We start from the raw sequence: 43,523 nt of genomic DNA, 5'->3' as shown, positions 1-43,523 counted from the left end.
TGGCGATCAAGGACGACATGGTCCGCCGGAACCCGCAGATGGAGCGCGCCAACGTCCTCTTCTTCTCGTTCGAGCCGAACACCCTCTGACCACCCACCCCGCGGGGGTCCGGCCCGGGAGCCGACAACGGGCCGGACCCCCACCCCCTCGACCGGAGGTCCTGATGCACACCGGCAGCCCCGACGAGCTCCACCGCAGGGAACAGCGTGCCCAGCAGATCGCCGCCCAGATCGCCGACCTCCTCAACCAGCTCGACCAGACCGGCCCGGTCACCGCGCACGCCGGCCGCATCACCGGACTGGCCGTCACCATCCGCCGCACCCCCACCGGCTGGACCGCCGACACCGACAGGAGCTGAACCCCATGGCCATCCCGACCCTGACCGAGTACCGGGCCGCCCACGGCGACCCCGCGCGCTGGTCCGCCGACGAGATCGACGAGTACCTCGACGACTGCCTCGCCGCCCTCCCCGCCCCCGCGCCCTTCCCGACCCCCACCACGACCGTCGCGGCCACGGTCCTCCCGGCCGCCGCCTGACCCTCACCGTCGCCCTCTCCCTGCCCCGGAAGGACACCGATCACCGTGACCACGACCCCGGCCGGCGCCACGCCGCCCCAGAACCCCGCCCCGGGGAACCGGCAGCCCAACGCCGGGGCCACCCCCCACACCGACACCCTCACCCGCACCCAGAAGACCCTCATCGGCGTCGTCGCCTTCGCGGTCCTCGTCATCGCGACGCTCGGCTTCATCGGCTCCTACGCCGCCGTCACCCAGCTCGCCAAGGCCAAGGGCTTCGGCAGCTTCTCCCACGCGTTCCCGATCGCCGTCGACGCCGGCATCATCGCCTTCCTCGCCCTGGACCTCCTCCTCACCTGGCGCCGCATCCCCTACCCCGTCCTGCGGCACACCGCCTGGGGCCTGACCGCCGCCACGATCGCGTTCAACGCCGCCGCCGCGTGGCCCGATCCGCTCGGCGTCGGGATGCACTCCGTCATCCCCGTCCTGTTCGTCATCGCCGTCGAGGCCGCCCGTCACGCGGTGGGGCGGATCGCCGACATCACCGCCGACAAGCACATCGAGTCCCCGCCGATGTCCCGCTGGCTCCTCAACCCGTACGGCACGTTCGTCATCTGGCGCCGGATGCGGATGTGGAACATCCGCTCCTACGAGACGGTCATCGACCTCGAGCGCGAGGTCCGGATCTACCGCGCGCAGCTCCGCAAGGAGCACGGCCGCCGCTGGCGGCGTAAGGCGTCCGCCGAGCAGCTCCTCGTCCTCGACCTCGCCGGCGACGGCATGAGCGTCGAGGCCGCGATCGACCTCCCGTACCAGGAGGCGAAGCGGCGGGCCGAAGCCGAAGCGAAGCGAACCGCCGAGGAGACGGCGAAGTCCGAAGCCGAAGCCGAAGCGAAGCACCAGGGCGAACTCCGGAAGGCTGAAGTCGAAGCGAAGCGCCGGACCGAAAAGGCCGAAGCCGAAGCGGCCGAAGCCGAAGCGAAGGCCCGAAGTGAAGCGGCAGCCGAAGCAGCGCGGATCGAAGTCGAAGCGAAGCGGATCGCCGAAGCCGAAGCGGCCCGGCTCCTCGTAGCCGAAACCGAAGCGAAGCTCGCCGCCATCGCCCGCGAGCAGCAGCAGGCCGAAGCCGAAGCCGAACTGAAGCGACTTCAGCAGGCCACCGACCGCCGCCGGGCCGAAGCCGAAACGCGCAGGCTGCAAGCCGAGGAGCAGGCCGAAGCCGCCCAGCGGGCCCGGGAGGAAGCCGCCCAGCGCACCGCCCAGCGGATCGCGGCCGAAGCCGGAACCCGAAGTGGCCCCACTTCAGGTTCGGGTTCCACTTCGGGCCCCGGACCCGAAACCGCTTCGGACTCCACTTCAGGTTCGACTTCGGCTCCCCGCGCGATCGGCGGCCAGCGGTCGAAGCGCCAGGCCGAAGTCGAAGCGGTCCTCGCCCGCCTCGTCGAAGCCGGAGACCCGAAGTGCGTGTCCCTCGAGGACGTGATGCGGGACTTCGACCTGAAGCAGACCACCGCCTACGACCGCCTCTCCACCGCCCAGAACCTCTACGCCAAGTCCCAGACCCGAAGCGCCTGAGCCCGAAGGAACCCGAAATGCCGAGCACCAACACCCAGCCGCGGACGCCCCCCTCGTCCGCGGCGACCGCCCGCGCCCTCCCCGACACCCAGCACCTCGTCGAGGAAGCCCTCAGGAGTCTCCGCCCCGGCCAGCCCGGTGCCGCGCCCCCACCCCCCGACCTGCCGACGTGGAGCCAGCGGATCGTGCCCCGCACCGCCCAGAACCTCCTGGCCGGCTGGGGCATGTGGCACGCGCCCGCCCCGCAGCCCCCGTCGGTGCACCTCCTGCACACCCTCGGAGTTCTCGAGCGGTACGGCTGGTGCAAGTCCACCGGCACCGACCGCGCAGGCCGAATGTGCATCGGCGGCGCGCAGCTGCTGCTGCAGGACACCGGCCACGTCACCCCCGCCGCCCGCGCCCGAGCCGTCGAGCACATGCACACCGTGCTCGCCCACGCCGGGGTCCACCTGCAGTTCTTCGTCTGGAACGACCTCCCCGGACGGACGTTTCCCCACGTCAGAGCCCTCCTCGCCCGTACCGCCGACCACGCCCGACAGATCGGAGAGTGACCCCCGTGAACACCCCGCCCAACGACGAGTTCGACCGGATCATCCAGACGAGCGGCTTCGGCCAGGCGCCCGCCGCCGCCCACCACAACGGCTACGACACGAACCCCTACGGCGCCCCGCAGCACGGCCCGAAGACGGGCCTGACCGTGCGCGGGAAGGCCGCCCTCGGTATCGGCGCCGCCGTGCTCGCCGGCGGCAGCCTCATCGCCTACCAGTCCTACGAGGCGCAGGCCGCCAAGGACGCCACCATCGCCAAGGAGTTGGACCTGAAAGCGCAGGCCCTACGCCTGGAGGAAATGAAGGAAACGAACCGGGCGAACGAGGCCGGAAAGGCCACGCAGAAAGCCGAGGAAAAGGCCCGGCAGACGTCCGTCAATTCCTGCATCGACGACAACAAGAACCTGATCGGGAAGGGCTACGGACCCCCGACCTACCGTCAGGTCATCGACGACTGCCAGGCCCAGTACGGCGCCGCGAACACCACAGGCGTGAACCTGCAGACCGCCGGCTCCTCCACCCTCGCCACCAGCCCCCAGACGAGCGGAGACGGCACCATCAGCGGCACCCCGCTCCTCGCCATCGGCAGCCTCGCCGCGCTCGCCCTGTGGGGCGCGAGGAAGGCCACCAAGCCCCACCCGGCCTGACTTACTCCCACCCTCTTCCTCCCGACCCGATCCCTCCTCCTCCCGCCCCGGAGAGCCCCTCAACAGCCGAAACGAGGACTCTCCGGGCCGGTGAGAGGAAGGAAGTAAGGAGATCCACGATGGCGGCCGACACCGCGCCCGCAGCGGTCCCCGACCCCAACGACCGGCCCCACCAGGACGGCCAGCCCGGCCTGTGGGCTTCCATGCTCGCCCCGGTCGAACCCGCCCGCCCGGCCCCGGCCACCTTCAACCTCGACCCCGCCGCCGGCACTCCGGGCACGCAGCAGGGCGTGGCCGGCGTGTCCTCCGCCTCGTTCCACGGCGACGACAACACCCCGGAGAATGCGCCGAATTCGACCTCGAATTCCCGCAGGCAGGAAAGCGTTATGCGGGCGTGGCTTCTTGCCGGCGCGGAGCGGTGGAGGAAAGGCGCGGGAGCCGGTGTAAAGCGTCTCGAGGTCGAAAAGGCCCGGGCCGCGGCGCAGCAGGTGAGGGAGACCCGCACGGTGACCGTGAACCGAACGGTACCCGGCCCGAACACGGCGGGAAGCGGTGGCGGAGGCGGCGGGAACCGTCCGGCGAAGACGCCGAAGACCCCCGCGCCTGCGCCCAGGACGGGGCCGAGGAACACGTCCAACGGCGGGGGAGGAGCGTCCCGTACGCCCGCCCCGGCACCCGCTCCCGCTCCGCGCTCTTCCCGTGCCGAGCGGACCCCGAGGACGCCCGCAGCGCCGACGCCCGCCACGACGAACAGCACTCGGCGCGAGCCGGGCCCCAGGCCGCACAACACCCGTACTCCTGGGCAGGACGGCGGCAGCCGGACCCCTGGCAACCGGACCCCTGCCCCCAGCGGCGCCAGCGGTGCGGGCGGGACCACACCCCGCACCCCCGGGCCCGCACCCGTACGGAACTCTGCGGGACGCGGCACCAGCGACCCACGAGCGCGGAAGAACACCCCCGACACCTCCACCGCCGAACGTCGGGCCACTCCCGAGCGCAGGACCACGCCCGAGACCGACCGGGACCCCAACCAGCGCGCGACCAGCACCAGCAGCCGCAGGACGAACCGCCCCGACGCCGACGGGCAGGAGCGCCGCCCCACCAGCCCGGCGCAGACGAACCCCGGCACCCCCAACACCACGCGGCCCTCCCGGAACGACCGGACGGACCGTTCGCAGCCCCGCACCACCGAGACGACGCGGCCGCTCGGAACCCGCGGCTCGCGCGAGACCGGATACCGCGACGGCGCCCGCGCCGCCCGGGCCGCCGCCCACGTCCAGGCCTACGCCGACGGCGTGAAGGACGGCTGGGCCGACGTCCAGGACACCGCCCGCCAGGAGAAGACGGCGCTCGACACCGCGCACGCCGCCCGCAAGCAGCAGCGAGACAAGGACACCCCCGTGCCGCCCACCCAGACCATCCCGCCCAAGCCGACCCGCCCGCCGGCCACCCCGATCCCCGTCACGGGCGTGGACGCCGCGAGCGTGCACCTCGGCGACGGCGCCAACCGGACCGCCCTCGCGCGCGGCGAGGTCCGCACCCTGAAGAAGTTCCAGCGCCGCCTCGAGGCCAAGACGGAGACGATGCAGCAGGTCGCCGAGCGCAGCCGCGGCCTCGAGACGCACGCCACCCAGCAGGCCGAAGCCATCACCCGGCTCCTGGAGGCCGCGAAGGGCGTCAAGGGCGGCGAGGACCTCCTGGCCACCCTGGCCCGGCTCCAGGACGCCGCCAACGCCCAGGCCGGGCTGGCCGGCGACGTCAGCAAGCGGGCCGTCCGCGGCGCCGACGCCTGCAGCGCCGTCCACGCCAACGCGCAGACCCGCTACGGCGGGATCTACCAGGCCGTCGTCGACTCGCCCCTGACCAAGCCCGCCGAGGGCGACTTCTACAAGGAGGGCTGACCGCCATGCCTGAACTGACTTACCGACAGCTGTGCGCGGCGGTCGCCGAGCTGGAGACGAACGTGCTCCGCAACGCCGAGTCGATCCGCGCGAACGCCGCCTGGATCGACGAGGAGGCCCAGGACACGGCACGCGTCGCCGACATGATCGCCACGATGAACGTCGACCCGTACACGGTCGGCGAGACCCACGCCCTCGCGCGCATCATGCGCGGCGTCTCCGAGGCGGCCCTCGCCTACGCCTCGGCCGGTGACACCACCGCGAAGGCCGCGGCCGCCGTCGCATCCCAGGCCCGCGCCAGCCACGACGGAATCCAGGAGCAGTACTCCCGCTCCAACGTCGCCGGCATCCACGACGTCGACCGCGCCTGGTTCGAGCAGGAGTAGCCCAGCCCGGCGCCGCCCGGCCGGCAACCCGGGCGGCGCCAGCGCCCCCCCGTACGACACCCCGCCTCCAAGGAGCCCTCATGTCCACCAACCCCACGATCACCACCGCGTCCACCACCGAACGGAACATCGGCATCATCACCGCGGCCGCCCCCATCGCCGCCGGAGCTCTCTCCCCGCTCCTCGACGGCAGCGCCGCCTTCCTCGCCACCCTCGCCTACGGCGGCACCGCCGGCTTCCTCGCCGCCAACTACATGAACCGGCTCCCCCCAGGCCTCGCCCACTACCTGCCCGTCGCCGACATCGTCCGCGCCCACCGCGCCCCCCTGTTCGCCTCCACCCTCACCACCGGCATGGCGCTCGGCCTGGGCACCCTCGGCGGCCTCGAAGGCACCGACGCCCTCATGGCCGGCATCACCACCCTCCCCTCCATCCCCGGCATCGTCTCCCTCGGCTGGTGGACAGCCGTCGTCCTCACCGGCGTCAAGCTCCGCAACGTCCTCCGCCGCCCCCGCACCACCACCCACCCGCCCCACCCGGCCGCCGCAGACACGCCCGCCATGCCGCACGTCCCCCTCAGCGACGCCCAGCTCATCGCCCACGCCTGGTACCTGCACGTCTCCAACCCCCAGACCGGCGTCAACCGCGGCCAGGAACTCACCCTGACCACCCACACCCCGGACCGGTGGACCGGCACCATCACCGCCCCCACCGGCAGCGCCGTCACCGTCAGGAAGGACACGATCTCCAGCCTCTACAAGGTCGACGCCGCCTGGATCGACCTCACCCCCGGCGCCCACGCCGGGCAGCTCCACCTCACCGTCAACCGCACCCCGCCGCCCGCCCTCGACGAGAGCACCCTGGCCGGCGCCTGGGGCAAGTACGTCGCCCGCAAGGGCGGCCTGATGGCCGGGACGTACCTGGCCGACGTCCAGGACGACCCCAACACCGGCGGCCAGGTCGCCGTCGTCGTCGCCGACGACACCCTCGACAAGCTCGACCACCCCGACCGCGCCTCCCTCGCCGGCGCCCTCCGCACCACCCCGCTGCTCATCTCCTACGAGCCGCGCCTCAACCCCCGCGAAGCCGTCGTACGGAAGATGGACCACAACCCCCTCGAGGAAGGCACCATCTTCCCCGGCACCCACGTCCTGAAGGCGAACGCCAACGGCTACGTCCAGATCGGGCGCGGCATCTCCGGGTTCCCTGCCCGCCTGCAGCTCCACGACCCGGCGCTCGGCGCCCAGCACGTTCTCGTTGCCGGCGTCACCGGATCCGGCAAGGGCGGCACCCTTCAGCTCATCGCGCTCGCCCACCACGTCAACGGCTCCGCCATCATCAACGCCGACCCGAAGGGCTCCTCGAACCCCGCGATCGAGAAGATGGCCGCCTACTCCGGACTCGGCCCCGACGGCGCGATCGGCGCGCTCCGCGTCTGGTACCACGGCCTGCAGCACCGCATCGCCGAGTCCGCAGCCCTTGGGCAGAAGAACTTCCAGCCCAGCCCCGAACGCCCCTGGGTGCCGCTCATCCTCGACGAGGCCAGCAAGCTCCTCGGCGAGAAGGCCGAGCACAAGAAGGAAGCCGTCTTCATCATCAACGCCGGCGCGACCCTCGGCCGCTCCCTCGGCATGCCCGTCATCCTCGCCAACCAGTTGATGCAGTTGGCCCAGTTCGGCGGCGACGCCTCCATCCGCGACAACATCTTCTACGGCGGCTCTCTCGTCCTTCTGCGCTCCGACTCCCAGCAGAAGCAGCTCATCGACCTGCCCGACAATTTCGCCGGCTGCAACCCCGCCGACATCCCCCCGGCCTGGACCGAGGACCGCGCGCTCGTCTTCGACGCCGACCTGCCCGAGAACGACCCGGTGCGGACGTTCGGCCTCGGCTTCGCCGCCAGCCCCGGCGCGCACCCGGAGATGATGCGGAACTGGCTCCTCGAGGACGCCAGCGCCTACATCGACACCACCCAGATCGCCCACCCCGCCGACTGGCCGTTCTGGGACCAGCGCGACGAGCTCGCCCGGTACTCCGTCCTGCCCGAGGACATGGAGGACGACGGCGAAGGTGGCGCCGGGCCCATCTTCGACATGGGCACGGTCTCCGCGCCGCCGAAGAAGCCCCGGACAGCCGAGGACAAGATCCTGCAGTTCCTCGAGGAGTACACCGACCCGATCGCCGAGGACATCAACTACGCCCACAAGGATCAGATCGCGGACATCACCGGGCTCGAGTCGTCCACCCTCGACAACGCGCTCTCCCGCCTGACCAAGGCCAAGAAGATCCACCGGCAGGCCGAGAACGGCAAGGAAGTCCGCGGCTGGTACGGCCTCGGCCCCACCCCCGAACCCACGACCGACGACCAGCCCGAGTAGGAACCCGACCCCGCGATGCCCCGCCCCGCGCTCCCGGAGCCGGACCCCGACACCCTCGTGGCCCGGCTCCCCGACGGGACACTCGTCCTCGTCGCCCGGCTCGACCCCGACCGCACCGCCGACACCAGCCCGCTCCGCCGCGCCCTCCAGCAGATCCGGCAGCAAACGCCGGGCAGGGACTGAAGCGACCCAAGTCCGGAAGGCGAGCAACGGGGATAGCGGCTCAGACAAGCCGCATTTGATCCGTCAGCATGAATCTTGTACGGCCCGTCCGGGAGCCCTGGTGTCCCCGCGCCCCTCCCGGACGAGGCTGTGCCACACTCGCCACCCCCGGCCCTGCCAGCCCCCCCGCGCGGCAGGGCCGGTGTCGTACCGTCAGACCCCCGCGTGCTCGCGGAACCAGGCCACCATCTGCTGCAGCGGCTGGTTCACCGCGAGGCTGTTGCCCTTCGCCCCCAGGTTGTCCCGCCCGTAGTGGTCGGCCCGCTCCTCTGCCAGGTTCACCAGCCGGATCGGCTCCACGTACGCGTTCCGGTCCTTCGCGATCATCGCCAACTTCAGGTCAGCCGCGGCCGCGAGCTTGTTCGTCATCAGGTCCTGGCACTCCGGCGCCGTCACACACCCGGGCGCGGTCGCCGCCTCGTACGCGGCCAACGCCTCCGACACACCGGGCCCTGAAGGCGACGCGGACACCGCCGGCGTACCGCTGGCCTTCCCCTCATCGCTGCCGCCGCCACACCCGGACACCAGCACCAGCGCGGCCACACACGCCGCGACGGCCCCCACCCTCCGCACATGTCTCATATCGCGCAGGATGCCACCCACCCCCAGCCGGGGGAACGAAACCACCGACATCGGGGATCATCGGCCACAAGGCGCGGGGCCTGACCAGCAGCGGGAGCCCCACCGCCATGCCCCACTCCAAGGCCGAACAAGCCGAGATCGCCGAGCGTCGCGCCCAGCTCATCCGTCTGCGCCGTAAGGGTGTTCCCTTCGACGACGACCGGATCCTCGACCTCGGCTACTCCTCGGCCGGCCACGCCACCAAGGACCTCATCCGCGCGCTCGCCCAACGCCGCGACGACCAGGCCGCCGAGGCCTCCATCTACCGGCAGCAGGAGAACGAACGACTCGACGCCCTCCTCGAAGCCGCATGGCCCCACGCCACCAAGACGCGGCCCGTCTACAAGGACGGCGAGTACGTCGGCGACGAGCTCGACATGCGCGCCGTCGACACCGTCCTGCGCCTCATGGACCGCCGCGCGAAGCTGAACGGCCTCGACATGCCCGTGAAGGCCGAGCTGTCCGGCCCTGGCGGGGGAGCCGTCCGCCTCGAGCACGTGAAGCTCGCCGAACTGAACCAGCTCATCCAGCGGGCCGGCGAACCCGACGACCAGGGCGACGACGAAGACGACGACCTCCGGTACGAGGACGAAGACGAGGACGAGGGTGACGACGGCGACTCGGCCTGACCTCGACCCCGACGTCGTCTCCGAATCCGAGGAGACGCTCCGGCTGATCGCCGCCTACCGCAAGCTGCGCCGGGCCGAGCGGCGCCGCGTCGCCCGCCGCGCCAGCCCCGAACTGCGCTCCGCCCTCGCCGAGGTCGAGTACGCGATCGCCCTGGAGCGCTCCCCGGGGTCGATGGCCGTCACCCTCACCGACGGCATGGAGATGCAGGCCCCCCACCTCGCCCTGATCGACCAGCTGTTCCAGCGCATGGCGCGCGGCGAGTCGATCAAGGCACTCATCACCATGCCCCCGCGACACGGTAAGTCCCAGCGTGCCGCGCGGTGGGCGCCGCTGTGGTACCTGGCACGGCACCCCGACCACCGCGTCATGATCGCCTCCTACGGCGCCGACCTCGCCGAAGAGCACTCCCGCTGGATCCGCGACGCCATCAAGACCTACGGCCCTCGCATCGGCCTCGCCCTCCACGCCGGCTCACAGGCCGCCGCCCGGTTCGACCTTGCCGACCCCGCGACCGGCGACCGGCTCCGCGGTGGCCTCGTCGCCGCCGGTGTCGGAGGAGGCCTCACCGGCAAGGGCGCCCACCTCGCCATCGTCGACGACCCCATCAAGGACGCCGCCGACGCCGAATCCCCCACCCTCCGCCGCCGCCTCTGGTCCTGGTGGACCGCAGTCATCAACACCCGCCTCGAACCGACCGGCTCCATCCTGGTAATCCAGACCCGCTGGCACGAGCAGGACCTCGCCGGACGCCTCCTCGAAGGCCAGGACGCAGACGACTGGATCCGCCTCGACCTCCCCGCGATCTGCGACTCCGAAGACGACCCCCTCGGCCGGCCGATCGGCGCCGCACTGTGGCCCAAGCGGTTCAACCGCCGCACCCTCGCCAAGTTCCGCAAGGCCGTCGGCGAACGCGTCTGGTGGTCCCTCTACCAGCAGAAACCGCGCCCTCTGGAGGGCGGCGTCTGGAAGTGGCCCTGGATCACCGACAACCGCATCACCCCCGTCGCCTTCCGCGGCGTCGACCTCTCCCGCATCGTCGTCGCCGTCGACCACGCCGGCGGCGCTGACGACGTCAACGACGAGACCGGCCTCATCGCCGCCGGGCGCACCACCGACGGCCACCTCTACGTCGTCGCCGACCGCTCCGACCGCATGGGCGCCGACACCTGGGGCCACGAAGCCTGCCGCCTCGCCCTGGACGTCGAAGCCGACGCGATCATCGTCGAGGACAACTTCGGCGGCGACATGGCCAAGCAGATCGTCACCCAGGCCTGGAAGGAACTCGCCGAGCAGGGTGAGACGAAGGGCCGCCTCATGCCCGCGATCATCGAAGTCCACGCCAAGCAGGGCAAGCGCCTGCGCGCCGAGCCGATCGCCCAGCTGTACGCCCAGGGCCTCGTCCACCACGTTGGCGAGCACCCCCGCTTCGAGGGCCAGCTCGTCACCTGGATCCCCGGCATGGACTCGCCCGACCGGATGGACGCCGGAGTCCACGCCCTCACCGAGCTCGCCGACCCCGCTGCGGCGCCCACCACGAGCGGCTCGTACGGCGACAACCGACTGGCAGGGCGGAGGTAACCGGAAATTCCGGGCCCAGTCACGAATGGTGATCATGTTAGATCGCTGTCCAGCCGCGTGTGGGAAGCATGAAAGCTCCGTACGAACAGCCGCCGACGGTAGGCGAGTTCGTGGCGACGCCAGGAAGGGGCCTGTATGGCGATCTGAGGCCCGATCGGGTCTGTGAAGGTGATCCGATGGCCCTTCGGACAGCTTTTTAAAATTCCGGTGATACATTGAAGTTGCGCACGAAGCCTGCGTACTTAGTTCGTAGGGCGCACGGAAAACCGGAAAGTGGAAAACAAGAAGCCGCCCCCCTGGGTGGGAGACGGCCTCTTGCGGAAGGGCCGGACTGGGCCTCCCCGCTACCTCATCGCTGTGACGGCCAAGTCAAAAAGCGCGATGACGAAGCACCAGAAGCCCCAGTCCGGCTCGTCGTTCCCCATCAGTACCTCCTGTTTCCGTTGTCCGGTGGGTGCACCGGAGGCGGATGTACCCCCTCCAGCGCGCGCGGCCCGGAGGGTTTCACCAGGAGATCGGGCGGTGAACGTCCGAATGGAAGTCTACGGCCTGCCGAGTACCAACTTCGGCCCCCACGGAATTCTCCTTTGGGACCAACAGGCATATTCGGTACGGAATATCAGGGCTGAGTGTTCCCTCGAACGGGTGATCCTTTCCGCTCGTCTCCGCGACCGCGCGGCCGCCCCAACACCCGAAGCACGGGGGAGCACCTACCCGACCGGCCTCTACCCTGATCACATGGCGCGGGGCCTGTCAGCGGAGGCGTACCCGTGAGCCTGTTCAGCGGCGTCAAGGACGTCATCATCGACGCGTGGGGCTGGCTGAACTACAAGCCCGTCTTCAGCGACAACCTCGGCATGCCGAACCGCCGCGCGTTCCCTGAGGCCCACGCCTCCTGGGTGCCAGCCGCCGACGAGCGCCGCCTGGCCGCGTACAAGCTCCTCGCCGCATACGACAACAACCAGGTCGCCGAACTCACCCAGGTCCGAGACGGCGACGCCGCCAAGGAGCGCCGCGAGTTCGGCGACCCGTCCATGTTCGTCGAGGCGATCGTCGCCCACGTCATGGGCCGCGAGCAGCACATCGTCGTCCCCGGCGCAGACGCCGACCCGGAAGCCGACGAGGAGACCGCCGCGACCGTAGCGGCCGCCGAGCGCGTGCAGAGCCTGCTGCGGGACTGGGCCGAGAACGAGCTGCTCACGATGCGGGTCCTGCAGACCGAGCGGAAGGCCGTCAGCCTCGGCGACGGCGTCTACCTCCTCTTCTGGGACCCCGACAAGCAGCGCGTCCGCGTCCGTACGTACGACCCCGGCTTCTACTTCCCCGTCCTCCCCGAAGACGGCGACGGCTCCGAGTACCCCGACCGCGTCCACCTCGCCTGGGAACTCCCCGAGGACAAGAAGCGCGGCCTGCCCGCCCGCCTGCGCCGCATCACCTACGAGTTGGACTGGATCCGCCCTGCCACCGGATCGGGCGTCGACCGCACCGGCCGGCCCGTCCGCGCCACGCTCATGACCACGCCCACCGACGACACCCCGCCCGCGCCGCTCCTCGGCCTCGGCGACCAGGCCGACGACACCGGCGCGATCTCCCGCCTGTACCCGTGGAACGACACCCCGTCGTACCGCACCTGCTACCTCACCGACGCCACCTGGGAACTGGGCGACCTCAAGGGCAACGTCGACGTCGACGACCTCCCCCTGGACAAGGCGCAGTTCTCCACCAACCCGGCCGGCGAAGTCCTCGACCACCTCGACCTGCTCATCGACTTCGTGCCGCTCATCCACATCCCCAACACCGTCCCCCCGGCCGAAGAGCACTGGGGGCAGTCGTCCCTCGCCAAGGTCATGCAGGTCTTCGACGAAATCTCCGGCACCGACACCGACTCGGCGAAGGCGTCGGCCACCACCGGCTCCCCGATCATCTCCGTCTCCGGGCGCCCCACCAGCGGCCGCCAGAGCCAGCTGTCCGTCGCCCCCGGCCTTGTCCTCGAACTCGGCGAGAACGGCCGCATGGACGCCCTCGACACCTCCACGCAGCTCGGCGAGCTCCGCAACCACGCCCACGACCTCGCCGACCGCGCGGCGAACATCGCCCGCCTCCCCGCGGTCGCACTCGGCACGACCGACCCCTCCAAGGTGCCTTCCGGGTACGCCCTGGAGCTGTCCCTCGGCCCGCTCGACTCGCTCGTCATGGGCATGCGCCTGGCCCGAGCCCACAAGTACGCGCTGCTGCTCAAGTTCGCCCAGCGCCTCCACATCGTCGGCCAGCACCCCGACTGGGCCGGCGTACGTCCGCTCCCCGCGGCCTTCTCCTTCGGCGCCTACACCCCGACCGACAAGGCCGCCGTCCTCGAGCAGGTCACCACCGCGTACGAGGCTGGCGTCATCTCGCTCGAGACCGCGGTCCGCACCCTGAACGAGTCCGGATGGGCCATCGGCGACGTCGAGCAGGAGATCACCCAGATCCAGGCCCGCCAGTTCGAGCAGGCCCGATTCCTCGCCGACGCCACCGGATCCACCAAGGCCGTAGGCGACTACCTCGGCCTCGACATCGAACCCGACCCGGCCCCTCCTGCCCTCCAGCTCCCGCCCGCCAACCAGGACGACAAGGCGCTCGAGGACCCCGCGCGGGGGAGCGGGGGGAACGAATGACGAATCCTGTGGTGTCCTTGGATCAAGGCGCGGGGCCTGAACTGTCCTTGGGAGGACTGGCACTCATGCGTCGCCCCGCGCAGCCCCGCACCGCCCCCGCCGCACCGGCCTGGGCCCACCCGTACGCGGGTGTCGCCGCCCTCGCCGTCTTCTACAACGACGGCGGCAACCCCGACCCGAACGCCCAGCCGCCCGCCGCTCCTCCCGCGCCGAAGCCGGGCCCGCCGGTTCCGCCGACCGTCACCATGAGCCAGGACGACCTGAACGCCCTGACGACCAAGGAGAAGGACCAGGGACGGCGTGCCGGTGCCCGCCAGGCCCTGGAGGACTTCGCCACCGAGCACGGCTTCGGCTCCGTCGACGACGCCAAGACCTTCATCACCGCCGCCCGCCAGGCGCAGCAGGACGCCCTGTCCGAGCAGGAACGCGCCCAGCAGCAGCTCGCCGCCGACCGCGCCCAGGTCGACCAGGCCCAGGCCGCGCTCGCCGTCGAGCGGCGGAACCTGGTCCGCGAGCAGACCCTGATCCGGCTCGGCGCCCTCGACGTCGCCGACGACCAGGGCCAGGTCACCTCCCCGAACCTGCAGGACGCCCTCGCCCTGCTGGAGCGCGAACTCCGCGACACCCCGGACGCCGAAGCCGCCGACGTCGCCGCGGCCGCCGCCCGCGTGAAGACCCGCCACCCCGCCCTGTTCGGCGCCCCGCAGGCCCCCGCCCCGCAGGCCCTGCCGCCCGCGCCCGGAGGCGGGCCCGCCGGAGGCCCGCCCGGACGCACCCCGGCCGGCACCAAGGACGCCGTGAAGACCGCCGCGCGCAAGCGCGCCGAGGAGATGGGGCTCCGCCGCCCGGACGCCGCCTGATCCCGTCAGACCAGCACCACCCGAGGGACCACGCCCTGACCCCCGTGGACGGCACCACACCCGGTGCCCGCACCTATCCCGCGCTCACGCGAAAGGGGTCACGGCGTGGACATCCAGCCGTACACCACCAACGAGACGCTGTCCGTCGGCCGCCCGTGGCTGATGAGCATGCTCGGCATCGAGGCCAACGAGACCATCACCCTCGACCTCACCAAGTTCTCCGAGTCCCTCCACTGGACCCCGGCCTCGGCATACCAGCCCGAGCGGAAGCTGAAGTCCGGCATCCCCCTCGGCAAGATCACCGCCTCCGGGCTGTACGCCCCGTACGCGGCCGTCACCAACGAGGTCCAGACCCTCACCGTGACCGGCGCCCCGACCGGCGGCACCTTCACCATCACCTGGAACGGGCAGACCACCGCCGCCCTCGCCTACAACGCGACCGCCGCGCAGGTCCAAGCCGCGCTCGAGGCCCTGTCCAACATCGCGCCCGGCGACGTCGTCGTCACCGGCGCCGCAGGCGGACCCTGGACGCTCACCTGGGGCGGCGCCCAGCTCGGCGAGAACGTCGCCGCGCCGACGACCACCGAGTCGTTCACCGGCGGCACCAGCCCGGACATCACCATCGCCACCACGACCGGAGGCGACACCGCCACCGCCTCCGACGGCTCGCAGATCTTCGCCGGGTTCCTCTTCACGGAGGTGTCGTTCTACCCCGGTTCCACGAAGGCCGGCGCGCCGCTGATGGTCCACGGCCAGATCGACCCGTCCAAGCTGCCGGTCGCCTTCGACCCGACCGACATGCCGGCCGGCTCCAACACCCAGTTCGTCTACAAGGTCTGAGAGGGGACCCCCCATGGCTAACGACATGCTTGAGGTCCTCCTGCGGGACATCAACCCGACCGAGATCAACGCGTTCGTACGCGAGATCCAGACCCCGGCCGACTACCTCCTCACCCAGTCCGTCATCCCCGAGCGGACCGTGCAATCGGTGAAGTGGCAGACCCGCGGCTCCCGCCGCCGGGTCGCGGCCGCGACGTACCGCGCGTGGGACGCCCAGACCCGCGTCGCCACCCGGAAGATCGAGCGCTGGGCGACCGAGGGCAAGCTCCTCCCGCTCGGCCAGAAGTACATCATCGGCGAGCTCGAGACCATCCTGGAGAACGTCCAGCGCGGCATGGACTCCCAGGACCTGGTCGACTCCATCTACCAGGACGCCGCCGCGCACGTGGAGTCCATCAAGCACCGCATGGAGCTCGCGGCCGGCGACCTCCTCATCGACGGCAAGTTCACCCTCACCGGCGAGAACGGCCTGACCCTGGAGGCCGACCACAAGGTCCCGGCGGCGAACATGCCGACCGCGCCGACCGCGTGGACGGACCCGACCGCCGACATGCTCGGCGACGAGATGCGCTGGATCGAGGTCCTGCGCAAGTCCGGCGCCCCGATGCCCACCCGCGCGCTCACCTCGTACAAGACGATGGCGCTGCTCATGGGCAACGACTCCTACCGCGCCGCCTACTACGGCTCGGTGAACAGCGCCAACACCATCCCCACGGCCGTCCTCGCCCCGAACGAGGTCAACGTCGTCCGCGGCCGGTACAACCTGCCGCCGATCGTGGACTACGACGTCACCATCCCGCTGGAGAGCGGCTCCGACGTCCGCGTGCTGCCGGAGAACATGTTCTTCCTCCTGCCGCCGGACGCCCGGCAGATGGGCGAGACGCAGTACGGCCTCACCGCCGAGGGCATGGTCCTCTCCTCGGGCGGCAACCCGTCCATCGACCGCGAGGAGGCGCCCGGCATCATCGTCACCTCCGGCTACCAGGACGACCCGGTCCAGGTGTGGACGAAGGGCGCCGCGGCCGCGATGCCGGTCATGTACACCCCGGACATCCACATCGCTGCGACGGTGTGGTGACCATGGGCGCGCAGTTGAAGACGACCGTCTTCGTCGCGGACCCGGACACTCACCAGACCGTCGAACTCGACCCGGGCGCGCTGCCGGAGCCGAGGCTTGCCGCGCTGGTGACGAACCCGGCCGCCTGGGTCGACGGCAAGCTCCCGCGCCTGCGCGCGGCCAGCAAGTCCGAGACGGGCAAGGACCCGGAGGGCGACGGTCTGGTCCCTTCAGGCGACTCCTCTGGCGACGGATCGGACACCGGATCCGGCGACGGTGACACCGACCCGGACGAGCCCCCCGGCGACGCGCACTCCGAAGAGGGAGCGGCCGCCGCCGAGGAGCCCAAGCCGGCCGCCCGGGCGGCCAAGAAGACGGCCGCGCGCAAGCCGGCCGCGACCGCCGCCGAGGGCACCGGCGGTCAGTAAGCGACGTACGGGCCTGGACCCCGGTGGGGGCGCCGGACCGGGCCCGTACCTCGCCCACCCCTTCCCACCCCGCTCAACCCCCTGGAGGAGCCGATGACCGAGGCCATCCGCGCCTGGCTGCTCGCCCAGCTCGGCGCCACCACCGACCTCATCGACCTCGAGCAGCGCTACACCCGCCTCGGCACAGCCCGCGCCGTCGCCATCGAGATCGTCAGCGAGCGCCTCGCCGCCCTGCGGACCAGCCCGGCGTCCGTGAACGTCTCCTCCGTCGTCGCCGTGTCCTACGCGGAGAACATCAAGGCCTACGAGCGTCAGCTCGCCGCCCTCCACGACGGCCTGCCGCTGGCGCCCGACGAGGAAGACCCCGACGGCGACGGCGCCGCCGGCTCCAGCGCCATCGGCATCATCCGCCTCGTCGAGCGACCGCGTCGATGACCACCCCCACCCAGCAGGCGGCCGCCCAGGAGCGCGACGCTGCTGTTGCCCCCGCAGCGCTCGCCCTCGCAGCCGCGTGGAGCGAACTCCACCGCGCGCAACTGGCCACCATCCGAGCCCTCGAGGAGCAACGCGCCGACCGGGTACGCGGCGCCACCGAACGCCTCCGCCGCACCCTGCAGACCTTTCTCACCGCCGTCGCCGCCTTCGACCGCGCCGCCCGCGCCGTCGCCGAGAAGTGGGCCGCACAGGACCTCCCGCTCCTCTACCGGGACGGCGCGCTCGCCGCGATCGAGCGGACCTTCCACCGCACCCAGCGCACCCGCCGCCCCTTCGCCTGGACCGACCCCCACCAGGCCGCCGTCACCGCGCTGTCCGCGCAGTTCTACGCCGACCTCATCGCCCGCATCCAGGAAGCCGTCCGGCGTGCGCAGGCCTTCGTGCGGGCCGCGCAGGACCAGGCCCGCACCCTGCCCGGTATCCAGCGGCAGCAGCTCCTCGACGACCACGGCCTCGAGACCGTCGTCTACCGCAACCAGGCCAAGCACCCCGTCACGGCCTGGGCCACCGCAGCCCTCGGAGCCCAGGCCACCACGGTCACCAACACCGCCGCCCTCACCTACGGACGCGTCGACCTCGAGGCCTTGTGGTTCGAGTGCACTGATGGCCGCGAGTGCGGATTTACAGGGCATGACGACCTGGACAGGGCCACCGCGACGATCCGGTCTGCCGAGGACGCGGAGATGTGGCCCGTGGCCCACTTCGGCTGCATCCGCACCTGGACGCCCCGGCCTGACCTGAACAACGCCCCCGACCTGGAATCAGGAGCCGACCTCTGATGCGGATCTACATGACCGACGGCACCCGCACCGTGCAGATGTCCACCCGCCGCGGCGAGAACACCGGCCTGAAGGCCGCGGAGAAGACGGTGCGCCGCCTGTTCCACTCGATGCCCGGGCCGCAGGACGACAAGCCGAAGCCTCCGATCGGCTTCGCCGGCCCGCTGGACGCAGCCACCGAACGCGCCCCCGAGGCCGACAACCAGATCGACGAGGAGGGCGCGGAGTGAACGAGCAGACCTTCGCCGACGCGATGCGCCAGATCCGCATCACCACCGACGGCGTGCGCGCTGCTGTCTCCCTCGACGGCTCCGACATGTCCGAGACCCTCGCGGGCTACACCGTCGAGCACCGAGCAGGCCTGCCCCCGCAGGTCATCCTCTTCCCTCGCCCCGACCACCAGGTTGCCTTCGAGGGCATGGCGCGCGTGGTTGTGGCAGAAGCAGCAGATCCCGGTCCGACGATCGTCGACTTCCTGCGCAGCATCAACCCGGCCGCGCTCGACGAGGCCGCGCTGAACCGCGACGACCTCGACGGCTCCTCGAACGAGCTGACCAAGGCCATGCTGGCGCAGCTCATCGACTGGGCGGAGGGCCGCACATGACCCTGCCGCTGCCCGGCCTCGACACGGCGCTCGCCGGCGTCGTCCGCTGGATCGACACGAACCTCCTCGTCGACACCGTCCGCGTCACCCTGCCCGCGACCGGCGAGCCCGTCTTCAACCCGGACACCGGCGAGCTCGAGTACCCCAGCGGCACCGTGCTCTACGACGGCCCGGGCGCCGTGCTCTCCGCCTCCACGCAGGGCGACCTGGTCGCCATCACCGACGCCAACCTGCCCTGGACACCGGAGACGAAGTCCCGCTACCGCCTCTTCACCCCCCTCGCGGCCCCGGACTTCCCCAAGGACGCCCAGGTGACCGTCACCGCCGTCCACAACCCGGCGCAGGACGGGCTGCTCGGCCGGTCGTGGATGTGCACCGACGTCACCGTCGCGGGCACCGTCCAGGCCGTGAAGGTCACCCCGCTCGACCAGAACCGGGGGACAGCGTCGTGACCCCCGACGAGCTGGCCGCGCGCCTCGACCGCGCCGCCGACCTCATGCCGAACGCGATCTACAAGGGCATGGCCCACACCGGCATGCTCGGCCGGGCCCGGATCAGCGGCAACGCCTCCGGCCGGCCCGGGCCGAACGTCATCACCGGCGACTACCGAAACTCCTGGCAGGCCGTCACCACCCGCATCCCGTACGGAGCGTTCTGCACCATCGGCACGAACCGCCCGCAGGGCCGCCGCCTGGAGTTCGGCTTCACCGGCACGGACAGCCTGGGCCGCTCCTACAACCAGCCGCCGTTCCCGCACGTTGGGCCCGCCATCGACTTCATCGCCCTCACCCTGCATGCCCAGATGAGGCTCGCGGTCGCGGAGGCCCTCACATGATCGAGCGCCGGGAAGTCACCAACGCCGTCCTCGCCATGCTCACCGCCGCCACCGGCATGCCGGTCGGGCGCGGCCGGCTGCCGCAGAACCCCGGCACCCGGTACTACGTCGTTCACGCCCTGGACGCGACCCTGTCCGGTCCGCCGCTGGCCGACCTGAACGAGGACCTCACCGTCATCTTCCAGGTCGACTCGGTCTCCGCGCCGGACCCGACCAAGCCCGGCAGCAGCGGCAGCGCCGAGCAGGCCGAGTGGCTCGCGGACAGGGCCCGGGCCGCGTTCCTCGGCCGCAGCCGGCTCTCCGGCCAGTGGACGCACCCGATCAGCGTGTCGGGTGCGGTCGTCATGGCCCGCAGCCTCGACTCCGAACCGGGGGGAACGAATGATCCCGCCGATGCCATCATGAATTTCGTGCAGAGATTCAGGCTCGACCTGACTCCCGCCTGACCCCCTTACGGCAGGCATGACCGCACCGCGGCGGACCCCTACGCGGACGCGCCACCCCGTGGCCGAGACGAGACAGCCACCACGCGTTCAAGGGGTTCACACCATGCCCAGGTTCAACCGGCGCGGAAAGACGAAGATCCTCTTCGCTTCCACCGTCGCCTCCACCGCCTACATCGCCACCCGATCCGAGCTGTCCGGGGCCACCAAGCTGACGAAGGCCATCGCCGCCGTCGACGGCTTCACCCTCGAGAACCAGCCGATCGACACCCCCGACCTCGAGTCCACCTTCACCTCGAAGATCGAGGGCGAGGACCAGGCCGCCGACTCCACCCTCACGTTCTACGAGGACCTCACCGACGAGGACCTGGAGACGGCGCTCGCCAAGGGCACCACCGGCTACATCATCATCCTCCGCAAGGGCGACATCCCCGGCTCCCAGAGCATGGACGTCTACCCGGTGACCGTCGCCTCCAAGTCCTCCGCGATCAGCGTCGACAACGAAGCCGCGAAGTGGATGGCCAAGTTCGTCATCACCGACACCCCCGCGCTCGACGTCGCCGTCCCGGCCGCCGGCGCGGACGAGGTCCAGACCGTCACCATCACCGGCACCCCGACCGGCGGCACCTACACCCTCACCTTCGACGGCCAGACGACCGCGGGCATCGCCTACAACGCCGCGGCCTCCGCCGTTCAGTCGGCGCTCGAGGCTCTGTCGAACATCGTCCCGGGCGACGTCGTCTGTGCGGGCGGACCGCACCCCGGTACTGCGGTCACGGTCACGTTCGGCGGCCAGTACGACGGCACGGACGTCCCGCAGATGACCGCCTCCGCCGCGAGCCTCACCGGCGGCACGTCCCCGGCGGTCACGGTCACCACGACCACCCCCGGCGGCTGACACCCGCTGTCCACCCCCCCCCACAGTCCCCGGCCGGGCCCGACGCGTTCGGGAAGGGGCGCGAAGGCGCCCGGCCGGGTCCCCTTCCCCTGACGGAGGACCACCCCCATGCCCAGCACCCCGAAGACCGCACCCGCCCCGCCGTCCGCGCGCGAGCGTCTCCTCGCCCGGCAGAGGCCCACGCTGAAGATGACGATCTGCGACGACCTGCAGCTGAAGGCCGACCTGGAGGCAGCCCGTTACGCCCTGCGTCGCATCAAGGGCGAGGCCGCCGACGACCCGGACAACGCCAACTTGAAGGTTGCGGTCGCCGTGGCCGAGCAGGACGTCGCCGAGGCGCAGGCCGCGTTCGACGCTGCGGCGATCGTGCTGCGGTTCGAGGCTCTGCCGCGCCCGGCGTTCGAGGCTCTGAAGAAGGCGCACCGGCCGACCGAGGCGCAGTCCGAGGACGGCTTCGAGGTCAACATCGACACCCTCGCGCCGGAGCTGGTCGCCGCCGCCTCGCTCGACGGCCTGACCGTCGACGACGCCCGGACCTTCCTCGACACCTGGGCCGAGGGCGAGGCCGCGCTGCTGTTCAACACCGCGTGGGGCGTGCAGAACGAGACCCGCGCGGACGTGGGAAAAGGCTGATCACCGATGACCGGTTCCGCGCCGAACTCGAGCTGTGCGACCGCTGGGGCATCCCCCACTCCCTCTTCCGAGGAGCCGGCAGCGGGGTGTGGACGGCGCGGGACCGGGAGAAGGCCCTCGCCTTCCGCGACTACCAGCGCAGCGTCTGCCCGCAGTGCGGCACTCGCTACGACGACTGGGACCACGGCGGTGAAGGCGGCGAGGACGCCTACGCCGTCACCGTGCAGCGCTGCACCGGCTGCCAGGTCATCGGTGAGAAGCAGGACGAACTCCAGCAGGACGGGGGCGACCTGCACGGCAAGAAGATCGCGCTGATCCCGGCCTCCGTCCACGCGGCGATGGAAGCCCAGCGCGAGATCGAGCAGCAGAAGTGGGCCGCCCGCCGGGCCGCCCGCGACACCGAATAGAACGAAGGAGGGGCGGGCCGGTGGCGAACTGGAACCTGTCGGTCGACCTGCGCGCCACGGGCACAAGCCTCGCCCGCGAGCTGCGCGACGCCGCCACCCACGCCCGCAACCTCGGCTCCGACGCCCGCGGCGCCCGCACCCACGTCGCCGGCCTCGGCCGCGACGCCGCCGCCTCCGCCCGGCAGCTCGGCACGTTCGCCCGCGCCGCGCGCGACGCCGCCCGGGACGCCGACCGCCTCGGCGACGCCTCGTCCCGCGCCGGGCTGCGCCTGTCCCGCTACGGCGACGCCGCCCGCAACACCAACCGGCACCTGAACGAGATCGGCTCCAACTCCCGCCGAGCAGGCCGCGACCTGGCCGGGATGTCCGGCCAGATCGACAGCGCCGTACGAGACCTGCAGCGCCTGGCATCGGCCGCGCAGCGCGCCGCCACCCACACCAGCCGTGTCGGCGACCGCGGCGTGATCGCGATGCGCCGGTACGCCGACGAGACCGGCCGCCTCCAGAAGCACCTGACGAGCACCGCGGCCCTGCTGTCCGGCGGTGCGCTCGTCATGGGCGGCGCCGAGCTGATCAAGCAGGGCAACGAGTACCAGCAGTCGATGAACACCTTCGGCGCCGTCACCACCGCGACCGCCGTGCAGATGCAGCGCGCCGCGGCGACCGCCGCCCAGCTCGGCAACGACCTGAGCCTCCCGGCCGCGACCGCCACCGAGGCAGCCGAGTCCATGGTCGAACTCGCCAAGGCGGGATTTCGCACCGACCAGGCCATCTCCTCCACCCGCGCGTCCCTGCAACTCGCCGCCGCCGCGCAGGTCAACGCCGCCGACTCCGCCCGGTACCTCGGCGACATGATGGACCAGTTCGGCATGGGCGCCGACCAGGCATCCGTCGCCGCCGACACCCTCGCCGCGACCGCGAACGCCGCCTCCGGCGACATCATCGACATCTACTACTCGATGAAGTACGCCGGCCCGGTGGCCCACGGCCTCGGCGTCTCCATGCAGGAAGCCGCCACTGGCGTCGGCATGCTCGGCAAGGCCGGCATCCTCGGCCAGACCGCCGGTACGACCCTGCGCGGCATTTTCACCAACCTGGCCAAGCCGACCAAGCTCATGAAGCAGGGCCTCGCCGACCTCGGCATCGAGGCCTGGACGGCGGAGGGTCGCTTCAAGGGCCTGCGGTATGTGGTTGAGCGGCTGTCCGAGGCCGAGCACACCCTCACGCAGAAGGACTTCACCGCAGCCGTCGCCAAGGCCTTCGGGAAGCCCGCCATGTCCGGCGCCATCGCGCTCGCGCACCAGGGCGTCGACTCCTACGACGCGCTCATCCAGGCCGTGTCCCGCACAGGTGCCGCCTCCGACATCGCCGCCGCCAAGGGCAAGGGCCTCGCGGGCGCCATGCTCCAGCTCAAGACCCAGGCCCGCCAGACCGGCCTGACCATCTACAACGGCGCGGCGCCCGGCATCGAGTACCTGACTCGCGCGATCACCGCCGGGCTCTCCGACGCCACCCCGAAGATCGAGAAGTTCTTCAAGTACGCCAACGACTTCGCGACCCTCTTCGGCCCCGGCATCTCCGCAGACCTGCGCCAGCAGTTCGGCGGCATCGGAGACGCCATCGAGGCGATGCTCGACCCGTTCAAGGACGGCGCCACCGACGTTGTCGCGGCCGCGCTGCACGTCCTGATGACCGCCGGCCGGATGGCCCTCACCGTCCTGGAGAACCTCGCCGACGGCGCCACCCCGGTCCTGGCCGCGCTCGGCGGCATCACCGACGAGTCCTCCGGCGCCGCGACCGCCCTCGACACTGTCGTCTTCGTCCTCGACCTCGCCGCGAGCGCCGTCGAATCCCTCTCCGGCGTCCTCGGCCCCATCGGCCACCTGGTTGGCGGCCTCGTCTCCGCCTTCGGGGCGCTCCCCGGGCCGGTGCAGTCCGCCGTGTTCGCGATGCTCCTGATGGGCCGAGTCGGCCCGATGGCCACCAGCCTCGCCGGGACGGTCGGGGGACGCCTCACCGGCGCCTACCGCGGCCTGAACGAGCAGATGCGCGTCCAGCAGGCTCTTGCCGCCACGTCCGGCGCCGCGATCGGCCGGTACGGGGCCGCGTTCGCCGTCCTGCAGACCCGGGTCCCCGTCATCGGGCAGATGGCCTCCAGCTTCCGCACCGCTTCCACGCAGGCCACCGGGTTCGCCGGGTCTCTCCGCGGCGTCGCGGCCGCCGCCGGGACCGGTATGCGCTCCGCGATGGGCGGCCTGATGGGTGCTCTCGGCGGCCCGTGGGGGCTGGCCATCACCGGCGCCGTCGTCGGCCTCGGCCTGCTCGCCGCCCGGCAGCAGAAGGCCGCGGCCGCCGCCCGCGAGCACGAGGCGCAGATCGCGAGCCTGTCCGCCGCGCTGCGCGAGTCCAACGGGCTGGTCGACGAGAACGTCCGCCAGATCGCCATGCAGACCCTGATGGACACGAAGATCAAGACGACGCTCGACGGGCAGCGCCGCCTCGTCGACGTCGCCCGGGACGCGAAGATCCCGATGAACGAACTCGTCGACGCCTACACCAACCAGGGCACGAGCCTCGACGAGCTCCAGCGCAAGCTGAACGCCGCCGCCCAGGCCCAGAAGACGTGGGTCATCGACCCCGAGACCGGTGCGGGCGCCGAGGCGTTCACCGTCGCCGGCCGGGCCGCCGACGACCTGCGGACCGGCATCGGGGGCCTGGCCGGCGACTTCAAGAAGGCCCAGACCGACGCCGAGGCCTTCGCCCAGGGCGTTGCGAAAGCCGGGAAGAACACCACCGCCTACGACCTCCTGAAGCGGTCCGTGTCCGCGCTCGCCGACAAGACCGCCGACGCCGACTCCCGCACCCGCGCCCTGCGCGAGGCGCTCGACCTGCTGTCCGGCGGGTCGGTGTCCCTGCAGGCCGCCCAGGCCCGCGTGAACGAGGCCGTAACCCGCGCGAACGACGCCATGGCCGCCGGGATCAACAAGGCCGACGGCTACGGCGAGCAGCTCATCGGTATGAACGGCACCATCTCCACGGTCACCAAGAACGGCCAGGCGCTGTTCGACACGTTCAACACGATCGCCGATTCCAGCGCCTCCGCTGCGGTCGCCGCGTACGACTTCGCCATCTCCCAAGGGCAGGGCGTCCCGGAGGCGATCCAGGCCGCGCAGCGGGAGATGAACAAGGGCCGCGAGGCCGCGCTGAAGGTCGCCGACGCCTACAACGTCGGTGACGAGGCCGCGGCGAAGATGGCCGACTCCATGGGCCTGATCCCCGGCCAGGTGTCCATCCTGCTGCAGACCAAGGGCGTCGACACCGCGCTCGCCGAGCTCCTCGCCGTCCAGGCCGAGTTCGCGGCGATGCCGAAGGAGAAGACCATCAAGGTCGACGCCCTCGGCGAGGAGGCGAAGCGGGAGCTGGAGCAGATCGGCTACCAGATCGAGCTGATCCCCGGCACCCGCGAATACAAGATCACCGCTCCGACGTCCGGCGCCCGCCGGGAACTCGACCTCCTCATCGGCAAGCTCGCCGCCACCAACGGCAAGCAGCTGAACATCACCGCCCCCTCGCAGGCCGCGATCACCGAGCTGCAGGCCATCCAGACAAAGGTCGCCGCGACCAAGGGCAAGACGATCACCATGGCCGCCCCGACCGGCGAGGCACGCCGCCAGCTCGAGGCGCTCGGCTTCTCCATCCGGGACAACGCCAAGGACAAGACGGTCACCATCTCGGTCCCCACCAGCGGCCCGATCACCGCCGCGCAGCGGATCCAGAACGCGATCGACAACATCCACGGCAAGCAGGTCGGCATCGGCGTCTACCTGTCGCCCACCGGCAGCGACCGCGACGCCAACGGCGTCCCCGACATGATCCAGGCCCGCGCGACCGGCGCCGTCGTCGACTACTACGCCAACGGCGGCATGCGGGAGAACCACATCGCGCAGATCGCCCCCGCCGGCTCCTGGCGGGTATGGGCGGAGGACGAGACCGGGGGAGAGGCCTACGTACCCCTCCACCCCTCCAAGCGGCCCCGCTCCCGCGCCATCACCGAAGAGACCGTCCGGCGCCTCGGCGGCGACCCGAACGCCATCCGCTGGAACGCCAACGGCAGCATCACCACCTTCGCCACCGGCGGCTTCTCCTACACCCCCACCGGCGTCCGCAGCGGCGCCGGCGACGTCCAGTCCACGTACGACGAAGCCCACCAGCCCATCTCCCGCGAGGACTACAACAAGAAGATCCGCGCCCGCGCCGACGCCCTGGACCGGCTCCGCGACGCCGAGGCCAAGCTCCGCGCGCTGCGCCGCCGCAAGCACACCCAGGCGCAGGAGGACGCCGCCGAGCGGAAGGTCGCCGCCGCCCGCCGCTCCCTCGCCACCGCGACCGAGGCCGCCGCCACGGCCGAGGCCCGCTTCAAGGGCAAGTTCTCCCTCAACGACTGGGCCAAGACGCTGCGCAACACCGTGGCCGCGAACAACGCCTGGGAGTCCAGCCTCACGAAGATCGCCGCGCGTGGCGGCGGCGACGTCGTCGGCATCCTCCGCGACATGGGCGAGGCGGGCGCCGACATGGTCAACACGCTCGCGAAGGCCTCCACGAAGCAGTTCAACGAGATCGTCGCCAACCTGCGCAAACTCGGCCCGCTGGCCAAGGCCACCCTCGCCGACTTCACCGCCCAGCTGAACACCGCCAACAAGGCTGACGCCGCGTTCCAGGAGGACCTCGCCAAGATCGCCAGCATGGGCTACGGCGACCTCGCGACACTGCTCGCCGCCCAGGGCGACGAGGCCGCGATGAAGCTCGCCGACGAGGCGTCCCGGGACAGCAAGAAGGCCGCCGCCGCGAACACCTCCGCGAAGAGCAACGGCCAGCAGCTCACCCAGGAGCAGCTCGCCACCCTCATCCAGATCATCGCCGCCGTGAAGACGTCCAAGACCGGCATCCACGACGTCGCCGCCACCACCGGGCTCGGCGAGGACGACATCATCACCGTCGCCACCAAGGCCACCGCGCAGATCAAGAAGTCCCTCGGCAGCCGCGCCGACCGGTTCCTCGCCGACCTTGCCCGCGCCAACAAGGGCCTCTCCTACGCCAACGGCGGCATCCGCGAAGGGATCTACTCCACCACCGCTGGCGCCGTCACCTTCGCCGAACCCCACACCGGCGGAGAGGCCCTCATCCCGCTCGGCGCCAACAAGCGCGCCAGCGCCCTCCCGGTCCTTCGCGAGGCAGCCAGCCGGATGGGCGTCGGCCTGACCGACCTGTCCGCCCGGCAGGTCGTCGTCGTCAAGGAGCGCGGCGGCGACACCTTCAACATCCCCATCACCGCCGTCCGGCCCGGCGCGAGCGCCGCAGAGATCCACGCCGAGTTCGCCCGCCAGTCCCGCCGCGCCCGCCGAGGAGGCGTGACCTACCCATGAGCGACCTCGCAATGACCACCGGCCAGATCGACCTCGCCGGAGTCCTCATCGGCAAGGACACCACCGTCCAGGTCATCGACGTCACCGGCCTCGGCCAGCCACCCATCCGCGGCAACGACGCCGAACAGCCCTCCCTGGACGGCACCTGGCCCGGCCCCGACTACTACGACACCCGCCAGGTCCAGATCGACGCCGCCATCCGCATCCCCGGGAACCGGGCGGCCGCCCTCGACATGCTCGCCACCCTCCAGCAGACCGCCCACCAGGCGGCCGTACGCCTCGCCCCCGGCGTCACCCAGGCCCTGCGCATCGCCTGGCCCGGCCGACCCGTCAAGCGGCTCAACGGCCGGCTGCGGCGCCTCGAGCCGTCCATGGAGAAGTCGAAGTTCGGCTACATCCCCCTCGACGTCGCCTTCGACGCCACCGACCCGCTCTGGTACGCCGACACCGAGACCGTCACCGAGATCCCCCTCGGCTGGCTGACCGGCGGCGGGTTCTCCGCCCCCGTCGTGGCACCGATCTTCGTCAAGAGCGGCATCACCGCGGCTGAACGGCCGGGCTGGGTCACCAACGAGGGCACGACCGACACCTGGCCGGTCATCCGGATCATGGGCCCCTGCACGCAGATCAGCGTGATCCACGTGCCCACCGGCCGGACCCTGTCCCTGCCCAGCCTCAGCCTGAGCGCCGGGCAGTGGGTGGAGATCGACACCCGGCCCGGGTTCCGCACCATCACCCGGGAGAACGGCGGCAGCGCGCTCTCCTACCTCAGCCCCGCATCCCGCATCGACCAGTTCTCCCTGCCACCGGGCCAGTCCGAGATGCGCTGGACCGCGTTCGACGGCACCAACACCGGACGTCTGCGCCTGACCTGGCGCGACGCATACACCGCCCTCTGAGGAGAGAGCCATGTCCCTGTTCCCCAGGCCGATCCTCATCGACGGCGCCGAGCACCCCGCACAGCAATTCCGGCTGATGGTGTCCGACCTTGCCCGCGACCAGGAAGGCGTCACCCGCGGCACCGACTTCAAGGTCAGCCAGCTCGGCACACCCGGAGGAGCCGTACAGGTCGGCTCCGGGTCCGGTCTGGTCCGCGGCCGCGTCGCCGCGTTCCAGGGCACCTACTCCTGCGCGTCCACCGCTGCCGTCAACGTGAGCATCGCGCCGACCGCCGGCGTCGGCCGCTCCGACATGCTGATCCTGCGGGTGGAGGACCCAGAGTACGAGGGCACCCTCGATCCCGAGGTCGACGAGGTCGCCTACTTCCAGGTCATCTCCAACGTGTCCTCGTCCGCGACGGCGATCCCGGACGGCCGCACCGGGATCCCGCTGGCCCGGATCGACATCCCGTCGTCGACCGCGACCATCACCGACGCGATGATCACGGACATTCGGCAGATCGCGAACCCGCGCCGCCAGCGTCTGTTTCTGCCCCCGCAGTCCCCCTCCAGTCTGTCGGCCCTGCTGGGCTCCTCGACCAGCTACAGCTACTTCTCCACCGCCGCCGGATGGAACGTGCCCGTGCCCGCGTGGGCTAGCCAGGTCATCGTCGACGTCCGCGGCTCCGGCATGCGCCTGACCACCGCCGACTACTTCGGGAGCTTCCGCGCCACCTTCGGTGCCTCCCTCACCGTCCAGCCCGTCGTCATCGACGACAACCAGGGCACCGGGACCCGCCGGATCCCCACCGAATGCGGCGACACCCTCACCATCCCCGACGCCTACCGGGGCACCACCCAGCTCCTGCGCCCCCAGGCCGCCGGAGCGGCCGGGAACGCCGGCCGCATCAGCGTCGACAGCAGCACCACTCTGTTCGCCGACATCGAGTTCATCGAGGCCCCGCGGTGAGCCGACGGATCCTGACCCAGCACGCCCTGACGGGGGAGTGGCTCACCCACAACCTGCCGCTCTCCAGGCTCGAGTACGGCCCGGATCTGAACGGGCCCGGGACCCTGACCGGCACCCTCGACCCGAAGCTCGCCGTCCAGAGCGCCCGCCTCGTCGACCCGGGCACCACGTTCATCTACGTCGAGGAGGACGACCAGATCACGTGGGGCGGCCTGATCTGGGACCTCCGTACCAAGGGCAACACCCTCGCCCTGGAGGCCGCGTCCTGGTCGTCCTACCTCCACCGCCGCCACGACCTCCACGGCCAGCTCAACGCCCGCGGCCCCTACACGAACGCCGACCGGACCAAGGTCATGCGGGACATCTGGGCCTACGCCCAGTCCGTCGCTGACGGTGACCTTGGCGTCATCGTCGACACCACCACGTCCACGTCCACCATCGGCAGCCCGGCCGACCCGTACCAGTTCAACGCGTGGGAGTCGCCGAACCTTGGGGAGCGGTTCGACGAGCTCGCGGACGGCGACGCCACCCCCGACTACACCTGCACGACCGACTGGAACACCGCCCGGACTGCCGTGGTGAAGCGGATCCGGATCGGCTGGCCGCGCCTCGGAGCCCGCCGCACCGACCTGGCGTTCGCGAGCGGCGTGAACATCGTCGAGGACCCCGAAGTCGTCCTCGCCGGCGACGACTACGCCCAGGTCGTCATCGCCTCCGGCCAGGGCGACGGCTCCGCGAAGCGCCGCCAGACCAGCGCGGTCCGCGACGGCCGGCTCCGCATGGAACACGTCCTGGACCTGCCCGACATCAAGGCCCTCGACGTCCTCGCCACCCGCGCGGCCGCCGAACGCACCCGCCGCCAGAAGCTCGGCACCGTCTCCGAGATCACCGTCCGCCACACCCGCGCCGCACCGCTCGGCTCCTGGCAGGTCGGCGACGACGTACCCGTCCGCGTCCACAACGCCTGGACCGACTTCACCGGCTGGTGCCGCATCACCGGCTGGACCACCCACCCCGAAGCCCCCGGCGGCCCCCAGGCCGCCATCCGCCTCGCACCCGCCGACAGCTTCCAGTACGGAGGAATCCTGTGACCGACCTCGGAACCCGCCTCACCCAGCTCGAGAACCGCCTGAACCGGCTCGAGCGCGCCCCGCGCCTGTCGTCCGCCGCCATCGACGACACCTCCCTCGTCATCCGCGACGGCTCAGGGTCGCTGCGTGCGCTCGTCGGCCAGCAGCCCGACGGCACGACCGCGGTCAACGTCGTCAACGGCCCCACCCCGCCCACCCCGGCCGCCCCCTACGTCGCCTCCGTCCTCGGCGGCGTCGCGGCCGCCTGGGACGGCACCTTCACCAACGACCAGGTTCTCCCGCTCGACTTCGCCCGGGTCGAGGTTCACGCCTCCACCACCGCCGACTTCGACCCGATCGCCGCCACCTTGATGGGCACCATCGAGACCCCGCAGGGCGCCGTCGTCGTCATCACCACCGACACCCCCGTCTACGTCCGCCTGGTCACCCGCAACACCTCGGGGACCGCGTCCGCGCCGTCCGCGCAGAACGGGCCGATAGCCCCCGCGCTCGTCGTCGCCGACGACGTCGCCGACGGCATCATCACCGGCACCAAGCTGGCCGCCGACGCTATCGACGGCAAGGTCATCACCGGCGCCACCCTTCGCACTGCCGCCACCGGGGAGCGGATCGTGCTCTCCCCGGACGGCGTCATCACGATCTACAACGCCGACGGCGTCATCGTCGTCGAGATCGACGCCGCCGGATACCGACTGTTCGACGAAGCCGGCACCCTCGTCGCCGAGATCCGCCTCACCTCCGACGGCGGCCTCGGCGGCTTCTGGACCCGCAACTTCTCCTTCCCCGAGCCGGTCGCGTCGTTCCTCAACGGCGGCCGGCTCGAGTTCGAGCCCGTCACCCCCAGCCTGGTCGACACCACCAGCTCGATCGACTACAGCGTCGCCCCCGAGGCCGCCACCCCCTTCACCCAGCTGTCCCTGAACACCGGCGAGATCGACTCCGCGCTCGACAGCCAGATGGTGTTCAACCTCCTCGCCGAACGCGGCCAGACCCCCAAGGCGCAGGCCTTCGGCGACCTCGAGGTCTCCGAACGCGTCCGCATCGACGGCGTCGACCAAGGCAAGGGTCTGCGGGCGTGGGAGGGAACCCAGACCAGCACCTCCACGACCACCACCACAGAGATCGCGGCCATCACCACCGACACCATCACCTTCGAGGCCGGCCGCGCCTACGCGATCCACTACCACGGCCTGCTCATCTCCTCGGTCGCCAACGACATCGTCCGGGCCCGGGTCTGGAGGGGCTCCATCGGAGGCGGCGGCGTCTCCCTCGTCGACTCCATCAACGCCTACCACGTCCCCGTCGCCAACCAGCACGTCCTGATGGACATGTGCCAGAGGGTCGTCAACTCCACCGGGTCCGACGTCACCGGCATCCTGATCGGCTCGGTCCTGCGCACCGTCGGATCCGGCAACGTCCAGTTGGTCGCCAACGCCAACAACCCGGCCTGGCTGGAGGTCCGCGACATCGGCCTGGCATCCGACTACCCCCTCGCCCGCGCCATCTGACCCGGCCCCAGCGGGGGGAACGATCCTCCCCCCACCTCATACGCTGATCACAGGGCGACCCTCCGCCCCTCTGCACGAACGCCCGAGGGACGCACCACCGAGTGCGAGACGACCCACCAGCTCTGGGCGCGGGGAAGTGCAGGAGCAGCCGGGCCATGCCCGCACCGCAGGTGACCACGTACGAGGTCCAGCCCCACCTGGGACGCCACCAGGTCCTGGACCCGCGCAGCCTTGCCCACCGGCGGCTGTACGACGGCCACCCCCTGCACCGCGCCGCCTTCGAGCCCCGCATCCCTGTACTCGACCAGCGCAACCTGATCGCCCAGGGCATCCACACCACCACGGCCTACGGCCTCGAAACGGACCTCGACGCCCTGGCCTCCTGCACCGGCAACGCCGCCACCGCGCTCCTGTCCACCCTCCTCACCCCGGAGCGCGCGGCGGCCGCCGGCCTCTGCCTGACCGACCCGGCCGCCGCCGAGCACTACGCCATCGGCCTCTACGCCGACGCCACCGCCCGCGACCGCTGGCACGACTACACCTGGCCCGCCCAGGACGTCGGATCCTCCGGTCTCGGCGTCGCCAAGGCCCTCCACGACCGCGGCCTCATCACCAACTACCGCCACGCCACCACCGCCGAAGAACTCTGCGCCGCCCTGCAGACCGGGCCGGTGCTCATGGGCATGCCCTGGCACACGGCCTTCACCACACCCGGCCCCGCCGGCTTCATCGACGCCGACACGGCCTGGGCGGCCAGCCCCCTCGAAGGCGGCCACGAGGTGTGCATCACCGCCCTCGAACACGTCGCCCACACCCCCACCGGCGCCCTCAACCCCGCGCGCACCGTGCTCCGGTTCGTAAATAGCTGGGGCAGTAGTTGGGGTGAATACGGGTCAGGTCGAATGCTCCTTTCCACGTACCTGCAACTGCGCCCCCAGATTGACGTAGTTCAGCCACTCGCTATCCGCGACTTGGATAGGATTTGATATGCCTACTCCTCGATCCGCGAATTGTTCCCGATGCGGTCTCCCCAAGAGCAACGCAGGGGACTTTTTCCGCAAGGGTTCCTACGCTGACGGAACTTCGAAGCTCTCCGCAAACTGTAAGGCGTGCACCAGGCTCATCGAATCCACGCCTGAACGGCAGGAGCAGAAGCGGGCAAGTAAGGAGCGCGCCCGCCGAGCCCAAGGAATCCCCGTGCGTCAGCGGGGTGCTTCCGAGTTCTGTCCTCAGGGGCACCTCAAGGCTGACAACCTTCGCCCCGGTCGCTACGACTGCGCCGCCTGCCACCGCAACGCCGAGGCCACCAAACGGCGAGCCGCTGATGTGCCTGTCAAGACGCGTGCTGGCGAGTCGTGGTCCTGCGGCCACGACTCCGCAGTCGCCACCCGGTACTCCAAGGGGATGCCGAAGGGGTGCGGCCAGTGTCACCGCGAAAACAGTCGGAACGCTCCTTACAAGCCTGAAGTTAGGCGTAGGTACGTCGAGCTGAACCGAGACAAGATCAATGCCTATCGGCGGTCCTGGCGAGCGGCAAACCGGCCGGACATCGTCGAATTCCAAAAGGGCGGCCCGGAGGCTATCAAGTACGCCCGGATGATCGGCAACGACCCGTGCGTCTACTGCGGGGGACGTTCAACCGCGATTGACCACGTCAAGCCAGTAACAAGGGGCGGCGTAGGGAACTGGGAGAACCTTGCTCCGGTTTGCACCTCGTGCAATTCCAGCAAGAGCAACAAGGATGTCCTGCAATTTCTGATGTACCGCCTTGATCGAATCGGAGACACCCCGTGAGCACCTTCCACGTAGCGGTCGACCACGTCGACCCCACGACTCTCGCCATCACCACCACCTACCTGGGCACCGTCGACCAGGCCCACGCCGACGAAGTCCGCGCCATCGCCGCCCTGAAGAACACCGACCGGTGGGTGAAGGAACACCCGCGGCTCGACGGCGCCTTCATGGTGCTGCGCGACGACGGCGACCTCGACGTCTACGTCCCCACCGACGCACCCGAGTACCGCGTCTACCCGCCGGACCCGGCCCCCAAGGGGGGAGTCGCCAAGGGCGGAGTCCTCTCTGACAGTGCGACCGCGACCGTCGGGGAGGACGGGACGGAGGAGTACGTTCCCCTGCCGCGCGGCGCGTCCGGACCGGCCTACATCGACGGCGTCGTCCGGTTCGGGGACCAGTCCATCGGCGGCGCCATGGACACCCCCGGCAACCCGCCCCGCTTCACCTGGCACACCACCGAATCGCCGGCCGGGAAGTCGTACTTCTACTCGGTCGCCGCGTACCTGATCCGCGTCGGCGCGGAGCCGCAGGTCATCTACGACCCGGTCTCCGATCTCCTCGGCCAGTTCGGCCCGCTGACCCAGTCCGGCCGCGCGCTGAAGAACGACGGCGCCCGCCGCACGAACCGCGAGGGCAAGGTCAACATCCAGGCCGAGGTGCTCGGCCGCGCCGCGTCCCCTTGGACGAAGGGCTTCGACCCGGCGAAGAAGCCGAACTTCCGCAAGCTCATCGCCGCCGGGCGCGCCCACGGCGTCCCCGACCTGTGGCCGGCGGGAAAGCCCCCGGCGACGGCGGCCGCCGCGACGAAGCGCGACCGGCACACCTGGCAGACGAAGGGCGGGCACTACGCCCATGGCCAGGTCCCCGGCAACAACCACTGGGACCCCGGCGCCATCGACACCGCGATTGTCCCCGGCAAGCCGACCACCGGCGGCACCACCCCCGCGCCGCAGCCGGGCGGCGGCACCACCACGCCGAGCACGACCACGACGTACACCGTCCGCGCGGGCGACACCCTCTCCGGGATCGCGGCCCGCTACGGCACCACCGTGGCCAAGCTCGTCTCCCTCAACAGCCTGAAGAACCCCAACGTCCTCGCCGTCGGCCAGCGCCTGAAGGTCCCCGGCAAGGCACCGGCCCCCGCACCGGCGTACGAGCCGTTCCCGGGCGCCGCGTTCTTCAGCCCCGGCCGGCGCTCCCCGATCATCACCGCGATGGGCCGCCGCCTTGTCGCCGTCGGCTGCTCCGCGTACGCGGTCGGCCCCGGCGACCACTGGACCAACGCGGACAAGGCCTCGTACGCGAAGTGGCAGCGCAAGCTCGGCTACTCCGGGGACGACGCCGACGGGAAGCCCGGCAAGAAGTCGTGGGACGCCCTCAAGGTCCCCACGCAGCTCTGACCCTGCCCCACCCCACCCCCTTTTTCGAGAGGAACCCCTCGTGAACGTGCACCTCGACACCGCGTACTGGATCGGCCTGCTCATCTCCGTCGTACTCCCGGTCCTCGTCGGCCTGGTCACGACCCGCGTCACCCACGCTGGCGCCAAGGCGGTGCTGCTGCTCGCGCTGTCGACGCTCAACGGCCTCCTCGTCGAGTACGCCAACCCTGGCCCCGACTACGACCTCGGGACCGCCGCCGTCCTCGCTCTCGTGTCCTTCGCCACCGGCGTCCTCGCCCACTTCGGCCTGTGGAAGCCGTCGGGAGTCTCCGGCAAGGCCCAGGACTCGCTGATCACCTCGGGCACCCACACGAGCGCCTGAGCGCACCCTCACCCCCCACACGCATGGACTGGACCCCGTGAATGGACCCGACCACCCTCACGCTGGTGGGCGCCCTGGTGGCGTTCGCCGGCGTGATGGCCACCGCAGTGGTGGCTTACGTGGGCAAGCGCGGGGAGCTGTCCCTGAACAGCCTGAGCACTCTGACCGACGAGCTCCAGGAAGAGCGCAGCAGCCTCAAGGAGGAGAAAGCGCTCCTCAAGGAGGAGGTCGTCGAGAAGAACGCCGCGCTCGTCGCGAAGGACGCCGCTCTCGCCGAATCGTCAGCGGCCCGCGCCGCAGCCGAGGCGGAGATCGCCCGTCTTCGCCTGATCATCGTTCAACTCGGAGGAGATCCCGGATGAGCCGCACTCAGCGGTTCCTGGCCGCCCGGTGGCGCGGCCTCGCCACCCTGTGCGCGCTCGTCGCCCTGTTCGGGATTGCCGCCATCCTCTGGGCCCGCATCGACACCGCCGACCGCAAGGCCGCCGACCTTGCCACCGAGGCCGACCTCCGCGGCAACGCCGTCACCACCCTGGCCACCGACGTCCGCAAACTCCGCTCCCAGCTCGAGTCCGAGGGCAAGACACCGGTGGCCCCCGACCCGACCGCCGCGGTCGACGACCTACCCGACCGGGCTGCTGTTCCCGTCCCGATCCCCGGCCCGAAGGGCGACAAGGGCGACGTGGGCGAGAAGGGAGACCCCGGAGAGCCCGCGCCCTCGCCGTCGCCCGGCCCAAGCGGCCGTCCCGGTACCGACGGCGCTCCGGGACGCGACGGGATCGACGGAGTCGACGGCCAGGACGGCACCCCGGGCCAGAACGGCCAGGACGGACGTGACGGCACCAACGGGACCGACGGTCAAGACGGCCGGCCCCCGGCCGGCTGGACCTACACCGACCCGCAGGGCGTCACCTACACCTGCGTTCCCGTCGACGGCTTCGACCCCGCAGCGCCCCGCTACAGCTGCACCCCGACGTCCGCTCCGGAGCCTCCGTCGAGTCCGCAGCGCCAGTCCGCCCTGACCATCCTCGGCCTCGCCCCCGAACGCCGCCGCTACTGACCTGGAGCCCCAGTTGCCGTTCCCCGAGGGTCTGCCGACCGTCCTCGTCACCTACGAAGCCGCCAGCCCCGCAGGCGGCGGGCCCGCCGTGGGCACGGTCACCTTCGCGCCCATCGTCCCCGTCATCAATGTGCCCTCCGTCGGCGTCGCCTTCACCGGCAGCGGTACCTACCGATTCGACACCCAGGGTCGCCTCGTCGACGCCAACGGCCAGGCGGGCGTACGGCTTCTTGCGTGCGACATCCCTGGCGCGAACCCGGCCGAGTGGGTCTGGTTGGTCAGCATCGACATCGCCGGGGCGGGGCCGCGCCGCTTCTACATGAGCCTGTCCGTCACGCAGACCGAGGTCGACATGGCCACCCTCGACCAGGCAGACCCCACCCGCTCCCACTACGTCACCGTCCCCGGCCCCCGCGGCGAACAGGGCGCGCAGGGACCGGCCGGAGCCGACGGCAGCAACGGCGCCCCAGGGGCTCCCGGGGCGAAGGGCGACACGGGTGACACCGGCCCGGCCGGGCCGCAGCCCCCGCTCGGCGCCGCCGGGACCGGGCCCACCACCGCGCTCGCCTCCGACGACCCCTCCACCACCAACGCCCGCCCCCCGCTGGCCCACGCCAGCAGCCACGCCTCCGGCGGGACCGACCCGCTCACCGCTGCCGCGATCGGCGCCGAGACCCCCAGCGGCGCGCAGGCCAAGGCCGACGCCGCCCAGGCCGCAGCCACCACCGCAGCGGCCACGGACGCCACCAGCAAGGACACCGCCCACACTGCGGCCGCCGACCCGCACGGCGACCGGGCCTGGGCCGGCGGCCAGTTCTACCCGAAGGGATCCGGCGAAGCGCTCGACGGCTACCTGAACGACCTCCTCACACGGATCGCCGCCGTCGAAGGCGGCACCGCGTTCCTCTCGGCCCTGAACGTGACCGGCCTGTCCCGCTTCATCAACACCGTCCTCCGCGTCGAGGGCAGCGCCGGGGCCGTCCGCCACGTGCTGAACGGCACGGACAACACCCTCGGCCTGTACGGGGCCACCCCGGTTGCGCGCCAGAGCGTCAGCGGCTCCCGCTCCGACGGCACCGCCCTCACCAACCTGATGACCGCGCTCGCGGCCACCGGCCTGATCACCGACGCCACCAGCCTCGGCATCCCCGGCGCCTGGCGCCGCCGCGACCTCCCCGACCCGGTCACCGCCGAGACTCTCTACGCCGGGACCGCGCCGAGCATCTCTACCGCGCAGACCACGACCCCCACCAGCGGGTACATCAAGTACGCCCCCGCCGGGGTCGCGCTCACCGGCAGCGACGTCACCGGCCCCTACCGATACGCGGGCGCCGACGGCTTCCAGATCGGCGCCTCGAGCCCGGACACCAACTACGTCCTCCCGACGTCGAAGTACCCCAACACGTACGCCTCCGGGCAGGGCATCTGGTCTGTCGAGTTCGGCACCGACGCCGCGATCTTCCAGGTCCGCATGAAGTACATCTCCGCGGCCACCATGTTCCGGCTGACGATCGACGGCCGGAAGGTCACCGACCTCATGCAGTCCAGCGGTGGCACCACCCCGGGGTCGGGGCACCTCATCACGATCGACCTGGGCTCCGCCGTGCCCCGCCGGATCCGCCTCGACTTCGCCACGTTCCCCTTCGGCGGCGTCTACCTCCCGCCCACCGCCACCATGTGGCAGGTCCCGCTGCAGGGCGGCCGGCTCATGGTCCTTGCCGACTCCATCACCGACGGTTCCTCCCAGAACACCGGGGCCGGCGCGGGCACCTGGTTCCACCGCGCCGCACGCCTCCTCGGCTCCACCGACGCCTGGGAGCAGGGCCGCGGCGGCACCGGCTACATCACCGCCGGCTCGTACGCCACGTTCGCCGACCGGCTCACCGCCGACGTCATCGCCTGGAACCCGGACCGGCTCATCGTCTGGGGCGGCTACAACGACAACGCCGGCTCCCAGCCCGCCATCGCGACCGCCGCGGCCGCGCTCCTCAGCGCGATCCGCACGGGTCTGCCGAACTGCGACGTCCTCGTCATCGGCTGCTGGTCGCCCTCGGGCAGCCCCTCCTCGGGCATCACGAACACCGACGCCACTCTGCGCACCGCAGCCGCGAACGCCGGGTACCGCTTCGTCTCGCCGGTCACCGGCGCCGTATACGACACGTCGGGCACGCTCGTCGCGACGCACGGGCCGTGGATCACGGCGGCCAACGCGGCCGCCTACATCGGCGGCGACTCCGTCCACCCGAACGACGCCGGACACGTCTACCTCTCGCGCCGAATCGCCGCAGCGTACCGGGAGTCGATACCGGCCTGACCAGGGATTCTGTCCTATAACTTTTCACATCAAATAACAGGATCAAGCTCGCCCGAAAGCTGCGCGACCGCTCCGCTCACCTCCGCGTGCACGACCGACACGCCGACAACACTGGGCTGTTCGGGCGACTTGTCGGTGCCTGCGTCTACTGTCTGGTCATCGGCCTATCGGCGCGCCCGGCGCGCCGGGAAGGAATCCCCATGACCGAAGCAGTCGATGTTCCGCCGACTAAGGACCCCGTCCGCGATCTGTACCTGACGACGCTGATGCACATCATGTCGCTGTCCGAGCAGAACGAGGTCAGCATCACGTTGATGGTCGGTGGTACCACGGTGACGGGAAGCCTGATCGGACACGATGCCTGGCTGAAGGCGTGGAAGGAGGGCATCGCCAGCTCCGGAGGGGAGGACGCTCAGAAGGTGCTGGGGGTGCTTGGGGCGCTGGACGAAGAAGTCCCCGACGATCCGGACGTGCCGCAGCCGAACTTCATCCACCTGCGGGACGCGCGTGTCTTCCCCGGAGGAACCGAGATCCGGCTGAACCTCTGGCGGGCACGGGTGACCGACGTACAGGGATGGTCAACGACGACGCTCGTTCACAGCGCGTAACACCACCAGCGATGCCCTTTCCGCGCTCTGCTTCGGGGGCATCGCTGACGGAGTACCACGAGTAGTCTCCGCTCATGACGACCGAACCGCTAGCGCGCCCGTTCCAACTCCACCTCTCGGCGGGCGGCATCCTGCACGGCGTTCAGTTCCCCTCCGGCCACGTCGCGGTCGAGGACGTCGAGCGGGACAGGGTTGTCTCGGCGATGGCGCTCGGCCAGCTCCTCAGGGATGACTATCGCGGGGTGGTGATGTGGCCCGAGGACATCGCTCGGGCCGCGCGGAAGGCCGAGCTGGATGGGCTGACCGAGTCGGAGTTGCACGCGCGTCGCGCTCACCCGGACTTCGAGTGGAGCGCGGCGGTGAGTTTCGGGCGCAGAGGCGGTCGAGCTTAGGATCGCTCTCACAGAAGTCGTCCGTAACGGAACGATGATCGAACTGTTCGACAACTCCCCCCTGATGGATGCCGCGTCGGGGGGATCATGGCGTCTGATGCGCGATAACCTCACATATCGTGAACCAGGAAACGCAGCAGCACCTCATCAAGTACGACGCCGCGGTGGCCCGTTGCGGCGAGACCTACAAGGGCATGAGCCGCGACGAGCGCACCGTGCGGAGCATCGCCAGCCAGCAACTGGCGGAGCACGCCCCGAGCGATCGCACCGACCCAACGTGCACGGCGTGCGGCGGCACCCCATGGCCCTGCGCCATCGCGGCCGGGGCGATCACCTACTCGGACCCGCACACCAACTAGCCATGGCCGAGCACCTCCCCACACCCGCACGGGCCACCGAAGGGCCGCTGCTGCCAGCCGAGTTCGACGACGAGCTCCGCCAGCGGCTGGCCGCCCTCGACGCCGCCTCCGACACCCACGCCCAGGACCACCGGCCCGACAACACCACCCTCGCCTACCGCGCAGACTGGAAGACGTGGACCGCGTTCTGCGAGCAGCTGCAGATCCCTCCCACCGCGGCGACCCGAGGCACCCTGCGCGCGTTCGTCGACGTCCTCTGGAATCGGGAGCGCCGCGCCGCGACCACCATCGACCGCAAGCTCGCCGGGGTCTCGGTCACCCTGCGCCAGCGGTTCGGCCTCGTCGTCGACCCGGAGGCCACGCGGTCGGCCCGGGAGCTGCTGAAGGACTACAAGCGCCAGGCCGCTGAGAACGAGGAGCCCGACCGCGGCCGAGGTAAGGCGCCGGCCATGCGCGTCGACGCGCTGCGCCAGATCGTCGAGAAGTGCTCCGACGACATCTTCGGTGTCCGCGACCGCGCGATGCTGCTCCTCGGGTTCGCCATCGCTGCGCGCCGCGCCGAACTCGCGGGCCTGCGCCTGCGGAACATCACCGAGGACCCGGATGGCAACGGGCTCCTCGTCGACGTCCGCGTCTCCAAGACGGACCCGCGCACGGTGCCGGTGCCGTACGGGGAGAACCCTCTGACGTGCCCGGTCCTCGCGTGGCAGGCATGGGTCGAGCGGGCGCAGATCGCAGATCCGGACCGGCACGCGTTCCGTTCGGTCCATGCCACCGGTTCCGTGCAGCCCAAGGGGCTGACGCCGCAGCGAGTCGGGGACATCATCACCGCCGCGGGCGCCCGCGCCAGGATCCCGGTCCTGTTCACCGGGCACTCGGTGCGCTCCGGAATGGCGACGGAGGCGCGCAGGGCTGGGAAGGACCCGAAGGCCATCGCGCAGATCACGGGGCACAAGCCGAACAGCAGCGTGCTGCACGGGTACATGCAGATCGTCGACCGCTGGGACGAAGAGGACAACGCGTTGATCGGAATCGGACTATGAGTAACGCCCGGACTCTGCACGAGGAGATCGCCGAGGGCACGCTGGACGACCTCCTGAGCAACCCTGGGGCTGCGGCCGTACTGGCGGAGTGGCGACGACGCTTCAAGCAGGGCGACTACGACCCACGGCTGGTGGCGAGGATCGGCCAGGCTCAGAGGCTGCCGCGGTACTGGCCGCTGGAGCAGGTGGCGTCCTTCGTTCAGGTGCATGCCGGTCTGATGTCTGGCATGTACGCCCACGTTGAGGTCTCGGTGGGTGCTGGGCCGGGCCCGGACGCGGATCGGGAGGGGAACGCCCGGAAGCTGGGCGGTGTGCATCGCCTGTTCCAGGCGCACCTCGACATGGACCAACACGGCGGGGACTACGACGGCTGGGTCTCGTGGGCAACTCCTATCGAGGCGAACCGCTCCAGTGGCCTGGGTTTGGTCATGACGTGCGGAACCGTCCCCGTGAACATGGGCTTCCAGGTATCCGCCGGAGGGGTACCACTCGAGGTCGGCTCGACCAAGGCCAGCCGCACATACATGCACCTGTACCAGGAGGGCGGAGTAGCCCGCTGGCCGTACGACGACGACCGCATCCACCTGCTGCTCAACGTGGAACACTTCCGGAAGCGCGCTCGGCAGGCAGAGCGGAGGGCGTCGTGAGCCGTCCGTACGCCGCAGCGTCGGTGCGTCAGCTCGCCGCGGTGGTGGACGAGGTCGCGCCGCGGGACCGGGCGGGGTGGGACGGCCGCGCGCGGGTGCCGGGGGCGGGCGGGGTCCCGTTGCAGGTGCCGGCGGAGCGGGCCCGGCAGTTGTGGATGCTGGTCGGGATGTTCGACCGTGCGATGGGGCGGGAGGAGATGCCGTACTGGGCGGACCGCAGCGCCGCCAAGCTGTTCACTCACCTGGTGCTGCAGCGGTTCTGGCGCCTGGCCGTGGCCGGGCAGCTTCGGCACCTGGCGAAAGATGTCGGGAAGCCGCTGCCGGTGGCGACGTTGCGGATCGTGCGGGACTGCCTGGGGATCCTGGCCGGCCTGGTCGTGCCGGAGAAGGCGGTGTGGCTGCCGGTGGTGGAGCAGCCGGAGCTGAAGGAGACGGTGCCTGCGCGGGACCGGGCCGCGCTGTACCGGGGGTTGGCGGACATGGCGTCGGCGGGCCCGCTGGAGCGGGACGGCATCGGCATGTCGGGGGCGGAGCGCGCTCGGCTGCTGGCGATGGTGGGTCTGGTGCTGGATTCGGGTTGCCGCTCGGGCGAACTCGCCGCGCTGCGCCTGGCCGATGTCGCGGGCGGGGAGCGGGCGGTGGGGGTCCGGCGGCGCCCGCAGAAGGCTCCGCCGGGGCGCGTGGAGGAGATCGCTGCGCTCGCCGAGGTGCATCCGTCGGCGGTTCAGGCGATCCGGTCGGGGCAGCTGCATCAGCGGTCGGAGGCCGTACGGCAGCGGATTCTGGCGGCGATGGCCGAACTGGAGCCTCTGCCGGAAGTCGAGTGGTACCCGCTGCGGGACGGCGCCCGAGTAGCGCTGCGCCGGTGGCTGCAGGTACGCGGTGAGGTGGTGGAGGCGCTGCCGCTGGAGGGCGGCCGGTCCGCGCTGTGGGTGACGCTGCGGGCGTCGAAGGCCGGCCCGCCGGGGGTGACGCTGCGGCCGCAGGGGGTGCGGCAGGCGTACGCGAAGGGGGTGACGGCGCTCAACTTCGTGATGGCCGGCCGGTATGGGTGGTCGCCGCTTCCGGCGACGATGGAGCAGTTGCGGCGCGCGGTCGAGGCGGAGCCGCTGTCGGCGGCGGAGGTGCGGGAGTTCGCGGTCTGAGCGTCACCCGGACGCGGGCGCCCGGCGGGCTGGCCGGCTCGTCGGCTCGTACGGTCGCAGTGGCCCCTCCGATCGTTCGGTGGTGGTTGTCGCGTGGCCCCGCGTTCCTTCGCACGGCGCGGGGCCACTCCCATGCCGTGGACCGCTACAGGCCGGGGAGCGGGTCCTGGTCGACGTCGTGCCGCCGGTGCCCAGCACGGCGCTCGGGGTCGCACTCGGGGCCCAGGAGACGCTGGCGTGAGACGGGGTCGCGTAGGACGGCGCCGCAGCGGCGGCACCATCGGCGGGGCAGGCACGGTACTGGGTCGTCCGTCAGCGGGTCCTGCTGTGCGGGCTGTTGGGCCACGGCCGCCTCACCGTCAGTCGGTGACGTCCGGGCCTCCATCGGGCCCGTAGACGCCTCCGTCATCGTAGATCCCGTCGTTGCCGGGCTGGGCCGCGTCGATTGCGTCGCGCTGGCCCTGGGGCGGGAAGTCGGGGCGGGCCGATCCGTTCCATGCGCCGTCGTCGTAGATGCCGGCCATGTCTGTCTCCTTCGGTCGTTGCGTGCGGGCGGGGCGCGGAAGTCATTGTGCGTCGTGGTGGGGGTGGCGGGCTG

The 43,523-nt window shown here is 71.2% G+C and carries 45 protein-coding genes and 2 pseudogenes; 45 read left to right on the top strand and 2 right to left on the bottom strand.

The window, feature by feature from the left end; genetic code table 11:
* Positions 1–163 precede the first annotated feature (163 nt).
* From AB0E14_RS19805 to AB0E14_RS19765, 9 genes are all read left to right on the top strand, one after another.
* Positions 164–358: a hypothetical protein gene (locus AB0E14_RS19805; RefSeq protein ID WP_362419270.1), complete on the top strand. Its 195-nt coding sequence runs from the start codon at positions 164–166 to the stop codon at positions 356–358.
* Positions 359–363: 5 nt separating this feature from the next.
* Positions 364–537 carry a hypothetical protein gene (locus AB0E14_RS19800; RefSeq protein ID WP_362419267.1) on the top strand — a complete coding sequence of 58 codons (174 nt, stop codon included), beginning with the start codon at positions 364–366 and terminating at the stop codon, positions 535–537.
* Between the two features lie 162 nt (positions 538–699).
* Positions 700–2,091 carry a DUF2637 domain-containing protein gene (locus AB0E14_RS19795; RefSeq protein ID WP_362419273.1) on the top strand — a complete coding sequence of 464 codons (1,392 nt, stop codon included), beginning with the start codon at positions 700–702 and terminating at the stop codon, positions 2,089–2,091.
* Positions 2,092–2,108: 17 nt separating this feature from the next.
* On the top strand, positions 2,109–2,642 hold the full coding sequence (locus tag AB0E14_RS19790) for a hypothetical protein (protein WP_362419264.1): 534 nt from the start codon (positions 2,109–2,111) through the stop codon (positions 2,640–2,642).
* 5 nt (positions 2,643–2,647) lie between these two features.
* On the top strand, positions 2,648–3,286 hold the full coding sequence (locus AB0E14_RS19785) for a hypothetical protein (protein WP_362419261.1): 639 nt from the start codon (positions 2,648–2,650) through the stop codon (positions 3,284–3,286).
* 119 nt (positions 3,287–3,405) lie between these two features.
* The gene (locus tag AB0E14_RS19780; RefSeq protein WP_362419258.1) at positions 3,406–5,187 is read left to right on the top strand and encodes a hypothetical protein; all 1,782 of its coding nucleotides are present in this window, start codon (positions 3,406–3,408) and stop codon (positions 5,185–5,187) included.
* 5 nt (positions 5,188–5,192) lie between these two features.
* Positions 5,193–5,573 (top strand): hypothetical protein, encoded by a 381-nt coding sequence (locus AB0E14_RS19775; RefSeq protein WP_362419255.1) that lies wholly within the window; start codon positions 5,193–5,195, stop codon positions 5,571–5,573.
* 80 nt (positions 5,574–5,653) lie between these two features.
* Entirely contained in the window at positions 5,654–7,948 is a 2,295-nt protein-coding gene (locus AB0E14_RS19770) for a hypothetical protein (RefSeq protein ID WP_362419252.1), read from the top strand.
* 15 nt (positions 7,949–7,963) lie between these two features.
* Positions 7,964–8,131 (top strand): hypothetical protein, encoded by a 168-nt coding sequence (locus tag AB0E14_RS19765; RefSeq protein WP_362419249.1) that lies wholly within the window; start codon positions 7,964–7,966, stop codon positions 8,129–8,131.
* Positions 8,132–8,323: 192 nt separating this feature from the next.
* Here the strand turns inward: AB0E14_RS19765 and AB0E14_RS19760 are convergent, their stop codons facing one another.
* Positions 8,324–8,614, bottom strand: coding sequence for a hypothetical protein (locus AB0E14_RS19760; RefSeq protein ID WP_362419246.1), 291 nt, complete (start codon positions 8,612–8,614; stop codon positions 8,324–8,326).
* Between the two features lie 245 nt (positions 8,615–8,859).
* Here AB0E14_RS19760 and AB0E14_RS19755 point away from each other — a divergent pair, with 245 nt between their 5' ends.
* From AB0E14_RS19755 to AB0E14_RS19580, 36 genes and pseudogenes are all read left to right on the top strand, one after another.
* Positions 8,860–9,420 carry a hypothetical protein gene (locus AB0E14_RS19755; RefSeq protein WP_362419243.1) on the top strand — a complete coding sequence of 187 codons (561 nt, stop codon included), beginning with the start codon at positions 8,860–8,862 and terminating at the stop codon, positions 9,418–9,420.
* Positions 9,398–10,999 carry a terminase family protein gene (locus AB0E14_RS19750; protein WP_362419240.1) on the top strand — a complete coding sequence of 534 codons (1,602 nt, stop codon included), beginning with the start codon at positions 9,398–9,400 and terminating at the stop codon, positions 10,997–10,999. Before AB0E14_RS19755 ends, AB0E14_RS19750 begins: the two co-directional genes overlap by 23 nt.
* A 770-nt stretch (positions 11,000–11,769) precedes the next feature.
* A complete protein-coding gene (locus AB0E14_RS19745) occupies positions 11,770–13,653 on the top strand; it encodes a hypothetical protein (RefSeq protein ID WP_362419237.1) in 1,884 nt (627 codons plus the stop codon).
* Positions 13,654–13,718: 65 nt separating this feature from the next.
* Complete coding sequence (locus tag AB0E14_RS19740) at positions 13,719–14,513, top strand: hypothetical protein (RefSeq protein WP_362419234.1); 795 nt, start codon at positions 13,719–13,721, stop codon at positions 14,511–14,513.
* A 105-nt stretch (positions 14,514–14,618) separates the two neighbouring features.
* Positions 14,619–15,353, top strand: a complete 735-nt coding sequence (locus AB0E14_RS19735; protein WP_362419231.1) for a hypothetical protein — start codon at positions 14,619–14,621, stop codon at positions 15,351–15,353.
* A 13-nt stretch (positions 15,354–15,366) separates the two neighbouring features.
* Positions 15,367–16,431 carry a major capsid protein gene (locus AB0E14_RS19730; protein ID WP_362419228.1) on the top strand — a complete coding sequence of 355 codons (1,065 nt, stop codon included), beginning with the start codon at positions 15,367–15,369 and terminating at the stop codon, positions 16,429–16,431.
* A 2-nt stretch (positions 16,432–16,433) separates the two neighbouring features.
* Positions 16,434–16,838 (top strand): hypothetical protein, encoded by a 405-nt coding sequence (locus tag AB0E14_RS19725; RefSeq protein ID WP_362419225.1) that lies wholly within the window; start codon positions 16,434–16,436, stop codon positions 16,836–16,838.
* Between the two features lie 93 nt (positions 16,839–16,931).
* Positions 16,932–17,273 carry a hypothetical protein gene (locus tag AB0E14_RS19720; RefSeq protein ID WP_362419222.1) on the top strand — a complete coding sequence of 114 codons (342 nt, stop codon included), beginning with the start codon at positions 16,932–16,934 and terminating at the stop codon, positions 17,271–17,273.
* On the top strand, positions 17,270–18,112 hold the full coding sequence (locus AB0E14_RS19715; RefSeq protein ID WP_362419219.1) for a hypothetical protein: 843 nt from the start codon (positions 17,270–17,272) through the stop codon (positions 18,110–18,112). Before AB0E14_RS19720 ends, AB0E14_RS19715 begins: the two co-directional genes overlap by 4 nt.
* On the top strand, positions 18,112–18,342 hold the full coding sequence (locus tag AB0E14_RS19710) for a hypothetical protein (protein ID WP_362419216.1): 231 nt from the start codon (positions 18,112–18,114) through the stop codon (positions 18,340–18,342). Before AB0E14_RS19715 ends, AB0E14_RS19710 begins: the two co-directional genes overlap by 1 nt.
* Complete coding sequence (locus AB0E14_RS19705) at positions 18,339–18,716, top strand: hypothetical protein (protein WP_362419213.1); 378 nt, start codon at positions 18,339–18,341, stop codon at positions 18,714–18,716. The genes AB0E14_RS19710 and AB0E14_RS19705 overlap by 4 nt, the downstream gene beginning before the upstream one ends.
* Positions 18,713–19,168: a DUF6093 family protein gene (locus AB0E14_RS19700; protein ID WP_362419210.1), complete on the top strand. Its 456-nt coding sequence runs from the start codon at positions 18,713–18,715 to the stop codon at positions 19,166–19,168. Before AB0E14_RS19705 ends, AB0E14_RS19700 begins: the two co-directional genes overlap by 4 nt.
* Positions 19,165–19,551, top strand: a complete 387-nt coding sequence (locus AB0E14_RS19695; RefSeq protein WP_362419207.1) for a hypothetical protein — start codon at positions 19,165–19,167, stop codon at positions 19,549–19,551. The genes AB0E14_RS19700 and AB0E14_RS19695 overlap by 4 nt, the downstream gene beginning before the upstream one ends.
* Positions 19,548–19,997, top strand: coding sequence for a hypothetical protein (locus AB0E14_RS19690; protein ID WP_362419203.1), 450 nt, complete (start codon positions 19,548–19,550; stop codon positions 19,995–19,997). Before AB0E14_RS19695 ends, AB0E14_RS19690 begins: the two co-directional genes overlap by 4 nt.
* A gap of 103 nt (positions 19,998–20,100) precedes the next feature.
* Positions 20,101–20,892, top strand: a complete 792-nt coding sequence (locus AB0E14_RS19685; RefSeq protein ID WP_362419200.1) for a hypothetical protein — start codon at positions 20,101–20,103, stop codon at positions 20,890–20,892.
* Positions 20,893–21,000: 108 nt separating this feature from the next.
* Complete coding sequence (locus AB0E14_RS19680) at positions 21,001–21,525, top strand: hypothetical protein (RefSeq protein ID WP_362419197.1); 525 nt, start codon at positions 21,001–21,003, stop codon at positions 21,523–21,525.
* 86 nt (positions 21,526–21,611) lie between these two features.
* Positions 21,612–21,932: a hypothetical protein gene (locus AB0E14_RS19675; RefSeq protein ID WP_362419194.1), complete on the top strand. Its 321-nt coding sequence runs from the start codon at positions 21,612–21,614 to the stop codon at positions 21,930–21,932.
* 20 nt (positions 21,933–21,952) lie between these two features.
* Positions 21,953–27,355 carry a phage tail tape measure protein gene (locus AB0E14_RS19670; protein WP_362419191.1) on the top strand — a complete coding sequence of 1,801 codons (5,403 nt, stop codon included), beginning with the start codon at positions 21,953–21,955 and terminating at the stop codon, positions 27,353–27,355.
* Positions 27,352–28,254 (top strand): hypothetical protein, encoded by a 903-nt coding sequence (locus AB0E14_RS19665; protein WP_362419188.1) that lies wholly within the window; start codon positions 27,352–27,354, stop codon positions 28,252–28,254. Before AB0E14_RS19670 ends, AB0E14_RS19665 begins: the two co-directional genes overlap by 4 nt.
* A 10-nt stretch (positions 28,255–28,264) precedes the next feature.
* Entirely contained in the window at positions 28,265–29,203 is a 939-nt protein-coding gene (locus AB0E14_RS19660) for a hypothetical protein (RefSeq protein WP_362419185.1), read from the top strand.
* Positions 29,200–30,294 carry a hypothetical protein gene (locus tag AB0E14_RS19655; protein WP_362419182.1) on the top strand — a complete coding sequence of 365 codons (1,095 nt, stop codon included), beginning with the start codon at positions 29,200–29,202 and terminating at the stop codon, positions 30,292–30,294. The genes AB0E14_RS19660 and AB0E14_RS19655 overlap by 4 nt, the downstream gene beginning before the upstream one ends.
* On the top strand, positions 30,291–31,802 hold the full coding sequence (locus AB0E14_RS19650; RefSeq protein WP_362419179.1) for a hypothetical protein: 1,512 nt from the start codon (positions 30,291–30,293) through the stop codon (positions 31,800–31,802). Before AB0E14_RS19655 ends, AB0E14_RS19650 begins: the two co-directional genes overlap by 4 nt.
* Positions 31,803–31,957: 155 nt before the next feature.
* Positions 31,958–32,788, top strand: a complete 831-nt coding sequence (locus AB0E14_RS19645) for a hypothetical protein (protein ID WP_362419176.1) — start codon at positions 31,958–31,960, stop codon at positions 32,786–32,788.
* Position 32,789: 1 nt separating this feature from the next.
* Entirely contained in the window at positions 32,790–33,596 is an 807-nt protein-coding gene (locus tag AB0E14_RS19640) for an HNH endonuclease signature motif containing protein (RefSeq protein WP_362419173.1), read from the top strand.
* A 167-nt stretch (positions 33,597–33,763) separates the two neighbouring features.
* Positions 33,764–34,660 (top strand): annotated as a pseudogene (locus AB0E14_RS19635) (LysM domain-containing protein); the annotation flags it as partial.
* Between the two features lie 75 nt (positions 34,661–34,735).
* Positions 34,736–34,996: pseudogene (locus tag AB0E14_RS19630) on the top strand (peptidoglycan-binding protein); the annotation flags it as partial.
* Positions 34,997–35,036: 40 nt separating this feature from the next.
* Positions 35,037–35,357, top strand: a complete 321-nt coding sequence (locus AB0E14_RS19625; protein ID WP_362419170.1) for a hypothetical protein — start codon at positions 35,037–35,039, stop codon at positions 35,355–35,357.
* A gap of 41 nt (positions 35,358–35,398) precedes the next feature.
* Complete coding sequence (locus tag AB0E14_RS19620; protein ID WP_362419167.1) at positions 35,399–35,719, top strand: hypothetical protein; 321 nt, start codon at positions 35,399–35,401, stop codon at positions 35,717–35,719.
* Positions 35,716–36,417, top strand: a complete 702-nt coding sequence (locus AB0E14_RS19615) for a collagen-like protein (protein WP_362419164.1) — start codon at positions 35,716–35,718, stop codon at positions 36,415–36,417. Before AB0E14_RS19620 ends, AB0E14_RS19615 begins: the two co-directional genes overlap by 4 nt.
* A 13-nt stretch (positions 36,418–36,430) precedes the next feature.
* Positions 36,431–38,731, top strand: a complete 2,301-nt coding sequence (locus AB0E14_RS19610) for a GDSL-type esterase/lipase family protein (RefSeq protein WP_362419161.1) — start codon at positions 36,431–36,433, stop codon at positions 38,729–38,731.
* Positions 38,732–38,931: 200 nt separating this feature from the next.
* Entirely contained in the window at positions 38,932–39,339 is a 408-nt protein-coding gene (locus tag AB0E14_RS19605; RefSeq protein ID WP_362419158.1) for a hypothetical protein, read from the top strand.
* 74 nt (positions 39,340–39,413) lie between these two features.
* Complete coding sequence (locus AB0E14_RS19600; protein ID WP_362419155.1) at positions 39,414–39,731, top strand: hypothetical protein; 318 nt, start codon at positions 39,414–39,416, stop codon at positions 39,729–39,731.
* A 119-nt stretch (positions 39,732–39,850) separates the two neighbouring features.
* The gene (locus tag AB0E14_RS19595) at positions 39,851–40,090 is read left to right on the top strand and encodes a hypothetical protein (RefSeq protein ID WP_362419152.1); all 240 of its coding nucleotides are present in this window, start codon (positions 39,851–39,853) and stop codon (positions 40,088–40,090) included.
* Positions 40,091–40,092: 2 nt separating this feature from the next.
* Positions 40,093–41,133, top strand: coding sequence for a site-specific integrase (locus AB0E14_RS19590; RefSeq protein WP_362419149.1), 1,041 nt, complete (start codon positions 40,093–40,095; stop codon positions 41,131–41,133).
* A complete protein-coding gene (locus tag AB0E14_RS19585; RefSeq protein ID WP_362419146.1) occupies positions 41,130–41,780 on the top strand; it encodes a hypothetical protein in 651 nt (216 codons plus the stop codon). The genes AB0E14_RS19590 and AB0E14_RS19585 overlap by 4 nt, the downstream gene beginning before the upstream one ends.
* Complete coding sequence (locus AB0E14_RS19580; protein ID WP_362419143.1) at positions 41,777–42,925, top strand: hypothetical protein; 1,149 nt, start codon at positions 41,777–41,779, stop codon at positions 42,923–42,925. The genes AB0E14_RS19585 and AB0E14_RS19580 overlap by 4 nt, the downstream gene beginning before the upstream one ends.
* A gap of 359 nt (positions 42,926–43,284) precedes the next feature.
* On the opposite strand, the gene AB0E14_RS19575 is transcribed toward AB0E14_RS19580, so the two are convergent.
* Positions 43,285–43,449 carry a hypothetical protein gene (locus AB0E14_RS19575; protein WP_362419140.1) on the bottom strand — a complete coding sequence of 55 codons (165 nt, stop codon included), beginning with the start codon at positions 43,447–43,449 and terminating at the stop codon, positions 43,285–43,287.
* Between the last annotated feature and the right edge of the window lie 74 nt (positions 43,450–43,523).

Source organism: Streptomyces sp. NPDC047981 (assembly GCF_040653315.1).
Taxonomy (GTDB): Bacteria; Actinomycetota; Actinomycetes; order Streptomycetales; family Streptomycetaceae; genus Streptomyces.
Note: the sequence above shows the minus strand (reverse complement) of the source record. Positions and strands in the feature narration are given on the sequence as shown.

Coding starts and splice junctions, on each gene's coding strand:
- AB0E14_RS19725 (WP_362419225.1), top strand. CDS start 16,434: ATGGGCGCGCAGTTGAAGACGACCGTCTTCGTCGCGGACCCGGACACT.
- AB0E14_RS19780 (WP_362419258.1), top strand. CDS start 3,406: ATGGCGGCCGACACCGCGCCCGCAGCGGTCCCCGACCCCAACGACCGG.
- AB0E14_RS19720 (WP_362419222.1), top strand. CDS start 16,932: ATGACCGAGGCCATCCGCGCCTGGCTGCTCGCCCAGCTCGGCGCCACC.
- AB0E14_RS19585 (WP_362419146.1), top strand. CDS start 41,130: ATGAGTAACGCCCGGACTCTGCACGAGGAGATCGCCGAGGGCACGCTG.
- AB0E14_RS19700 (WP_362419210.1), top strand. CDS start 18,713: ATGACCCTGCCGCTGCCCGGCCTCGACACGGCGCTCGCCGGCGTCGTC.
- AB0E14_RS19770 (WP_362419252.1), top strand. CDS start 5,654: ATGTCCACCAACCCCACGATCACCACCGCGTCCACCACCGAACGGAAC.
- AB0E14_RS19615 (WP_362419164.1), top strand. CDS start 35,716: ATGAGCCGCACTCAGCGGTTCCTGGCCGCCCGGTGGCGCGGCCTCGCC.
- AB0E14_RS19660 (WP_362419185.1), top strand. CDS start 28,265: ATGTCCCTGTTCCCCAGGCCGATCCTCATCGACGGCGCCGAGCACCCC.
- AB0E14_RS19775 (WP_362419255.1), top strand. CDS start 5,193: ATGCCTGAACTGACTTACCGACAGCTGTGCGCGGCGGTCGCCGAGCTG.
- AB0E14_RS19600 (WP_362419155.1), top strand. CDS start 39,414: ATGACGACCGAACCGCTAGCGCGCCCGTTCCAACTCCACCTCTCGGCG.
- AB0E14_RS19740 (WP_362419234.1), top strand. CDS start 13,719: ATGCGTCGCCCCGCGCAGCCCCGCACCGCCCCCGCCGCACCGGCCTGG.
- AB0E14_RS19665 (WP_362419188.1), top strand. CDS start 27,352: ATGAGCGACCTCGCAATGACCACCGGCCAGATCGACCTCGCCGGAGTC.
- AB0E14_RS19790 (WP_362419264.1), top strand. CDS start 2,109: ATGCCGAGCACCAACACCCAGCCGCGGACGCCCCCCTCGTCCGCGGCG.
- AB0E14_RS19605 (WP_362419158.1), top strand. CDS start 38,932: ATGACCGAAGCAGTCGATGTTCCGCCGACTAAGGACCCCGTCCGCGAT.
- AB0E14_RS19645 (WP_362419176.1), top strand. CDS start 31,958: ATGCCCGCACCGCAGGTGACCACGTACGAGGTCCAGCCCCACCTGGGA.
- AB0E14_RS19710 (WP_362419216.1), top strand. CDS start 18,112: ATGCGGATCTACATGACCGACGGCACCCGCACCGTGCAGATGTCCACC.
- AB0E14_RS19640 (WP_362419173.1), top strand. CDS start 32,790: ATGCCTACTCCTCGATCCGCGAATTGTTCCCGATGCGGTCTCCCCAAG.
- AB0E14_RS19620 (WP_362419167.1), top strand. CDS start 35,399: ATGGACCCGACCACCCTCACGCTGGTGGGCGCCCTGGTGGCGTTCGCC.
- AB0E14_RS19765 (WP_362419249.1), top strand. CDS start 7,964: ATGCCCCGCCCCGCGCTCCCGGAGCCGGACCCCGACACCCTCGTGGCC.
- AB0E14_RS19800 (WP_362419267.1), top strand. CDS start 364: ATGGCCATCCCGACCCTGACCGAGTACCGGGCCGCCCACGGCGACCCC.
- AB0E14_RS19685 (WP_362419200.1), top strand. CDS start 20,101: ATGCCCAGGTTCAACCGGCGCGGAAAGACGAAGATCCTCTTCGCTTCC.
- AB0E14_RS19805 (WP_362419270.1), top strand. CDS start 164: ATGCACACCGGCAGCCCCGACGAGCTCCACCGCAGGGAACAGCGTGCC.
- AB0E14_RS19590 (WP_362419149.1), top strand. CDS start 40,093: ATGGCCGAGCACCTCCCCACACCCGCACGGGCCACCGAAGGGCCGCTG.
- AB0E14_RS19680 (WP_362419197.1), top strand. CDS start 21,001: ATGCCCAGCACCCCGAAGACCGCACCCGCCCCGCCGTCCGCGCGCGAG.
- AB0E14_RS19755 (WP_362419243.1), top strand. CDS start 8,860: ATGCCCCACTCCAAGGCCGAACAAGCCGAGATCGCCGAGCGTCGCGCC.
- AB0E14_RS19715 (WP_362419219.1), top strand. CDS start 17,270: ATGACCACCCCCACCCAGCAGGCGGCCGCCCAGGAGCGCGACGCTGCT.
- AB0E14_RS19730 (WP_362419228.1), top strand. CDS start 15,367: ATGGCTAACGACATGCTTGAGGTCCTCCTGCGGGACATCAACCCGACC.
- AB0E14_RS19575 (WP_362419140.1), bottom strand. CDS start 43,449: ATGGCCGGCATCTACGACGACGGCGCATGGAACGGATCGGCCCGCCCC.
- AB0E14_RS19690 (WP_362419203.1), top strand. CDS start 19,548: ATGATCGAGCGCCGGGAAGTCACCAACGCCGTCCTCGCCATGCTCACC.